This window comes from Chitinophaga niabensis (assembly GCF_039545795.1).
Taxonomy (GTDB): Bacteria; Bacteroidota; Bacteroidia; order Chitinophagales; family Chitinophagaceae; genus Chitinophaga; species Chitinophaga niabensis_B.
The window spans coordinates 6172012-6229682 of record NZ_CP154260.1 but is presented as its reverse complement, the minus strand read 5'-3'; the positions used below and the strand labels follow the sequence as shown (position 1 = coordinate 6229682).

General features: G+C 45.3%; 58 protein-coding genes and 1 tRNA gene (2 of these 59 only partly in view). 29 read left to right on the top strand and 30 right to left on the bottom strand.

The annotated features are described in order from the left end of the window. Positions 1-406, top strand: partial view of an outer membrane beta-barrel protein gene (locus AAHN97_RS25030; RefSeq protein ID WP_343304825.1) — the final stretch only. The gene continues 878 nt to the left of window position 1, outside the view; 406 of the gene's 1284 nt are visible here — the last part of the coding sequence; its start codon lies off the left edge, out of view; the stop codon is at positions 404-406. Here the strand turns inward: AAHN97_RS25030 and AAHN97_RS25025 are convergent. The 3 genes from AAHN97_RS25025 to AAHN97_RS25015 are packed head-to-tail and all read right to left on the bottom strand — an operon-like array spanning position 403 to position 3220. Next, positions 403-945 (bottom strand): CopD family protein, encoded by a 543-nt coding sequence (locus AAHN97_RS25025; RefSeq protein ID WP_343304824.1) that lies wholly within the window; start codon positions 943-945, stop codon positions 403-405. The genes AAHN97_RS25030 and AAHN97_RS25025 overlap by 4 nt on opposite strands. An 11-nt stretch (positions 946-956) precedes the next feature. Next, entirely contained in the window at positions 957-1907 is a 951-nt protein-coding gene (locus tag AAHN97_RS25020; RefSeq protein ID WP_343304823.1) for a carotenoid biosynthesis protein, read from the bottom strand. 11 nt (positions 1908-1918) lie between these two features. After that, on the bottom strand, positions 1919-3220 hold the full coding sequence (locus AAHN97_RS25015; RefSeq protein ID WP_343304822.1) for an MFS transporter: 1302 nt from the start codon (positions 3218-3220) through the stop codon (positions 1919-1921). A 54-nt stretch (positions 3221-3274) separates the two neighbouring features. On the opposite strand from AAHN97_RS25015, the gene AAHN97_RS25010 reads away from it, so the two are divergent. Continuing rightward, entirely contained in the window at positions 3275-3466 is a 192-nt protein-coding gene (locus AAHN97_RS25010) for a hypothetical protein (RefSeq protein ID WP_343304821.1), read from the top strand. Here AAHN97_RS25010 and AAHN97_RS25005 read toward each other — a convergent pair. The 5 genes from AAHN97_RS25005 to AAHN97_RS24985 all read right to left on the bottom strand — a co-directional run bounded on the left by AAHN97_RS25005 (position 3446) and on the right by AAHN97_RS24985 (position 9026). Next, positions 3446-4513 (bottom strand): winged helix DNA-binding domain-containing protein, encoded by a 1068-nt coding sequence (locus AAHN97_RS25005; protein WP_343304820.1) that lies wholly within the window; start codon positions 4511-4513, stop codon positions 3446-3448. The two genes, AAHN97_RS25010 and AAHN97_RS25005, sit on opposite strands and share 21 nt — an antisense overlap. 76 nt (positions 4514-4589) lie before the next feature. Next, the gene (locus AAHN97_RS25000) at positions 4590-6002 is read right to left on the bottom strand and encodes a Gfo/Idh/MocA family protein (RefSeq protein WP_343304819.1); all 1413 of its coding nucleotides are present in this window, start codon (positions 6000-6002) and stop codon (positions 4590-4592) included. A gap of 21 nt (positions 6003-6023) precedes the next feature. Continuing rightward, positions 6024-6788: an SDR family NAD(P)-dependent oxidoreductase gene (locus tag AAHN97_RS24995; RefSeq protein ID WP_343304818.1), complete on the bottom strand. Its 765-nt coding sequence runs from the start codon at positions 6786-6788 to the stop codon at positions 6024-6026. 6 nt (positions 6789-6794) lie between these two features. Further along, complete coding sequence (locus AAHN97_RS24990; protein ID WP_343304817.1) at positions 6795-8159, bottom strand: putative oxidoreductase C-terminal domain-containing protein; 1365 nt, start codon at positions 8157-8159, stop codon at positions 6795-6797. Positions 8160-8174: 15 nt separating this feature from the next. Continuing rightward, on the bottom strand, positions 8175-9026 hold the full coding sequence (locus tag AAHN97_RS24985) for a ThuA domain-containing protein (protein WP_343304816.1): 852 nt from the start codon (positions 9024-9026) through the stop codon (positions 8175-8177). A gap of 225 nt (positions 9027-9251) precedes the next feature. On the opposite strand from AAHN97_RS24985, the gene AAHN97_RS24980 reads away from it, so the two are divergent. From AAHN97_RS24980 to AAHN97_RS24970, 3 genes are all read left to right on the top strand, one after another. Further along, the gene (locus tag AAHN97_RS24980) at positions 9252-10268 is read left to right on the top strand and encodes a LacI family DNA-binding transcriptional regulator (protein WP_343304815.1); all 1017 of its coding nucleotides are present in this window, start codon (positions 9252-9254) and stop codon (positions 10266-10268) included. A gap of 214 nt (positions 10269-10482) precedes the next feature. Then, complete coding sequence (locus AAHN97_RS24975) at positions 10483-13518, top strand: SusC/RagA family TonB-linked outer membrane protein (RefSeq protein ID WP_343304814.1); 3036 nt, start codon at positions 10483-10485, stop codon at positions 13516-13518. A 10-nt stretch (positions 13519-13528) separates the two neighbouring features. Then, positions 13529-15016 carry a RagB/SusD family nutrient uptake outer membrane protein gene (locus tag AAHN97_RS24970; protein ID WP_343304813.1) on the top strand — a complete coding sequence of 496 codons (1488 nt, stop codon included), beginning with the start codon at positions 13529-13531 and terminating at the stop codon, positions 15014-15016. A gap of 37 nt (positions 15017-15053) precedes the next feature. Here AAHN97_RS24970 and AAHN97_RS24965 read toward each other — a convergent pair whose 3' ends face one another. Together AAHN97_RS24965 and AAHN97_RS24960 are read right to left on the bottom strand one after the other, a co-directional pair. Continuing rightward, on the bottom strand, positions 15054-15587 hold the full coding sequence (locus AAHN97_RS24965; protein ID WP_343304812.1) for a hypothetical protein: 534 nt from the start codon (positions 15585-15587) through the stop codon (positions 15054-15056). A gap of 10 nt (positions 15588-15597) precedes the next feature. Continuing rightward, entirely contained in the window at positions 15598-15999 is a 402-nt protein-coding gene (locus AAHN97_RS24960; protein ID WP_343304811.1) for a DUF6941 family protein, read from the bottom strand. 227 nt (positions 16000-16226) lie between these two features. Here AAHN97_RS24960 and AAHN97_RS24955 point away from each other — a divergent pair, with 227 nt between their 5' ends. Beyond that, entirely contained in the window at positions 16227-18416 is a 2190-nt protein-coding gene (locus AAHN97_RS24955) for an ATP-binding response regulator (protein ID WP_343304810.1), read from the top strand. A gap of 123 nt (positions 18417-18539) precedes the next feature. After that, entirely contained in the window at positions 18540-19274 is a 735-nt protein-coding gene (locus AAHN97_RS24950; RefSeq protein WP_343304809.1) for a sensor histidine kinase, read from the top strand. A 172-nt stretch (positions 19275-19446) separates the two neighbouring features. Here AAHN97_RS24950 and AAHN97_RS24945 read toward each other — a convergent pair whose 3' ends face one another. The 3 genes from AAHN97_RS24945 to recQ form a co-directional block, all read right to left on the bottom strand. Then, the gene (locus tag AAHN97_RS24945; protein WP_343304808.1) at positions 19447-20544 is read right to left on the bottom strand and encodes a hypothetical protein; all 1098 of its coding nucleotides are present in this window, start codon (positions 20542-20544) and stop codon (positions 19447-19449) included. A gap of 73 nt (positions 20545-20617) precedes the next feature. Beyond that, a tRNA-Phe gene (locus AAHN97_RS24940) sits at positions 20618-20690 on the bottom strand. A 132-nt stretch (positions 20691-20822) separates the two neighbouring features. After that, positions 20823-23030, bottom strand: coding sequence for a DNA helicase RecQ (recQ, locus tag AAHN97_RS24935; RefSeq protein WP_343304807.1), 2208 nt, complete (start codon positions 23028-23030; stop codon positions 20823-20825). Positions 23031-23202: 172 nt separating this feature from the next. On the opposite strand from recQ, the gene AAHN97_RS24930 reads away from it, so the two are divergent. Together AAHN97_RS24930 and AAHN97_RS24925 are read left to right on the top strand one after the other, a co-directional pair. Beyond that, positions 23203-24177, top strand: a complete 975-nt coding sequence (locus AAHN97_RS24930) for a KpsF/GutQ family sugar-phosphate isomerase (protein WP_343304806.1) — start codon at positions 23203-23205, stop codon at positions 24175-24177. 3 nt (positions 24178-24180) lie between these two features. Next, positions 24181-25272: a mannose-1-phosphate guanylyltransferase gene (locus tag AAHN97_RS24925; protein WP_074241599.1), complete on the top strand. Its 1092-nt coding sequence runs from the start codon at positions 24181-24183 to the stop codon at positions 25270-25272. A gap of 48 nt (positions 25273-25320) precedes the next feature. Here AAHN97_RS24925 and AAHN97_RS24920 read toward each other — a convergent pair whose 3' ends face one another. The 3 genes from AAHN97_RS24920 to AAHN97_RS24910 all read right to left on the bottom strand — a co-directional run bounded on the left by AAHN97_RS24920 (position 25321) and on the right by AAHN97_RS24910 (position 28165). Further along, positions 25321-25992 carry a carbonic anhydrase family protein gene (locus AAHN97_RS24920; protein ID WP_343304805.1) on the bottom strand — a complete coding sequence of 224 codons (672 nt, stop codon included), beginning with the start codon at positions 25990-25992 and terminating at the stop codon, positions 25321-25323. A gap of 28 nt (positions 25993-26020) precedes the next feature. Continuing rightward, positions 26021-27667, bottom strand: coding sequence for a SulP family inorganic anion transporter (locus AAHN97_RS24915; protein ID WP_343304804.1), 1647 nt, complete (start codon positions 27665-27667; stop codon positions 26021-26023). A 234-nt stretch (positions 27668-27901) separates the two neighbouring features. Then, positions 27902-28165: a hypothetical protein gene (locus tag AAHN97_RS24910; protein WP_343304803.1), complete on the bottom strand. Its 264-nt coding sequence runs from the start codon at positions 28163-28165 to the stop codon at positions 27902-27904. Positions 28166-28548: 383 nt separating this feature from the next. Here AAHN97_RS24910 and AAHN97_RS24905 point away from each other — a divergent pair, with 383 nt between their 5' ends. The 4 genes from AAHN97_RS24905 (at position 28549) to AAHN97_RS24890 (ending at position 33930) form a co-directional block, all read left to right on the top strand. Further along, complete coding sequence (locus tag AAHN97_RS24905) at positions 28549-28887, top strand: PadR family transcriptional regulator (RefSeq protein ID WP_343304802.1); 339 nt, start codon at positions 28549-28551, stop codon at positions 28885-28887. A 40-nt stretch (positions 28888-28927) separates the two neighbouring features. Next, the gene (locus AAHN97_RS24900) at positions 28928-30697 is read left to right on the top strand and encodes a PspC domain-containing protein (protein WP_343304801.1); all 1770 of its coding nucleotides are present in this window, start codon (positions 28928-28930) and stop codon (positions 30695-30697) included. A gap of 180 nt (positions 30698-30877) precedes the next feature. Further along, complete coding sequence (gene feoB, locus AAHN97_RS24895; RefSeq protein ID WP_343304800.1) at positions 30878-33004, top strand: ferrous iron transport protein B; 2127 nt, start codon at positions 30878-30880, stop codon at positions 33002-33004. Between the two features lie 35 nt (positions 33005-33039). After that, positions 33040-33930, top strand: coding sequence for a M28 family peptidase (locus AAHN97_RS24890; protein ID WP_343304799.1), 891 nt, complete (start codon positions 33040-33042; stop codon positions 33928-33930). Positions 33931-33994: 64 nt separating this feature from the next. On the opposite strand, the gene AAHN97_RS24885 is transcribed toward AAHN97_RS24890, so the two are convergent. Genes AAHN97_RS24885 through AAHN97_RS24875 form a run of 3 tightly spaced genes read right to left on the bottom strand, consistent with a single transcriptional unit; the run spans position 33995 to position 36556 of the window. After that, the gene (locus tag AAHN97_RS24885; RefSeq protein ID WP_343304798.1) at positions 33995-35434 is read right to left on the bottom strand and encodes a S41 family peptidase; all 1440 of its coding nucleotides are present in this window, start codon (positions 35432-35434) and stop codon (positions 33995-33997) included. 25 nt (positions 35435-35459) lie between these two features. Continuing rightward, entirely contained in the window at positions 35460-35897 is a 438-nt protein-coding gene (locus AAHN97_RS24880; RefSeq protein WP_343304797.1) for a carboxypeptidase-like regulatory domain-containing protein, read from the bottom strand. A 29-nt stretch (positions 35898-35926) separates the two neighbouring features. Continuing rightward, positions 35927-36556, bottom strand: coding sequence for a hypothetical protein (locus tag AAHN97_RS24875; RefSeq protein ID WP_343304796.1), 630 nt, complete (start codon positions 36554-36556; stop codon positions 35927-35929). A gap of 127 nt (positions 36557-36683) precedes the next feature. Between AAHN97_RS24875 and paaA the strand changes: the two genes are divergently transcribed. From paaA to nadD, 5 genes are read left to right on the top strand one after another with little or no spacing between them, the layout of a single operon-like run. After that, positions 36684-37682 (top strand): 1,2-phenylacetyl-CoA epoxidase subunit PaaA, encoded by a 999-nt coding sequence (gene paaA, locus AAHN97_RS24870; protein ID WP_343304795.1) that lies wholly within the window; start codon positions 36684-36686, stop codon positions 37680-37682. Positions 37683-37692: 10 nt separating this feature from the next. Next, positions 37693-38067: a 1,2-phenylacetyl-CoA epoxidase subunit B gene (locus tag AAHN97_RS24865; protein ID WP_343304794.1), complete on the top strand. Its 375-nt coding sequence runs from the start codon at positions 37693-37695 to the stop codon at positions 38065-38067. A 2-nt stretch (positions 38068-38069) separates the two neighbouring features. Continuing rightward, entirely contained in the window at positions 38070-38834 is a 765-nt protein-coding gene (paaC, locus tag AAHN97_RS24860; RefSeq protein ID WP_343304793.1) for a 1,2-phenylacetyl-CoA epoxidase subunit PaaC, read from the top strand. A gap of 2 nt (positions 38835-38836) precedes the next feature. Continuing rightward, complete coding sequence (paaD, locus tag AAHN97_RS24855) at positions 38837-39322, top strand: 1,2-phenylacetyl-CoA epoxidase subunit PaaD (RefSeq protein ID WP_343304792.1); 486 nt, start codon at positions 38837-38839, stop codon at positions 39320-39322. Between the two features lie 16 nt (positions 39323-39338). Further along, a complete protein-coding gene (nadD, locus tag AAHN97_RS24850) occupies positions 39339-39911 on the top strand; it encodes a nicotinate (nicotinamide) nucleotide adenylyltransferase (protein ID WP_343304791.1) in 573 nt (190 codons plus the stop codon). Between the two features lie 16 nt (positions 39912-39927). Here nadD and AAHN97_RS24845 read toward each other — a convergent pair whose 3' ends face one another. Continuing rightward, positions 39928-41004 (bottom strand): AI-2E family transporter, encoded by a 1077-nt coding sequence (locus AAHN97_RS24845; RefSeq protein ID WP_343304790.1) that lies wholly within the window; start codon positions 41002-41004, stop codon positions 39928-39930. A 214-nt stretch (positions 41005-41218) separates the two neighbouring features. Here AAHN97_RS24845 and AAHN97_RS24840 point away from each other — a divergent pair, with 214 nt between their 5' ends. Genes AAHN97_RS24840 through AAHN97_RS24830 form a run of 3 tightly spaced genes read left to right on the top strand, consistent with a single transcriptional unit; the run spans position 41219 to position 42235 of the window. Then, entirely contained in the window at positions 41219-41413 is a 195-nt protein-coding gene (locus AAHN97_RS24840; RefSeq protein ID WP_074241613.1) for a YtxH domain-containing protein, read from the top strand. Between the two features lie 32 nt (positions 41414-41445). Further along, positions 41446-41853 carry a hypothetical protein gene (locus AAHN97_RS24835; RefSeq protein ID WP_343304789.1) on the top strand — a complete coding sequence of 136 codons (408 nt, stop codon included), beginning with the start codon at positions 41446-41448 and terminating at the stop codon, positions 41851-41853. Between the two features lie 13 nt (positions 41854-41866). Continuing rightward, positions 41867-42235 carry a hypothetical protein gene (locus AAHN97_RS24830; protein WP_343304788.1) on the top strand — a complete coding sequence of 123 codons (369 nt, stop codon included), beginning with the start codon at positions 41867-41869 and terminating at the stop codon, positions 42233-42235. A 25-nt stretch (positions 42236-42260) separates the two neighbouring features. Here the strand turns inward: AAHN97_RS24830 and AAHN97_RS24825 are convergent, their stop codons facing one another. Next, on the bottom strand, positions 42261-43286 hold the full coding sequence (locus AAHN97_RS24825; protein WP_343304787.1) for a radical SAM/SPASM domain-containing protein: 1026 nt from the start codon (positions 43284-43286) through the stop codon (positions 42261-42263). 111 nt (positions 43287-43397) lie between these two features. On the opposite strand from AAHN97_RS24825, the gene AAHN97_RS24820 reads away from it, so the two are divergent. Both AAHN97_RS24820 and AAHN97_RS24815 read left to right on the top strand, forming a co-directional pair. Then, on the top strand, positions 43398-44168 hold the full coding sequence (locus AAHN97_RS24820) for a glycoside hydrolase family 25 protein (RefSeq protein WP_343304786.1): 771 nt from the start codon (positions 43398-43400) through the stop codon (positions 44166-44168). A 10-nt stretch (positions 44169-44178) separates the two neighbouring features. Next, positions 44179-44430 (top strand): hypothetical protein, encoded by a 252-nt coding sequence (locus AAHN97_RS24815; RefSeq protein ID WP_343304785.1) that lies wholly within the window; start codon positions 44179-44181, stop codon positions 44428-44430. 9 nt (positions 44431-44439) lie between these two features. Here AAHN97_RS24815 and AAHN97_RS24810 read toward each other — a convergent pair whose 3' ends face one another. Both AAHN97_RS24810 and AAHN97_RS24805 read right to left on the bottom strand, forming a co-directional pair. Next, positions 44440-44994 carry a CAP domain-containing protein gene (locus tag AAHN97_RS24810; RefSeq protein ID WP_343304784.1) on the bottom strand — a complete coding sequence of 185 codons (555 nt, stop codon included), beginning with the start codon at positions 44992-44994 and terminating at the stop codon, positions 44440-44442. A 235-nt stretch (positions 44995-45229) separates the two neighbouring features. Next, on the bottom strand, positions 45230-45781 hold the full coding sequence (locus tag AAHN97_RS24805; protein WP_343304783.1) for a CAP domain-containing protein: 552 nt from the start codon (positions 45779-45781) through the stop codon (positions 45230-45232). Positions 45782-46377: 596 nt separating this feature from the next. Here AAHN97_RS24805 and AAHN97_RS24800 point away from each other — a divergent pair. The 3 genes from AAHN97_RS24800 to AAHN97_RS24790 are packed head-to-tail and all read left to right on the top strand — an operon-like array spanning position 46378 to position 48318. Further along, on the top strand, positions 46378-46986 hold the full coding sequence (locus AAHN97_RS24800; RefSeq protein ID WP_343304782.1) for a DUF4241 domain-containing protein: 609 nt from the start codon (positions 46378-46380) through the stop codon (positions 46984-46986). Positions 46987-46998: 12 nt separating this feature from the next. After that, positions 46999-47583, top strand: a complete 585-nt coding sequence (locus AAHN97_RS24795) for a YiiX family permuted papain-like enzyme (protein WP_343304781.1) — start codon at positions 46999-47001, stop codon at positions 47581-47583. A gap of 36 nt (positions 47584-47619) precedes the next feature. Next, a complete protein-coding gene (locus tag AAHN97_RS24790; RefSeq protein WP_343304780.1) occupies positions 47620-48318 on the top strand; it encodes a DUF4377 domain-containing protein in 699 nt (232 codons plus the stop codon). A gap of 171 nt (positions 48319-48489) precedes the next feature. Here the strand turns inward: AAHN97_RS24790 and AAHN97_RS24785 are convergent, their stop codons facing one another. The 7 genes from AAHN97_RS24785 to AAHN97_RS24755 form a co-directional block, all read right to left on the bottom strand. Then, entirely contained in the window at positions 48490-49074 is a 585-nt protein-coding gene (locus AAHN97_RS24785) for a DJ-1/PfpI family protein (protein ID WP_343304779.1), read from the bottom strand. Between the two features lie 349 nt (positions 49075-49423). Next, positions 49424-50578, bottom strand: coding sequence for a hypothetical protein (locus tag AAHN97_RS24780; protein WP_343304778.1), 1155 nt, complete (start codon positions 50576-50578; stop codon positions 49424-49426). Positions 50579-50635: 57 nt separating this feature from the next. Further along, positions 50636-51094: a hypothetical protein gene (locus tag AAHN97_RS24775; RefSeq protein ID WP_343304777.1), complete on the bottom strand. Its 459-nt coding sequence runs from the start codon at positions 51092-51094 to the stop codon at positions 50636-50638. Between the two features lie 12 nt (positions 51095-51106). After that, the gene (locus tag AAHN97_RS24770; protein ID WP_343304776.1) at positions 51107-52516 is read right to left on the bottom strand and encodes a nicotinate phosphoribosyltransferase; all 1410 of its coding nucleotides are present in this window, start codon (positions 52514-52516) and stop codon (positions 51107-51109) included. 154 nt (positions 52517-52670) lie between these two features. Then, positions 52671-53363, bottom strand: a complete 693-nt coding sequence (locus tag AAHN97_RS24765) for an NUDIX hydrolase (protein ID WP_343304775.1) — start codon at positions 53361-53363, stop codon at positions 52671-52673. Positions 53364-53384: 21 nt separating this feature from the next. Further along, positions 53385-53768 carry a hypothetical protein gene (locus AAHN97_RS24760; protein WP_343304774.1) on the bottom strand — a complete coding sequence of 128 codons (384 nt, stop codon included), beginning with the start codon at positions 53766-53768 and terminating at the stop codon, positions 53385-53387. A gap of 16 nt (positions 53769-53784) precedes the next feature. Further along, on the bottom strand, positions 53785-55407 hold the full coding sequence (locus AAHN97_RS24755; protein WP_343304773.1) for a M20/M25/M40 family metallo-hydrolase: 1623 nt from the start codon (positions 55405-55407) through the stop codon (positions 53785-53787). A 155-nt stretch (positions 55408-55562) separates the two neighbouring features. On the opposite strand from AAHN97_RS24755, the gene gcvT reads away from it, so the two are divergent. From gcvT to AAHN97_RS24740, 3 genes are all read left to right on the top strand, one after another. Continuing rightward, a complete protein-coding gene (gene gcvT, locus AAHN97_RS24750) occupies positions 55563-56651 on the top strand; it encodes a glycine cleavage system aminomethyltransferase GcvT (protein WP_343304772.1) in 1089 nt (362 codons plus the stop codon). 80 nt (positions 56652-56731) lie between these two features. After that, positions 56732-57205 carry an SRPBCC family protein gene (locus AAHN97_RS24745; protein ID WP_343304771.1) on the top strand — a complete coding sequence of 158 codons (474 nt, stop codon included), beginning with the start codon at positions 56732-56734 and terminating at the stop codon, positions 57203-57205. A gap of 10 nt (positions 57206-57215) precedes the next feature. After that, positions 57216-57671, top strand: partial view of a 2-phosphosulfolactate phosphatase gene (locus tag AAHN97_RS24740; RefSeq protein WP_343304770.1) — the 5' portion only. 270 nt of this gene lie beyond the right edge of the window; the window shows 456 of its 726 coding nt (coding positions 1-456); it begins with the start codon at positions 57216-57218; its stop codon lies beyond the right edge, outside the window.

The window sequence follows — 57671 nt, the reverse complement described above, 5'->3', positions numbered from 1 at the left end:
CGCCACGCCCAAAGATTATCAATTCACCTACCCCACCAACTATGTAAAGATCGATGCGGATTGTAATGTGCTGGATGTTCCTTTGAATGTAAACTATACATTCCTCGATCGTCCGAAGAGCAGCTGGAGTGCTATGGCCGGAGCATCCTCATATTTCATGCTGAAAGAAAAGTATGATTATTATTGGGCAAACAATACCAAACGCACCCGCGAATTCAGCAATCAAAACCAACATTATTTTTCCGTACTTAACCTCGGTGTTACGTACGAAAGAAAAACATCAGGAAGATTGAAATGGGGATTACAACCCTATGTGAAAGTTCCGCTGAACGGAGTGGGAGAAGGAAAAGTAAAACTCAGTTCTGCAGGCGTATCTCTGCAACTGAGTTTAGGTAAAAAAGATTAAGAAGATTTTTTCTCGCGGGCCTCACGGGCCTTTTTATACAAACGTATTGCAATGAGCAACACACCGGTGAAAGCAACCAGCCCAACCAGTGCCCATACCATGCTCAGCAAGCTTTTCAGCACAACAAGAAAAACGATGGCCACTAAAAAAATAGTGGCTACTTCGTTCCATACCCTTAACTGTGTAGAAGTATAACGGAACTGATCTTTTAAAAATCCTTTGAAGATCCCATGTAGTATAAAGTGGTAAATGTAGAGGCCTAATACAAAAACAAGTTTTACCCATAACCAACCGGGAATATCTCCCAGCAAAATAACCATCCAGGGTCCGAAGATCAGGGTGAGCACTGCAGATGGCCAGGTGATCCCATACCACAACCGCTTCATCATGATCTTAAACTGTTCCTGTAAAATACTGCGGCGGGGTTCTTCAGCAGATTGTGCTTCCGTGTGATAAACAAATAATCGCACAATGTAAAAAAGCCCGGCGAACCAGGTAACGATGAAAATGATATGAAGCGCTTTAATGTATAAATACATATCCTGCGAAATTAAGGAAGATTGTTGTATTTACGGGAAAGATGCCTGTGTAATAAAATGTGCATCACCACACCCACACACAAATTCACAATGCACCAGAAGGTCATCCACTTATTCTCCATATAAAAGCCCGCAGCAAAGAACCAACAGGTGAAATACACGTGGAACCAGCCGGGCACCAACCAGGTTACCAAAGGTAAGCGGGAAGCACTAACGTTAATCCGCCTTCTAAACCCTATAATAGCCATTACAGAAAACACCACCAGCAAGGCCACAAAACGATGCATGCTTGTTACACCAAAAGTTTTCAACCAGTCCGCCAAAGGAAATAAAGAAATATACAATGCCACCTGCGAAATGAGGATGGACAATAATGGAATAGCAATACGCCAAGCGGTGAATTTCGTCCAGCGGTTTTTTTCCAGTAACCGCGCAAACACGGAATAATAGAACACCACCAGCAACCAGCCATAAAAATTCCCGTAAGGAATACCAAACCACTGGCCGGTTAAAGAATCTGCAACAGTCGTGCGGCCTTCCCAATCCCAATGCCACATATGTAAACGATAAGCCACCACATCCATACTCAGGTCAATATTGATAGCCAGTAAAGTATCGATAGCCGCGGCTGCCCAGAGCGGAATACCTAAAGCATCTGTAATTAATCGTGCGGTATACATGATCACGGCCCAACCCATACCAATGCATAAAGGAATATCGTTAGGTGCTGTGCCGAACATTACCATAAACTTACCATACACATAAGCCCCACTGCTGGATACATTCACATACTCCAATAATAATCCGAACCCTAATCCACCCAACAAGTAAGCCATACTGCCTGGCCCTTTTTTCCAGGCATGCCGGCAACATAACAGGAACAGGATGTACATGCAGATCTCCGTAAGCGGATAACAAAACCCGGGAGGATAACCATAGGGCATTCCACGAAAAGGAAACATAGTGATGTTGTTTATAATTGTTCTTTATCCATGTAGGAATTCTTCTGACTGTCCTTTGCAGTAATATATACTAACAGCGACACAAAGATGCATGCCGTTACATACCAGTAGTACCAGGACTCATGCCCGATGTTCTTAAAATAAAGCGCAAGATATTCTGCCGTTCCGCCAAAAATGGCTACCGTTAATGCATAGGGTAAACCAACACCCAAAGCCCTCACTTCCGCAGGAAATAATTCTGCTTTCACCACCGCATTAATAGAAGTATAACCGCTCACAATTAACAATGCCATCAGTATGAGGAAGAAGGCACTCCAGGCCGAAGTAGTTTCACTCACTGCAGTAAGGATGGGAACAGTCAATAATGTACCCAACACGCCAAACCCCACCAGCAAAGGTTTTCGACCAACTTTATCTGACAGCCATCCGAATGCAGGTTGCAAGCAGGCATAGATCAGCATCAGGGAAAAAGAAATGATCGTGGAATGTTCCTTGGATAACTTCACCGTATTCACCAGGAACTTTTGCATGTAAGTAGTGTAAGTATAAAACGCGATCGTTCCGCCCAATGTTAGTCCCACTACGGTTAACACCGCTTGCGGATGTTTCTTCAGTAACACCATTACGGAACCGCGTTCTTTCTTTTTATCATGCAGGTCTACAGACTCATGCATATTCCGGCGAAGGTATAAAGCCACCAGCGCCAGCAATGCACCGATCACAAAAGGAATACGCCACCCCCATTCACTTAATTCAGCCGGCGTGAGAAAAACTTTCTGCAACAACAACTGGATCCCCAATGCGAATAACTGACCGCCGATTAAAGTCACATATTGAAAGCTGGAAAAAAATCCCCTTCTGTCTGAGGAGGCCACTTCACTCAGGTAAGTTGCAGAAGTACCATATTCACCACCCACACTCAATCCCTGTAAAAGCCTTGCCAGCAACAAAAGTATGGGCGCAGCCATACCAATGGATTCATAGGATGGTGTGAAGGCAATCATCATGGAACCGAAAGACATCAGTAACACGGATAAGGTCATGGATGCTTTCCTCCCCTGTTTATCTGCAATACTCCCAAATAACCAGCCACCAATGGGCCGCATGAGAAAACCTACAGCAAAGATGGCAGCAGTATTCAATAACTGTACAGTGGAATTACCCTCTGGAAAAAATACCGGCGCAAAGTAAATGGCAAAGGCTGCATAGGCATACCAATCATACCACTCAACCAGGTTGCCAATAGAGCCGGTAAAAATTGCCTTTAATCGCCAGGCAGTGGAAGCATTCCGGGGAAGCTGGTTTGTGGACATATATCAAAAATAATTGTTAAATAGTATTTAGCAAAATATCCCGAAATTCAAAAGATGAAAAAGCTTCGCAAAGAACTAAAGAAAATGAAAAAGCGTCTCGCCACAAAGCAGCAGCCGCTATTAGAAAAAACAGAAAGGTTGCAGGAGCAGATGGACCGGCTGGAAAAACTTTGGAGGACACCGGTAGATTACCAAGAACTACTCGTATTGTCTAAAAAAGAAGATCTATATCCATTCAACTGGTAGTTCCATAAACTTCGAAAAAGGCTTGGATGCCTTAACCATAGCTTGTTGACGGGCATCACTGAATGGCTGGAAAGGAGCGCTTTCCATTTGCATTACATTCTTTTTCACCGTCCGTTTCCAGGTACCCTCTATTTTTCCGTTCACTACAATAGTAGGACTGAAGATCCCATTCAAAGGAATTAATTTCTTTTCACGGTCCTCATCTACAATCAGCGACCTGTCTTCATACCCGATATAATATTCATCAAACCCCGGCAATAGAAAAACGCCGGAAGTATTTTTGTAAGGCCCACTTGCGGGTTTCATCCAATACTCCGTATCATTATAAGTGAGTAAAGAAAGCTCTCCGGCAACAGATGCCAAACCCGCTCTTGCTTCACCCAACGTCAATCCTGCCCATGAAGCAAAATCGTTTGCTGTAGCGGGCCCATGCCCTGTAAAATAACGCAGCGCTAATTTCGCCCTTGCCTCTTCAGCAGTGATGGCTGGAGAAGAAGGCGCCCAGCTATCCAGCAATGCATAGGTGAATTCCTTACCCCGGCGAGCACCACAACAGATCACCTGGTCTAATGCAGCGCGGCTAAGGAAATGATTCATCCTTTCATTCGTAACCACGATGCCATTTTTTACGAGCAACACCTCAAGTTCTTTACGTGTCAGCTCTTCCTTTGCCAATACCTTTTCAAAAACGATATTGCTTTTCGTAACCACGGCATCGTCAAGCTCCAATTGTTTATAACGCCCTGCATATTTTGAAACAATACGTGGCCGTACAAATGCATTGATCCAGCGTATATCTGCCGGCGAAACAAAATGTAAGGTGCCCCTGATAGTAGTTGCGCGTACAATAGATTTTGCAGAGATGGCCGCTTCAATACCTGCATCTGTGATCCCCGGTAAACGCAGGCCTATAGACCATTTTGCACCAGCATAATCCTGCGCCTGCATGGCACAGAGATGTGTAACCACATCAGCAACCGAAGTGGCGGTTGTTTGAGAAAGGAGTTGATGATGAAGACGAAGATGAATAAGGTCCCGGGCTGTCATGATATCAAATATAAGAAAATGGGCTGTCCCGAAAATTTTCAGAACAGCCCTTTTCTAATGTATGCTATAAAAGAGATCAATCTAATGCATAAGGAAAACGTTGCGGACGGGTCAGCATCGCATTCGCTTCATCATCATTTTTAAACACTTCTTTGATCGGATCCCAATATAATTTCCGTTTCAGTTTCATGCCTGCATGATTCAGGAGGCAAACCGTACAAGCCCTATGCCCTACCTCAATCGGCGCCAGCGGAGGATTCCGGCTGATAACAGATTCCAGCCAGTTACCATGATGGTCTTTACTGTCTATCAGATGAATTTCATTCGGTCCTATCACGGAAGATAAAATACGTGGATCACTTGCATCCAGCGCTTTGCTATTCTTCGCTGCAGAAGTGGGATCGTTTGCTGTAGCAGAATAGTTGCCGCGGGAAACAAAGATCCATCCTTCAGAACCAATGAACTTCACGCCATTGGGATAACTGTTACTGGCCAATACCTTCACACCATTGGCGTACAGGTTTTCAGATTTGAATGGCCCGTGTACATCCCAAAGATTTCCGGCAGGCGGAAACTCAGCGCTGGCGGTAATTTCAATAGGCCCGGTATATTCAGTACCCATACCCCAGTTCACAATATCAAAATGGTGAGCACCCCAGCCGGTGATCATACCGGCACCAAATTGTTCACAACGCAACCATCCCGGTCTTGAAAAATCATTGGTTGGATGTACCCGCTTCAAAGTGTAAGGAACATAAGGCGTTTCTCCCAGCCATTTTTCGTAGTTCAATCCTGCGGGGATAGGCATATCTGTTTCTACTGTACTTTCTGCTGGATTATCGATCGGCAGCCCAACATAAATCGTATGCAGTTTCCCGATGCGCCCGTTACGCACCAGCTCACAGGCTTTTTTGAACTGTGGCATGGAACGTTGCTGGCTGCCTATTTGCAGAATACGGCCGGATTTATGTACTTCATTGCTCAATGCCCTTCCTTCCGAAATAGTGAGCGATGCAGGTTTTTGAAGATATACATCCTTTCCTGCACGTACAGCATGGATAGCTGGCAACACGTGCCAGTGATCAGGCGTACTGATGGTAACGGCATCTATGTCTTTATTATTTAAAAGCTCGCGGTAGTCGTCATACATTTTAACCGCATCAGAGGAAGCCTGCCCTTTTTTAGTGTAATAATCTGTTACGAGTTTCTGAGCAGACTGCAGCCTGTTCTTATCCAGATCACATACAGCAATAATGCGGGCTACATCATGTTTCCATACACCGGGCATATCATGTTCACGGGCAATACGTCCGTTACCGATACATCCAACATTGATGCGGTTGCTGGGAGCCAGCGGGCCACTCACCACATGGGCGGGAACAATGGTAGGGAAGTTGGTTAACGCTAGCGTACCAACAGCACCTTTGAGAGAATTTTTAAGGAATTTCCTGCGGGAAGATTCCTTTTCCGGGTTCTTCTTTTTATTCATGTGGAATTATATTTAGACGATTTAGAATCCGATTGAATTTCCGCCATCAACTGGCAGAACTACTCCGGTGATATATTTCGCGGCGTCGGAAGCAAGGAATACAGCTGCCAGTCCTATATCATCCGGTTTGCCTAAATGTTGCATAGGTGTTCTGCTTAGTACGCGGTTTTTCCTTTCCGGGTCGTTGTTCAATGCTTTGGCAGACATATCCGTTTCTATAAACCCCGGCGCAATACAATTGACACGAAGCCCCAGCGGCGACAATTCAACTGCCAGTGCCCTGGTCATTCCTTCCACCGCAGATTTTGCTGCTGTATACGCAATCACCTTGGGAATACCATACTGCGAGGCCATGGAGCTGATCATAATAATGTTGCCCCGTTTTCTGTCCGTCATTTTTTTAGCCACTTCCCGCGTGAGAGAAAAAACGGCAAGTTGATTCGTGCGCACCACTTCAGCAAAATCCTCATCACTCACTTCCAGCACATTTTTCTTCAGATTGATACCCGCATTATTCACCAGGATATCAATCTCGCCAAAATCCTTTTCCACACCTTCCACCAAAGCTCCTATTCCGGAAAGCTGTGAGAGATCACACACTTTATAAGCTGCATTTGCGCCGAGCTTGGCCACAGCAGCCTGCAAAACATCTTCCCGGCGGCCTGCAATAACTACGCGGGCGCCATATGTAACGAATTTTTGAGCGATAGAAAGCCCTAGTCCGGAGCCTCCACCTGTTACCAAGGCCAGTTTTCCGGACAATTCAAATTCACTGCTTGTGATCATATAACCTTATTGTTGCTTGGCGATTGCCAATCCTTTTGTGGTCACGTAATATTTAGCGATCATGTTGCGTACTTCCCATTCTGGTACTTTACCATTTTTCAGGAATTGCAGATAACGCTGCATTACATCTGCGAAATGTGCTTCATGGCCTGTCTTGAGATTATCAGGAATAGTGATCTTCCAGTTTGTTTCTTTTTTCTCCACACCGATGCCGGGATACTTTTGCTGTAACGATTGTATTGTTGCCTGAAGGTCCTGCGCAAACTTTTCATCATTCTCCAGCGGCTCTATATATAACTCCGGTTTCCAATTTTCCTCTTTGCCCTGGCGGATCACCAGATTTGCTTTTGTACCACGCACCAAAGCATAATGACTATCTCCCCCGCCTTCCGGAGCCTGGTAGTTCCAAAGCGCAGTAACTTTTGCATTCACACCATTGATCGCATAATGGATAGCACCATTGGCGGGAACGTTGATAATAGAATCCTGTACCACAAATGGTTTCAGGTTATCCGGGATCACTTCGGCACCGGTGATGGCAGTGAACTCAGATTGTTTTAAAGGAGTAGGCCATTTTTCAGCCTGTTGTACTTCGATATCTTTTTTGTAATCAATGATGGTGGTATCAAAAGCCATCCATTGTACAATATCCACCAGGTGTGTGTTCACATCTACGATGGCGTCTCCCTGTTGTGCAGGATCAAAGAACCAGGATGGCCTTCTTAAGATCTTGCCGGAAACGTATTTATAAAAGTGATGGATACTTTCAATTTCAATAGCTGGTTTTTCCACAGAACCTTTTTCCAGCTCACCAAAAACAGCCGGCTGATGAGCCAGTTCTTTTTGCAGGATATTGGTGATCTCGGAACGCTCCGTCATAATATCATACAGCAATACCTTTTTTTCATCCGCATCCGCAAAGGTCTTTTCCAGCAACTGGAAATCCGCTTCGGAAATGGCCATGGGTTTATCTCCCAGTACATTTAATCCTGCGGCGATAGACTTGTTGATATAAGATGTTTTCAATTTATTGTTTCCCGCCAGGATCACCACATTGCCTTTTTTCTCTGCCAGCATTTTCTCCAGGAAGTCCGGTCCTTTATACACCACCTCTTTCCAATGTGTAGGATTTTCAGACCTTGCATTATAAGAATCAATCAGTGCAAGGTGTGCATTCAGTTCTGCACCATCAGGCGCATAAACATTTACCACACTGTCAATACCCGGATACATGGACTTTTGCACAAGGGCCGCATGAAAATGCCCGGGGTCCAAAGTGATCAGCTGTACCATATCGGTTTTGTCGTTTGCCGTTGGCTGATTGCAGGCTACTGTAAACAAGCCTAAAGCCAGGATGTAGGAATATTTCATCAATCTATAAATTTATTAATAACGAACCGGTGTCTGTGGACTGGTAGCATAGGCTTTGGAAAGGTCTCTCACCCTTGTTTGTCCAACCAGCCAATGAAGTCCCTGGTAAAGATGGTTCACAAGATCCGCTTTTTCATAATCTTCTTTATGATGCCCCAAAGCCGTGAACCAAACATGCCCGCCATCAAAATCCTGGTACCATACTGCCGGGTAAAGGTTCCCGTAAGAACCCATGCTCTTTTTGATCAGGGTATCCTGGTTAGGGTTCAGGCTGGATACATCATGTGCCATTACCACCTTTATGCCCGGATACAGTTCCTTTGAAAAATAACATTCGTCAAACCGCGTCCATACTTTCGGCACATCTTTTACGGATGGATGCGAAGCATCTATCACATTCACCTTGAACGACTGGGACCGCGCATGCCAGAGGAAAGTTCCACCCAGTAATTGTTTAAACCAGGTCCAGCTGCGTTCTGTACCAATGGCTGAGTGAACACCCATAAATCCGCCGCCGGATTGAATATACCGCATGAAGGCAACTTTCTGCTGTTCTGTATCAAACACTTCATTGTTTGTGCTCGTAAAGATCAGCGCTGCGTATTTATGCAGGTTATCGTCAGTAAAAACTTTCGGATCATCAGATACATCCACTGTAAACCCATGCTCCTTCCCCATTTTCTGAAATGCCGCTACCGCATTCGGAATATTGTCATGTACATAACCCTTGCCGTTCTTTGTATACACCAGTACCTGGATGTTTTTCCAGTTCACCTGGCTGCTTTCCATTTTGCCGGTAGTTTTACAAGCCAGACACGAGAACAGGAAAAGATACACCAGCAGTCTGGAAAAGCGATAGCTCATCATAAGAAATAATTGAAAATTTAATGTGGAATTTAGAAGCACCCACTAAAAGTAGCTATATACGTGTTGTAATACAAGATCAGGGGAAATTTCCGTTCCTTACAAAACACCTACAACGATACCGGTAACGTTTGCATTAAATATATTACATTTAATTCAGGGAAAATTTACGATACAGTTATAAGCGCCCCCCAAAAATGGGGCTTTATTAGAGAATTGGCAAAACACATGAATAAACCGCATTCTGTAACCATCAAGGATATTGCTCAACAGCTGAAGTTATCGCCTTCCACCGTTTCGAGGGCCTTGCGTGATAGCAAGGACATCAAACCGGAAACGCGTTTACTCGTTCGGCAGGTGGCGGAAGAACTGCACTATAGCCCCAATCCCATTGCTCTCTCTTTAAAAGAAAAACGCAGTAAGATCATCGGTGTGATCGTCCCGGAAATTGCAAACACCTTCTGTTCCGCTACCATAGCAGGAATAGAGGATATCGCATACAAAAGAGGTTATCATGTGATGATCTTCCAAAGCCATGAAGCCTATGAGCGGGAAGTGGCCAGTGTGCATTTACTGGAATCCCGCCGGATGGATGGACTGATCATTTCTGTATCCGGGGAAACCCGCCAGTTTGATCATCTTGAAGAAATGAATGCCCCCATGGTAATGTTCGATCGCATCCATGAAGGGATTCCCGCACATAAAGTAGTGGTAGATGATAAGATAGGTGCTTTTCAGGGTGTGGAACATTTGATCCAACAGGGTTTCAGAGATGTTGCGATTATTTCCATGGCGCCATGGTTATCCATCACAGAGAATAGGTTGAACGGGTATAAAGAAGCATTGAAGAAATATGACATCCCCCTGCGTAAAGAATGGATGGTGCATTGTGATTTTAATACAACAGCGATGGACGCCGCCATCCGTCACCTTTTCTCCGGAAACATCAAACCAAATGCTTTATTCTTTTCTGTAGAAAGATTAGCCATCAGCTGCCTGAAAGTTTTGGGAGAATTAGGGTTACGCATTCCGGAAGATGTGGCTTTAGCCGGGTTCTCAGATAATCCGGTAAGCCCCTACCTGGCTCCCGCCCTTACTTCTATCCGGCAACCGACTTTTGAAATAGGACAGATCTCAGCCGAACTGTTGATAGAGCAGATAGAAGATCCTTCTGCTCCGGTAGCTTACAAAACCATCCAATTGAATACCACCCTCGATATAAGGGCCAGCAGCTTGAAGATCTAAGCAACCAATGTGTAAATAAAACACGTACCAATTACATGTTATTAGACAAGTTTCTAAGAAATAAACAGCGCTTATTTGAAATAAAAATAGTAGCTTAAATGTAGAAGATCTAACTATTGCAATCGATTGTTTCAGCAACCAAAAGGAAGGACATTTTAACCAACAGCACTAGATTCCCGTTATTCGATTATTGATTCCACTTAAATGAAAATGTATGTACAGAAACAAAGTCTTGTTTGTGACATTAGCTTTGCTTTCAAGCCTATCCGTCTTTTCACAGACCAAGCGATTCTCAGGTAAAGTAACATCTCCGGAAAAAGGCCCCATCCCCGGGGTTACCGTCCAGATCAAAAACACAAAAATTGCCACAGCCACAACGGAAGACGGTTCCTTTGTACTAACGGCCTCGGGAGACGATAGGGTCACCCTGGTTTTTTCCTCCATTGGCTTTGAGCCCAAAGAAGTAGCCGCCACAACAGGTGTGCCTTTAGATGTTGAATTGAAAGACGATACCCGGAACCTCAGCGATGTAGTTGTTGTAGGGTATGGTGCTGTTAAGAAAACAGACCTCACCGGTTCGGTTACTTCCCTCAAAGCGGATAAGCTCAAGGAGATCCCTGCCGTAAGTATTGAACAGGCTATCCAGGGAAGGATGGCAGGTGTACAGGTGCAACAAACTTCCGGCCAGCCTGGTGCCGGCATCAGTATCCGTATCAGGGGTGTTTCCTCTATCGCCGGCGGAAATGAACCATTGTATGTAATTGATGGTCTCCCCCAATTCAATGATGATGTGCGTGGTGCTAACGGATTATCCACTATCAACCCTTCGGATATTGAATCCATAGAAGTATTGAAGGATGCTGCTGCCACGGCCATTTATGGATCAAGGGCTGCAAACGGCGTAGTGATGGTGACCACCAAATCTGGTAAGGTTGGCCAGCCCAGGGTCACGTTCGAAAGTTCTCTCGGTTTTCAAAAGATCCGCAAGAAACTTGAAATGATGAACAGCCAGGAATACATCGATTATTCCAAAGCCTTTTACAATAATACAGGTCTGCCTGTTCCCACTGATCTCGCCAATGCTTCTGCAGCCATTAATACAGACTGGCAGGATGAAGTGTTCCGCACAGCCGCTTTATCCAACAGCAGTTTAAGCATCGGCGGCGGTACGGAAAGGAACCGGTATTTTATTTCTGCCGGTTATACGAACCAACAAGGTATTGTAATGAACAGCGGGTATAAACGTGCATCCGTTAGAGTTAATGTGGACAGTAAAATAAGTGAACGCTTTAGCGTACAATCCCGCATTATGGCCTCCCGCGCTATACAGGACGGATTCTCTCCTTCTGTGGGAGACAATATCCGCAACTTCGGTAAATCGGGTGTAGGCTCCATCCTCCGCTCCATCACAACAGTAGGGGTATATAATCCTGATGGAACTTATACAGATACATCGCCCTTCAGTTTTAATGGTATTGATGTGGAAAACCCGGTAGCCGTTGCAAAAGAAGTGCTGGATAGAAATACCACCACCCGTATACAGGGCGGCCTTGATTTCAAAGCCCAGATCATAAAGGGCCTCTCCAATACCACCCGCGTTTCTGCCGACTTTTATCATATCCGCAGAGACCTTTATTTTCCAAGACTGCTTCCCCGTTTAGGAAATGCCATCGGCTCCGCAGAGCTGGGGCTCTATGATAAAACATCCGTACTCGCAGAAGACTTCCTGGAATATAAATACGACTTCTCACAGGATACTTACCTGGAAGCCATTGCCGGGGTATCTTTCCAAAAGGACCGTTTAAATACAGTAGATCTTGCCGCTTCCGGTTTTGGTAGCGATGCGCTGAAGAATTATAATTTCAATTCTGCCAACACGGTGAGCAAACCGCTAACAGATGTAACGGAAAACACCATCATATCAGGTTTTGCAAGAGTAAGGCTGACCCTGAAAAATAAATACCTGCTCGCTGCCAGCATCAGAAGAGATGGCGCCTCTGTATTTGCAGAGAACAATAAATATGGCGTGTTCCCTTCTGTTTCAGCAGCGTGGCGTGTTTCAGAAGAAGACTTCCTGAAAGAAAGCCAATGGCTGTCTAATTTAAAACTAAGGGCCAGCTGGGGCCAGGCAGGTAACCCTGCTATCAAACCTTACCAGTCTTTATTATTAGGCAGAACAGTGAACACAGGTCAGGGAGCTGGAACTGGCCAGGCGGTTGGGCTTGCGCCTACTTTCCCTAACCCTAATCTGAAATGGGAAACTACTTCTCAGACAAACATCGGTTTGGATGCAGGCTTCTTAAATGAAAAATTCCGTCTCACTTTCGATTACTATGTTAAAACAACCACAGATCTCCTGGCGTTGGTACAATTACCACCATCCGCCGGAGTAGGTGCCGGTATTGGTTCCGGGGCTGGTCAGATCCTGGATAATGTGGGAGAAGTACAGAACAAGGGATGGGAACTTACGCTGGGCGCCAACATTGTGAATACTTCAGACTGGGGATTCTCCGTGGACGTGAACCTTTCCCAGAATAAGAACAAGGTTACCAAAACCAAGGATGGTAAGGATATTCCAACCATATCCGGCGGTAATGATGCATCCGGCTCAAACAGTATTATCCGTGTAGGTGTACCGCTCTCTGCTTTCCTTGGCCCCCAATTCCTGGGCCTGGATAAGGACGGGGTACCCATTCACCTGAATGTGAATGGAGATAAAGATCAAAATGGTCTGGATGTTATCAATGCATTGGATAACCAGATCCTCGGAAGCCCCTACCCTGATCTGTATTATGGTATCAATCCCACCATCCGCTATAAAAAACTCACACTCACTTCCGTATGGGCTGGTGTAAGCGGATCAAAGATTAACAATTTCGCCTTGTTTGAACTAGCGGGTCCAAACGTTGTACAACAATACAACAAGATGAAAGCAGCTAAGGAATATTATCCGAAACCAAGTCTTGCTGCCAGCAATCAGCACTTCCGTTCTTCCCGTTATATGGAAGACGGATCATTCTTCCGCATGAGGAACATAAGACTGGATTATAGCTTCAACCTGGGTAACAGCAAAACCGTTAAAAACCTGAATGTATACGCGAGCGGACAAAACCTGATCACCTTTACCAACTATTCAGGCTTCGACCCGGAAGTGAATACATTTAATGGGAACGACCGCAGGCAGGGAGTTGACCTGGGATCTTATCCTGCAGCAAAAACCGTGACCTTAGGATTTAGCATTACTTTTTAATTCTTACTTTATGAAACGATCAAATATTTATACCATCATAGCTACGCTTGCATTTATTATGCTCAGCAATTCTGCCTGCGATAAGCTGTTGGAAGAAAAACCAAAAGCCACCATCGCACTTGGCGATCTGGACCCCATCCTGCTGGAACAAACCATCATTGGCGTGTATGAACCCATGACCAGAAGCCGTGGCCGTTTGTGGGAATCCACAGTAGGCCTGGGTTTTGAGCTCATGGCAGAATATGCGGACGGAGGTTCTGTTCAACTGAACTGGAGCAATTATAATAACGTAATGAATGCACCAAACAGCATGAGCCAGCCATGGGTCACTTTATACGAAGCTATCGGAAGGGCCAACCTCCTGATCGCCAACCTGGATGCTAACACCACCTTGGCGGAAAACCTGAAAAAGACCGCATACGCAGAAGCCTATTTCGTAAGGGCCGTATGTTATTATTTTGCCGTGCGGGTATGGGGTAAAGTGCCTTTACGCTTAAAACCCATTCTTAACTCAAGCGATGTAGCATTGGCTTTATCAGAAACCACAGCTATTTATGATCAGATCATCACAGACCTGAAGGCCGCAGAAGCAGCTCTACCGGCAACCGTGGCGGAATCTAAGGCAGGAAGGGCTACATCCGGTGCCGCAAAAGCTGCGCTGGCAGATGTTTATCTTACAAAGGGCGATTATCAGAATGCGCGCGATAAAGCAAAAGAAATAATAGATAACAAAGCCACCTACGGTTATGATATCGAACCATCATTAACCACGGTGTATTCTCCCACACTTGCCACCAATAAAGAAGATATCTTTTCCCTGAAGTTTTCACAGGTACAGGAAAGAGGAAACTTTATGGCGTCATATTGGGCGGACTCAAAAGCAAAGGCTGCGGGCTTTTCCGTGAGCGGAAATAAATTTGGAGGTATTATGTCGCAAGCCCCTTTGATCAGGGATTGGGATAATAACGACCTCCGCAAAAAACTAAGTGTTTACAATAGTTATCTCATCAACGGCGTAGTAACAGCCGCAGAAGTAGAACCGGGTATCTACGACATGCGCATGGGTAAATACAGAGACCCCAACGCACCAATCGATACCGGTAATGGAAATGATCTGTATTTCTGGCGTTACGCAGATGTGTTGCTGATCTACGCAGAAGCAGAGAATAAACTCAATGGCCCTGCCAATGCTTATGCTGCCGTTAATACTTTGAGAAGAAGGGCTTTCGGTATAAGCATGACAACCCCGAGCGCAGTAGCAGACCTGCCAGCCGGACTAACACAGGCAGCCTTTGACGACATGGTGTTCCGCGAAAGAGGATACGAATTTATCGGGGAATTCAAACGTTGGTTTGACCTGGTGCGTACCGGAAGAGCCACTGCGGTCATAGGAGCAGCAAGGGCAGCGATACCAACACCAGCAAGGAAACCCGTTCCTACGAGATTCCTGTTTGCCTTACCTGACCTGGAATTGCAGAACAATCCACTAGCCAAGTAATACGTAAAAGGGGCCGATGCAAATCGGCCCCTTTCTATTAAAACACTTTATTCAATTGTTCTTTAAAAGTACTCGTTCCCTCCCGGAGATACGCATCACCATATGCAGATTCCCACAGTGTGAGAAATTCCGCTTCAATACCCGTGGATGATTTTGGCAGCGTCAACTCCTGGTGCCGGATGATCCCATATTCCCGGAAGTAATTGATATGCCCTTCCACCCGCTCCGGCACACCATTCAGATCATAACCTTTAACAACAAGAAAAGGAATATCCCAGATGATCACAATTGGGAATCGTGGCATGATATAAGCCGCTTCCGGAGGAGGAATATCCGGCCGGCCAATTTTTACCGTAGGATAAAATTCTTCCGGAGGAAGTTCAAAGAGTACCCTCAATACCCAGAAAGCACCTACCACATCCAACGTATTAGCCGGAATGACAGCGGAGATCATCTCTTCCAGTGCTTTTGTTTTTCCCAACGGGATCAGTGTATTCACCACAGCCATCACATCAGCAGGATTGTATGTCTCTACAGGTGTATGCAGCACTTTATTCAGCAGCGCGTTCATGATAGATAATTTATTTTCTGTTTTCCGGAGGGCCATATACAAACACTTGTATAGACCCTGCCATGATGCCATTCGTTTTTAATTGAAGCCAATACATGCCGGCATGGGGCAAAGGAAGTGGCGGAACTTCCACCGCAAACTCTATGGGCAGATGCGGATCATTTCCAAAGATCTCCATCGCCCTTGTATTCAGTAACACCTCATGTGTAACAGCATCCACAAAATGAAGCGTGATCTCCTTCTTCCCGATCACATTGGAAAGTGAAACAAAAACACCCACGGAATGCCCGAAGGTAGCAGGGAACGCAGCCACATTCAATTGGTGGAATGTGCCGGCAATCACAAATTTACCCGTGTTATGGTCACGGTAAATATGATCTGCCAATAATAACGCCTGTACTTTGATGTCCATTCCTGATTGTATTGTCGTGCTGTGGATTCTGGGGTACGTGTAAATCCTGGCTATTCGGAATCGGGGTATCTATGCTTACTAAATATACGCATCTTCCGAAAGACCTCAAAAAACACTCAGCCTACTGTTATTCAACAAGTTAAAAACAAACAACCGCTTCATTAACAAATAATTAACGTTCGTGATAGGATATATATAGTTTCTTGGTGTTGGTTTAAAAGCCAATTATGCTCCTTCCCCCCATTCATGTGAATTTTGTGATCCTCGCGATCATTGTGCTTGAAATTGCCATCTTTTTTAATCAATTCCTGTTCTTCCTCGCGCGCAAACACGAGAAGAACAGGAAGTATCATATGATACTCTCCGTATTGCTGATCCTTTATAACATCGCGGAAAACCTGTTTATACTTCCGGATCCATTGATCCCTGTTCCCATCATGCTGCAGAATATCCTAAGTGAAAGCACCGGGTATTTTGTAACCATGTACATCCCTTTCTATTGCTATAAAACACTGGAATTAAAAGGGCTGCGTTTTCACGGTAAATACGGCTTTTTATTTCTTTTGGTGCCTGTTGGGGGCTTATACCTGATCTATTATCCGCTGACTAACGATTTCGATTTTGTAAAAAATTACGCTTATTATCTTCCGGCCTGTTATGCAGTGACAGCACTCATCGCTTCTTATCGTGCCATCCGTTCAAAGTATAAGGAAGATAAAGATAAAAAAGGGTATCACCAGCGGTTATGGATCTATTGGGCTGTTGTGATCTGGTGTGCTTCACCTGCTATCGACCTTATATCCGATGCAGAAAAATGGTTATTGGGCGCATTGTTCAATAACCTTAACTTTCTATTGCTCAGCTCCTTCTTTATGGTCAAATCTGTGAGGAAGTTCATGGAAGAACGGGACCAGTTGCGGGAAGCAAAAGATACTTTAACAGAGAAAGTAAAAGAAAAAACCTATCAGCTGGAAAGATCGAATGAGCAAAGAACAAATGCATTGGTAAACCTGGTACATGAAACAAAAACCCCTCTCACCCTGATAAAGAACTACCTGGATGAGTACATTAATAAGTATGGGTTTAAAGAAGAGCTCGGCATTGTAAAGAATAACATCGACAAACTGAATAAAGACATCAGCAATCTCTTTGACCTGGAAAGATATAACAAGGGCTTTGAGATCTATAACCACAATCAGGTAGCCAATTTCAGCCGTATACTGAAAGATAACCTCGTACTGTTTAAAAACTATTGCCGCAACAAAAACATCTCTCTCCAGGAAAACATAACAGAGGGGCTCATGATCAAAGCAGACCCCGGAGCCGTCAACGGCATTGTTGTTAACCTTACCGAGAATGCTATAAAATATACCAACGAAGGCGGACACATCAATATAGAACTAACAACAGAAGGCAATAAGATCATTTTTGCGGTAAGTGATAATGGCATTGGCATTACCCGCGGATTACACGAAAGGATCTTTGAACCCTATTACCAGATCAATTCAGAGAAAGGCGGTTCCCAGGGAATGGGATTGGGCTTGCCGATCGTTAAAAAAACAGTCAACGACCTGTTGGGAGAGATCATCATTGAAAGTAATCCTGAAAATGACCCCGGCACAAAGGTCAGGGTCATCCTGCTGAAACATGAACAGCAGGAAAAAGAAGAAACCAACCCCGGTTACAATGTGAATAATTATGCCGGCCTGGAAATAAGTAAGCTCAGCATTGCAGATTCCATCTATGATGAAAAAAAACAGACCGTGCTGATCGTAGAGGATAATACCACCATGGTCAGCTACCTGTTCAAAAAATTGAGCCCGAAGTATAACGTAACGGTTGCCTTCAATGGAGCAGAAGCCCTGCTAAAAATGAGGGAATACCCCGTATTGCCAGACCTCATTATTTCAGATGTGATGATGGATAAGGTAGATGGATTTAAGCTGGCCAAAATACTTACCGAAGATCCGGAGTATAAACACATCCCCTTCATCTTCCTGTCCGCCAAACATACTCCCCAGGACAGAGCGCAAGGCCTGAAGCTTGGCGCGATCGACTTTATACAGAAGCCTTTCAGCTCTGATGAACTGATCCTAAAGGTCAGCTCCGTACTGGAAAACACCGCCAAACAAAAACATGCCTTTTACGACAATGCCATAAAAGCCCTCAAGACCGGAGGACACCTCGATTTTAAACAAAAAGACACCACAAGCAAGTTTGAGAAAAACTGCAAAGCCTATCAGTTAACCCCCCGCGAAATAGACATCACCAAACTGATCAGCGAAGGTTATTCCTACAAACAAATTGGTGATACCCTCTTCATTGCGGAAAGAACGGTGAAAAAACACGTCCAGAACATCTTCGAAAAAGTAGCCATCACCAACAAAGTACAGCTGATCAATAAGCTCGAATCGTAGCCCCAAACCCGCCATGGCAGGCACCACTACTCCTTTATACGCATAAATATAGGGCAGGTTCCTTATTGTTTTTCTCTGCCCCGCAGCCGAAATTTGGTTCCTGTATACCTAATCCTAACCCACATGGCTTCCCACGATATCCTTGACGAACAAACATCCGGCGAAATAATGAAATCCATTTTTCGCACCACTCTCCACGAGATCGGTACCCCGATCAATGCTGTTGTATCGGCTTCCCGTTTATTAAAGCTGGAGCTGGACAACGGAAACACAGAATTTGCCCACGAGCTGATCCAGATGATCTTTTCTTCCTCTAACTACCTGCATGAAATATTCGAACGGGTAAGGCTGGCTGCCCAGCAGGAGAACATGCAAAAGTTCCAGATGGACGAGATCATCTTTGATTTCCGGAAGTGGATGGACAATCTGCTGCATTCCATGGCTGCCATGTTCATGGAAAAGGAGATCTCTATCGTCAAACGCGTTGCCAATGATTTCCCCTCCACCATTTATGCAGACAGAACTTATCTAACCCAGGTCATCTATAACATCTTAGCTAACGCATTGAAATACAGTCCTAAATCCACCGGCGTAACCATTGTTTGTTATGTACGGGAGGAGGACACCGCCTGTATAGAAATTACAGATCAGGGAATAGGCATCCCTTCCACAGACCTGCCGCATCTATTCAAAGAGTACCACCAGATCGTTTCCGGTTATAAAACAAAGTTCGGAGGAATGGGCTTGGGGTTATCTATAGCAAAGAACTTAACAACCATCATGGGAGGAGATATAGAAGTAAAGAGTGAAGTGGGCGAAGGAAGCACTTTCACCGTAACCCTCCCGCTAAAGAAATAAGTCTCGTAGAGACGTTTGGGGAAGACGACGAATCGATAGCAGAGAAAAGCTATCGTTATCACATGCAGATGGCCCTCGAGTCTTCGAGGGCTTTATTGTTTTTATGCAGTGCCCGGTAAAATTTCCGGATACTTTAATAACCGTTATGGAAGGGCTTTTTAGTGAGACAAGATTATCTTTTTCCGCCAACCTGTTTTTTCAGTTTAGATAATTCTGCCTTCTGCTCAGTCAGCTGTTTTTGTTGATCAATAAGATAAAGCGTTAGTTCCTCTACTTTCTGCAGGAGCCTTTTATTCATTTCTGCAAGGTCGTGATCATCACGGGCAATGTCGTTGGCAGAAGGAATTTCAGGAAGATGTTTATTCGTCTTTATGAAGTTTTCTACGTACTTCAGGCTGGGAAGCTGATAACCTGCATCGAAAACAAAATCAGGCCAGGCGGATTGATTTTTTACTTTTATTTTTTCCGCTATCATAGTTCCCGCAACAGAGAGTTTATAACCCTTGGAGTCTATCCCGCCAATAGCCACGTTTCCGGTGTTATTATTAATCGTTAAGGCAGTGTGCGCCCCACCGGTTTTGATAGAGAGGTAATTGTTCACGGAGATTGCAGCATCATAATTCGTTACAAATTGATAGAACCCATGGTCCGATCCATTTCTTGAAATGGAAAAAGCATTTAATTCCTGTTGGGGAGAAGCGGTTCCCTGATCAACATGCAATTTGGCAGAGGGAGAAGCAGTACCAATACCAACATTTCCATCTCCGGAGATCCTCATTCTTTCCTGATCATAGGTGCCCAACATTAAAGGAGCGGCTGCCGCATTTATTAAACCGGTTCCAAGATCACCCTGAGAATGTTCCACATAAAAATAATCCACCCCTGAAAAATTGCCCCCGTTTGCATCCAATACCAGCACACTTCTGCCTCCACGGTATTCATCAAAAAAGAATCTGGCCCCGCGTTTTGTGGCAGCAGGTGTAGCTGTGAATGACACATTTCCGTTTACCTGTAATGCCGTTGATCCATCATCTGCAGGCAAGATTCCATTTGATGCAACAAGTGTTCTTGATCCTATAAGGCCAATAGGTTGAAATGCACCGAATCCAGTAGTAGTACCAAAGAGTTTTGAAATATTATTCTCATTAAAAAGGGTTAACCTGCCTTTACCTGTGCCATTATCAAGAATAAAAGGGTCGGGTGTAGTTTGGGCTGTTGAAGTAAGGGCAAGGGGAAACAGGAAAACAAAGCATAGGAGAGTTCGTTTCATAGATATCTTTTTTAGTAAAGATATCATATAGGCACAAAAAAAAAGACCACCGTTTCCGATGATCTCTTTTCCGTGGTGTGAGCCGGGATCGAACCGGCGACACAAGGATTTTCAGTCCTTTGCTCTACCAACTGAGCTACCGCACCAACTACCCCTTTTCGCTAGGGGAATGCAAAAGTAAGATATTCTTCGAAAAAACAAAAACTTTTTGAAAAAATCTCACTAACGCACTATAAAAATAATACTTTCCTTTCACTTTGTAAAACAGGGAATTGCTGTTAATTACCATACTCAACAAGGAACTTAATCCGCACCAGCTTCAACTGCTCAATCGTATAATTCCCTTCCGTCAGCTCCTCTTTCGCAATCTGCAAACTGGAAGTCTCACAGCCCTTAAAGTACTCAATGATCTCGTCCTGCGCGTAATCATCCAGCTCCTCATCGATACAATAATCCAGGTTCAGCTTGGTACCGCTGGCCACAATCGTTTCCATTTCATCCAGCAGTTGGGGAATGGTCAGTTCCTTGTTCTTCGCAATGGTTTCAAGCGGCATCTTTTTGTCGATGTTCTGAATGATGAATACCTTCAGCCCGCTTTTGTTCACCACGCTCTTCATCACAAAGTCATCCGGTTTCACAATGTCATTCTCCTCCACGTACTTCGCAATTACATCCACAAACTTCTTACCATAACGGATGGCCTTCCCTTTACTTACGCCAGAGATCTTTTCCAACTCCTGAACTGTGGTGGGATATTGCGTAGCCATATCTTCCAGGGATGTTTCCAGGAAGATCACAAACGGAGGCAGGTTCTTTTCCTTTGCCACTTTCTTGCGCAGTTCCTTTAACATCTCTACCAGCACAGGGTCCGCAGAAGCCTGTGTTTCCCCGGTACCGCCATCTTCATCTTCTCCACCCCCATCGCTTTCATCAAACTGGTGGTTCAGGGAGAACCAGATGGAGAATGGTTTTTTGATGAATTTATTTCCTTTGGCCGTGATCTTCAACAAGCCATATTCTTCAATGTCTTTTTCGATCAACCCCTCCAGCATCATCTGGCGGATCAGGGAATTCCAGAAATGCGCATCGAATTCCTTCCCTTCTCCGAACACCTCCAGTTTATCGTGCTGGAAAGTGGTGATTTGGGGGTTGCTTTGCCCCGTAATGATGTTCACCACGTAGTCGGTGCCAAAACGTTCTTCAAGCTGCTGTATGGCCTTTAAAACGATAAATGCGCGGTTCTTTACCTCTATCTTCTCTTTCGGATGAAGGCAGTTATCACATTTACCGCAGTTCTCCTCTTCGTATTTCTCCCCGAAATAATGCAGGATCACTTTACGGCGGCAAACGGAACTTTCCGCATAAGCCACGGTTTCGTTAATGAGCTGTGCCCCCATTTCCCTTTCGGAAAGTGGTTTATCCCGCATCAGGTGCTCCAGCTTCTGCACATCCTTGTAGGAATAGAAGCAGAGACAGATCCCTTCAAGGCCATCACGACCACTGCGGCCGGTCTCCTGGTAGTAGTTCTCCAGGCTTTTGGGAATATTGTAGTGGATCACAAAACGCACATCCGGTTTGTCGATCCCCATGCCAAAGGCGATAGTGGCAACAATCACTTCCACATCCTCATGCAGGAACATATCCTGCCGCCCGGCACGGGTGGTGGAATCCAGACCGGCATGGTAGGCTACGGATTTGATGCCGTTGGCCACCAGCATATCTGCCAGTTCTTCTGTGGTTTTACGGTTCAGCGTATAGATAATGCCGCTTTTGCCTTTATGCTGGTGAATGAACTTCACGATATCCTTGATCACCAGGTCCTTTTTCCGCTTGGCGCGGATCTCATAATAAAGGTTCGGGCGGTTAAAGGAGGAAATAAAGATCTCCGGTGTACGCAATTCCAGGTTCTTCACAATATCGCTCTGCACCTTGGGGGTGGCTGTAGCTGTTAAAGCAATAATGGGCAATTCAGGGTTGATCATTTCAATCATTTCCCTCAACCTGCGGTACTCTGGCCGGAAGTCGTGCCCCCATTCAGAGATACAGTGTGCCTCATCAACAGCAATGAATGATATTTCCAGCTCTTTGAAGAAGTCTATATTTTCCTGCTTGGTGAGTGTTTCCGGTGCCACATACAGCATCTTGGTTTTGCCGCTGGTCAGATCCGAGCGCACTTTTTTAATCTGCGCCTTGGTGAGCGTGGAGTTGAGAAAATGCGCCACGTTATCCTTGCTGCTGTATGAACGGATCAGGTCCACCTGATTCTTCATCAAAGCAATTAACGGACTTACAATGAGTGCCACTCCTGGACTCATCAATGCAGGCAGCTGGTAGCATAAAGACTTACCGCCACCCGTTGGCATTATCACGAAAGTATCTTTTCCGGAAAGTATATTTTTTATGATCTTCTCCTGGTTACCCTTAAAGGAATCAAATCCGAAATGTTCGTGTAATGCATCCAACAAACTTACCTTTGCAACAGCCATCACATATAAAGTTTAATACTAGTTATATCCTGAGATATTCGAAGCTGATAGATGAAAAAATTTCAGCATGTATTTTTGGGGGACACGAAATTACTTAAAAAACCACTTTGTGTCAATATAAATTATATGATCGCCGCCCTTATTTAAAAAATGATAAATTTGTAGCTGCCAGATGAAACAGAAGACTATCGTAAATATTCAGGATACAGCAAAACGGACTATCAGGCTGGAATCTGCAGCCATTGGGGGCCTGGAACAATATGTCAATGACGACTTTGTGCAAACTGTGGAGTTGATTGCCCAAATAAAGGGCCGTGTGGTGGTCACCGGCATTGGAAAAAGTGCCATAATAGCCCAAAAAATAGTAGCAACCCTCAATTCTACCGGTACACCCGCTTTATTTATGCATGCTGCAGACGCCATCCATGGCGATCTGGGGATGGTAACCCCGGACGATGTGGTCATTTGCATCTCTAAAAGTGGGGAATCCCCGGAAATTAAGGTGTTGGTGCCCCTGGTAAGGAACCTGGGAAACACGCTGGTGGCTATTGTAGGCAAAACAGACTCTTACCTGGCCCAGTCGGCACATTTTGTGCTGAACACTACCGTGTCCCAGGAAGCCTGTCCTAATAACCTGGCCCCTACTACCAGCACCACGGCACAATTGGTAATGGGAGATGCCCTGGCAGTTTGCCTGATAGAGCTGAAAGGGTTCACAGCAGAGGATTTTGCCAAATTCCACCCCGGCGGTACCCTGGGTAAGAAACTTTACCTCAAGGTGGGCGACCTGAGCAAATTACACCAGTTGCCGGTCGTGAAACTACAAAGCACCCTCCGGGAAGTGATCGTGGAGATCTCTTCCAAAATGCTGGGTGTTACGGGCGTAGTGGATGAGAAAGGCCACCTGCAGGGGATCATTACAGACGGAGACCTGAGAAGGATGTTGGAGAAAAACATGGATGCCGCCGGCGTAAAAGCACAGGACATCATGAGCAAAAATCCCAAAACCATCCAGCAGGATGAACTGGCGGTAAATGCCCTGGAATTAATGAGAGAATACGACATAACGCAACTATTGGTCATGAAAGGTGATCAGTATCATGGAATTATACATTTACACGATTTAATCCGAGAAGGAATTATTTGAGCGATGACATCTTTAAATAACCATTTTTACGTGGCCATTATGGCCGGAGGAATTGGTAGCCGCTTTTGGCCCTATAGCCGGACGGATTACCCCAAGCAGTTTCTGGACATTCTGAACACAGGTAAAACCCTGTTACAATGGACCTATGAACGGTTCACACAGTTCGTACCGGCAGAGAATATTTTTGTGGTTACACATCACAACTATGCTTCCACAGTAGCCAAACAGCTGCCTTTATTGCCCCAGGACAATATCGTCAGCGAGCCCTCCCGGAAAAATACAGCACCCTGTGTGGCATACATCTCTCATAAGATCCATAAGAAAGATCCCAAAGCCAGCATCATCTGCGCGCCGGCGGATCACCTGATCATGGATCCCACGCAATTCACCAGTACCTGCCTCAATGCCCTGTTATTTGCACAAAAGAATAACGCATTGCTCACGCTTGGTATTAAACCAACCCGCCCGGATACAGGGTATGGTTACATTCAATACGAAACCCAGCAGGTGGCAGACAATGTGTACCAGGTGAAAACCTTCACGGAAAAGCCCAACCTGGAACTGGCAAAAACCTTCCTGAAAAGCGGCGATTTCCTCTGGAACGCAGGGATTTTTGTATGGAACGCTAAAAGCATCCTGCAGGCATTTGCTACCTACCAGCCGGAAATGGATGAACTATTTGTGCAGGAAACCGCAGCGCTGAATACACCTGCGGAGAAAGATGTGATTGAAAAGATTTACTCCCAGTGTACCAACATATCCATCGATTATGGTGTGATGGAAAAAGCGGATAACGTGTATGTGATTCCTTCCAACTTTGGCTGGAGCGACCTGGGTACATGGGCTTCCGCTTATGAGAACCTGGAAAAGGATTATCTCGGAAATGCCGTACAGGGAAAGAATGTAATGGTGATCGATGCTACCAAATGTATGGTGAAAGCACCCAACGATAAGCTGGTGTTATTACAGGGCCTGGACGACTTTATTATCATTGATACGCACGATGTGCTGATGATCTGTAAGAAAGAGAATGAGCAGCAGATCAAGGAATATGTCGCAGAAGTGAAGCGGCACAAAGGCGAGAAATACTTATAACAAAAAAGCCGTCCCATATCCGGGACGGCTTTTTTTATCAATTATCAATTATGCCTGTGCATTTAAAGTTTCCAGGGCCTGGCCAACGCGGCAGGTATGTTCATGGAAAGTAACCACACCTGTTTCCACATCGTACATGGCACCAATAATACCCAGCTCCCCGCGATCTATCATATCTGCGATGATCACACTTTGCTCCAGGATAGCCTGTACAGAACGTTCTGTATGAATATTGGTAACAGCCTCTACAAATTCATGATTGGAAGAGGTCCTGTTTTCTTTGATCGTTTTTTCCTGGAAAACTGCGGGACGGATCTTACCCAGCAAGCCGGTAAGATTACCCATTTCCACATGATCGCAGGCCCCTTTGATAGCACCGCAACCAGTATGCCCCATCACCACAATGATCTTGGACCCGGCTACTTTACAGGCGTACTCTAAACTTCCGAGGACATTCTCAGAAATAACGGCACCGGCCAAACGAATACTGAAGATGTCTCCCAATCCCTGGTCAAAGATCAGTTCTGCAGAGGTACGGGAATCCATGCAGCTAACAATAGCAGCAAAAGGCCACTGACCTTCCGCCGTTTGATTCACTTGTTGCAACAGGTTCCTGTTTATACGAAGGTTGCTTACAAACCTGGTATTGCCTTCACGGAGAAGTTCTAATGCTGTTGCCGGCGTGAGGCTGCTTTGAGTAAGATATGTGTGTGCTTTCATCATTATAATATTTTTAATCGTTTGATATTTAGTTTGCGGACAATTCTTTCAGAAGGTCTTTGTGTGTGCCATTGGTAATAACGCTTACCGGCTTTTCTTTTTCAGGACTTTCCATAAAAACATGGTCCGTGTTATTGATCTTGTATGCTTCTTTGAACCCTTTAAGCACAACTTTTATTTTATTCTGAGGAGCTTTGATCTGTGTGAACTCACGGATGATCTCCAGTACGTCCTGATCTATATAAGCTGTCCTGCTTGCATCGATCACTACTGTAGAGTTCTCCGGTAATTTATCCAGTGTTAAAAGGATGTTCGCCTTATTGAGGAAACTCACTTCCTGCGCCAGTTCCAGGCGGATCAGGTCTCCCGTGCGATATTTCTCTTTATGGAAGAAATAAGGGCTTTTCAGATTTCCCCATAAAAGGAACAATACGCTTACTCCCAAACCAACACTAACACCGATCAGCAGGTCTGTGAAGACAATCACCACAACGGTAACAGCAAACGGTATCCATTGGTATTTACCTTTTTCAAACATCTTTTTGAATACGGATGGTTTGCAAAGTTTATAACCAGTAACCAGCAGTACCGCAGCTAGTGTAGCATATGGTATCTTGTTCAGCAGAACAGGGATCAGTGCCGTACAAACCAGCAACAGGCCACCATGTATCATGGTCGATAATTTAGTGCGGCCGCCGGAATTGATGTTGGCAGAAGAACGAACGATCACGGACGTAACAGGGATACCACCGATCAGGCCACTGATCATGTTACCAATACCCTGCGCTTTCAATTCACGGTTAGGAGAAGAATAACGTTTCATCGGATCCAGTTTATCCGTTGCTTCCAGGTTCAGCAAAGTTTCAATAGAAGCCACCACCGCAATGGTTGCCGCTACCACCCATACCTTACTGTTGGTGAGATCACCAAAGTTGGGTAAGGTGAATTGTCCGAAGAAATCATTGAAAGTTGCCGCAACAGGCAGCGTTACCAGGTGACTTTGCTCCAGGCCCAATAAAGAACCGGATGAAATGAACAACTGGTTAATACCCACACCAGCCAGTACTGCTACCAGGGGAGCCGGTACCGCACTCACTTTCGGGATCTTGCTCCAGTACAACAGGATCGCAATGGAAACGATGGTGATAATCACCGCACCAAATTGAATATGGTTCAACGTACTTAATAAAGCCGTGAAGGAATTTTCCCCGTCCGTTTGGATAAACGCCATGTCGCTGATCGTATCAGCATCATATCCAAATGCGTGCGGAATTTGTTTGAGAATAATGATGATACCAATAGCGGTAAGCATTCCCGTAATAACATTGGAGGGGAAATAATTAGCGACCGTTCCTGCTTTAATAAAGCCTAGGATCAATTGGATAGCTCCGGCTAAAACAACCGCCAGCAGAAAGGTTTCAAAGTTACCCAGCGTAGTGATCGCACTCAGCACAATGGCAGTTAAACCTGCAGCCGGGCCACTCACACTCAGATGGGAACCACTAAAGAAGCCAACCACCAGACCACCAACGATACCTGCTATCATACCTGAAAACAGGGGAGCGCCGGAAGCCAGGGCAATACCTAAGCACAATGGAACGGCGATCAGGAAAACGACCAGCCCGGCCGATAGATCACCTTTAATATTCGAAAAAACAGCAGTCTTCTTGCTCATAGAAATCGTGATTTGTTCAGATCTCTACGCACAATCCCCATATAGGTTTTTCATTATTGAAGCCGGCATTCCGCACCACATTTCGTTTCGCCTTAAAGGCAAGACAGTTGCGATGACATAACGGAACCCCAAAACAACCAACAATGATGCAGGATCAATGCGTGATCTGGTAGTAGTACAGAAAAAAAGGAATTGAAACTTGTGCGCTACGGCATAGCACACGGATGTTGAGAATTAACCAATATGGTTTGGAGGAGGGGTTTGGATCTCCTGTATGGGACTGGCAGGAATATCCTCGTGATAACTATAAGACAATGTGCGGAGGAATAACTCAGGATTTAACTCCGTTTCCTCATCTGCATATCTGTGAAAATTGAGATCATTCGGAGAAAGCTTTAATGTTTTAGACATACAGCCACCGTCCACATGCTCTTCTACAATTTGATTGTTAAACAGTAATTTCCCCACTTGTGCAATGGGTAGCAGCTGAACACACATCAGACAGACAAAAAATATACTGATTAGCTTTTTCAAAATGTTTATCGCGTCAATTTACGTTGGAAGCAAAAATACTCCGCGAATTTCACAATTCATATTTTAACGGGTCAAAGAATTGTTAAATGCATCTTAATTAATTATAAACCCGGTACTTATAGTTATAAAACGGCCGTAAATAATTCATCCCGCCCTAAAACCGCTCATCACAATCCCAAATAACCACTAAAATCGCTATCAACTAATAGTCAACCACTTAAGTAAAAACAGGTAATGTTCTAAGCAAGTTATTTTGCATTAAAGGGTATTTGGTATTGCATAGTAGTAAATAGTTCCTATCTTTGTATCGTAAAGCTGAAATATCAATATTAAAAAGCTCACTTGCCATGAATATAGACAACACGCAATCACAGATGAGAAAAGGGGTGCTGGAGTTCTGCATCCTCTCCATCATCAAGCAAGGCGAGGCTTATCCTTCAGACATTATCGAAAAAATGAAAGAAGCAAAGCTGGACATCCTGGAAGGGACTTTATACCCACTGTTGACTCGCCTGAAAAATGCGGAACTACTCACCTACCGTTGGGTAGAAAGCAGCTCCGGGCCACCACGGAAATATTTTTCCATGACAGAAAAAGGCGAGGCCTTTTACCTCGACCTGGAAAATACATGGAACGAACTGGCCAATGCTGTACACACGCTCACATTACCTCATTCCATCCAATAATATACATCCAAGACCTAAAACCTAAAATCAGAAATTAGAGATGAAAAAGATTATCAACATAAACTTGTCCAGCCGCCTGATCCCCATAGAGGACAGTGCTTACGAGATCTTGCGGCAGTACCTGGATAGCCTTAAGCGCTATTTCTCGCAAGAGGAAGGTGCCGAGGAGATCGTTGGAGATATTGAAAGCCGCATCGCAGAGATCTTCCAGGATAAGATCCGCAAAGGCGCACATTGCATCACGGATGAAGACGTGCAGGCTATCAAAACCTCCATGGGTACCCCGGAACAATTTGCTGACGAACCTCTTAATAATACGAAGGAGTCAAAATCCCATGCGGCCAACGAAAGCTTCGCCACTTACGCCCGCCCGCGGAAACGCTTCTATCGTGATCCGGATAGTAAAGTATTAGGTGGTGTATGTAGTGGTTTGGGTGCTTACTTTAATGTTGATCCGGTTGTTTTCCGTATCGTATTTGCCCTCATGGCTTTTGGCTGGGGTGGTGGTATCCTCCTTTATTTTATCCTCTGGATTGCAACTCCTGAAGCAGTAACAGCAGCTGAAAAGCTGGAAATGCGCGGAGAACGGGTGGATCTGAATAATATTAAAGCAACCGTGCAGGAAGAAATGAACACCATACGCTCCCGCATGGAAAGAATGGGAGATGATGTGAGAAATTTTTCAGAGGGCCGCGGGAAACAGTTCGGTAGAGATGCCGGTACTGCAATTGAAGGGTTTTTCAGGGGACTGGCAAATGTGATCGCATTTGTTGCAAAAGGGTTCTTCCTTTTCATCGCAGTCGTAATACTCTTTACAATAGTAGTTGGCCTGATCGCAGCAGCTGCTTTTTCCGCGGTCCTTTTCCCGATCAAAGACCTGGTTTTTGATAACGGAATGCAAAGCCTGCTCTTCTGGCCTGCGATCTCCCTCCTCATTGGTATACCCTTACTCTCACTGATCATGTTCCTCGTAAGGAAAATGACCGGAGTTAGGCAAACCAATAAGTACGCCGGTTATACTTTAGGGTTCTTCTGGATATTGGGAGTGGTATTCACGATATGGATCGCCATCTCTTTGTCCCGCGACTTTAGCGCACCCAAGATCAGAGAAACTGAAACTTTTGCCCTCACACAGCCTTCTTCCGGAAAACTGGTTATTCAGAAGGAAGAAGACCTGCTGGACATGGATGATATAAACGTATTTGATGGTAACCTGCGGGTGGTTGATGATACCGCCATTATCGGAGACATCCGCATCAATGTAAAGAAAAGTAATACAGACAGTTTTGCCGTAGAAGTGGAAAGAGCTTCCAGGGGCCGTACCGTAGCACAAGCTAAGATGCTGGCCCGTGAGATCCAGATCCAACTGAAGCAGAAGGACTCTGTATTACTTATTCCTTCAGGGTTTTCCATCCCGCGTAACTCCATCTACCGCAACCAGTCCGTAAGGATAACCATTATTGTACCGGTAGGGAAGAGTCTTGCAATTGATAAAAATGTATGGGATAACTACCGCTTTGACCGTAACTGGAGAAATGAATGGTGGGATAACTGGGATGATGAATGGGATAGCAAAGAGCAGATCAATATAAAAATGAATGCAGATGGTTGGGAGAAAAAAGTGAAGGAAGAAGAAAGGAAAGAACGCTCCGTAAAGGACTCTCTCGAGCAGAACTATCAGTATAAAGGACCTGACCAGCAGAACACCACGCCGGTAGAGGACAGCAAGGAAAAGAATAAAGACTCCGCAAAGGATAAGGCAAGTGTGGCTACGAAATTTGTGAATTTCCTCTTCCAGAGCACCTTTTAACAACATTTCAGAAATTCGTCACAATAAGTTTAGTTTCACAACAACGTACAAAACCGCGGTGTCAACCGCGGTTTTTTCATGTATTTAGGTGGCATAACACGATTTTTCCCGATCCGATCATCCCCATCCATCGATTATTGCTAGTTTTGCATATTCTAAATTCAGGAGGATCAGATAAGGATGAAGGCACCAATTAACATTGCACTGGTAGGTAATCCGAACAGTGGGAAAAGCTCGCTCTTTAATGCGCTTACGGGATTGAACCAGAAAGTGAGTAATTTTCCGGGGGTAACGGTTGATAAAAAAACCGGTAACGCCCGCATTACTCCTCAGCTGGAAGCAACCATCATTGACCTGCCCGGTACCTATAGCCTTTATCCAAAAAGTGCAGATGAATTCGTGACCTATGATGTGCTGCTCAACCCCAAAGGGGAAGACCGGCCCAATATGATCCTCATAATTGCCGATGCCTCCAATCTCAAACGCAACCTCCTCTTCTGCTCCCAGATCATAGACCTGAAATTACCCGTGATCATTGGCCTCACCATGATGGACCTGGCTAAGAAAAAAGGTGTGGAAATAGATCTGGCCGGCCTCGAAAGAGAATTAGGCGTTCCCGTTGTAGCCATCAATCCCCGGAAGAACAAGGGATTGCCGCAACTGAAAAAGAATATAGAACTCATTGCACAGGAGAAATTCGGCGCCCCCGCCAGGGATTTCATCGAAAATCATGAACTCGCCCCCACCGTGATCGCCGATGTGAAAAAGATCTTCCCCGTAACCAGCGACTATGCTGCTTTACATGTAGCCGTGAATTACGATGAGCTGGAATTCCTAAGCAAAAGCCAACAGCAGCAGATAAAAGAAAGCATCCACACAAACGGATTCAATAAAACAAAAGTACAGGCAGAAGAGATCATGCAGCGGTACGGCCGCATCAAACATATTATGAATGTTACGGTAGTGGAAACCGATCCCCTGCAGCAACAACTCCAAACCGAGCGCATTGATAACTTACTGCTGCATCGTTTCTGGGGATACCTTATTCTCCTGGCCGTACTTTTCCTGTTATTCCAAAGCATTTTCTGGCTGGCCTCCTACCCGATGGATCTTATCGAAGCAGGATTTGGCAGCCTAAGCGGCTGGTTTTCAGAGATCCTTCCAGACAATAAAGTGAGTGATATCTTCATCAATGGGATCATTGCCGGCCTGGGCGGTATTGCCGTTTTCATCCCGCAGATCATGATCCTCTTTGGATTGATCACCATATTGGAAGATACCGGGTACATGGCCCGGATCAGTTTTTTAACAGACCGGCTCATGAGGCAGGTAGGCCTGAACGGAAAATCAGTAATGCCACTGATCAGTGGCGTAGCTTGTGCCGTACCGGCTATCATGGCTGCCCGGAATATTGAGAATAAAAAAGAACGCCTCATCACCATCATGATCACTCCCCTGATGGCCTGTTCTGCAAGGTTGCCGATCTACACCATCATGATCGCTTTGGTGATCCCCAATAAAAATGTGCTGGGTTTCCTTAGCCTGCAGGGCCTTGTAATGATGGGCCTTTACCTGCTCGGTTTCTTCATGGCCATTATTATCGCCGGCATCATGAAGTGGTTCATCCGCATCCGGGAGAAGAGTTATTTCATCATGGAACTACCCGTTTACCGCGCTCCGCGCTGGAAGAATGTAGGCACCACCATGATTGAAAAGGCAAAGATCTTCGTAATGGACGCCGGTAAAGTGATCATGGTTATCTCTATCATCCTCTGGTTCCTGGCGTCCTATGGACCCGGCAAACCCATGGAAAGCGTACATCAGAAGTATGAACAACTGATGGCCCAAACCTCAGATTCTGCCCGGCTTCAGGAGCTCGACAAACAACTCCAATCCGAAAAACTGGCCAACTCTTATGCCGGTATATTAGGTCATGCCATTGAACCAGTTGTTAAACCCCTGGGATTTGACTGGAAAATAGGCATCGCATTGATCACCTCTTTTGCTGCCCGCGAAGTTTTTGTAGGAACCATGGCAACTCTCTATAGTGTAGGAGAAACAGAAGACAGTGATGCCACGCTCCGGGAAAAAATGGCGGCTGCCACAAGGATAGACGGAACACCAGTATATACACTCGCAACCGGTCTTTCACTTATGATCTTCTATGCGTTTGCGATGCAGTGTATGAGTACCCTGGCCATTGTGAAACGCGAAACCCGTTCCTGGAAATATCCCATCATTCAGTTCGTGTACATGACTGCACTGGCGTATGTCTGCAGTTGGCTTATTTATGTGATATTCAAATAAGCGGAAACCGTTACATTTGGAGAAATACGCTCCGGATGAAAAAACTACTCCCAATTATTGGTTGCCTGATCGCACTGTCTGCCTCCGCACAGATCGATTCTTCTCAGCTCATGAAAGATGTGCAGACCCTCTCTGCGGATAAAATGGAAGGCCGTAAAACCGGTACCAAAGGCAACCGCCTTGCTCAGTTCTACCTGCTGGACCGTTTAAAGCAAACCGGCCTGCAACAGTTCAGCAATACCTACGAGCAGCCCTTTTATTTTACGCAGGGAGAGAAACGCATTATGGGCACCAACCTATACGGTTACATCAAAGGAAGTATCGATAGTTTTATTGTGATCTCCGCGCATTACGATCATATCGGCATCAAAAAGCCTCAATCGGGAACAGATAGTATTTATAATGGCGCAGACGATAATGCCTCCGGCATAGGCGGCCTACTTGCTATGGCCGCTTATTTTTCGAAGAACCAACCCAAACACACACTCATATTTGCAGCATTCGATGCAGAAGAAATGGGATTACAGGGAGCAAAAGCCTTCGTAGCCAAACTACCAGTACCGGCTACACGGATCCTGATGAATATCAATATGGATATGATCAGTCATAATGATAAGAATGAACTGTATGTATGCGGCACTGCTCATTATCCGCAACTAAAACAATTCGTAACTGCCGCCGCAGCCACCAGCCAGGTCAAACTACCCATGGGCCACGACCGCCCGGAAGATAAAGACCAGAACTGGACTAATCAGAGCGATCATGCTGAGTTTCATAAAAAGAAAATACCCTTCCTGTACTTCGGCGTGGAGGACCATCCGGATTACCACAGAGCTTCTGATGAATTCAGTAAGATCAATCCTTCCTTTTATTACCAGGCAACAAAGAGCATATTGAACTTAGTGCAGATAGTAGACAAGCAATAAAAAAAGCCGCATCGTTTGATGCAGCTTTTTTATAAGAGTTCCTTCTCTTAAAATAAAAAAACAACTATTCCCCCGGCCTCGGTTCAACCAGGATATGATAATAAGCTTTATTCATCTGCGAAGACCCAACATACTGCACCCTCGTTCTGGAAACACTCTCAGGAGAAGCCACCCTTAACGGCGCATGCCCCAGGATCTTAGTCAGCGCCTTATTCAGCAAAGGCTCTTTCACATTGCCCCAATCCCCCAGCGCCAGACTCTCCAGCACTTCCTGATCAGGTGCAAAACCATTTGTATAATCAGAAGTCCCCAGGGAATTGAATGCCTTAGAAGTGATCGGTTGAAGCCCCCATGTATTTTTAGCATCATTGATCTTATAGAAAGTCTGTGAACCCACATTCTTGCCATACGTTTTTTCACCTATCAGCCACACACCCATATAAGGCCGCAAACCATTGATGATCAACTCGCTCGCAGAAGCAGAGTTATTACTGGTGAGTACGATAAAACTTTCCAGCCCTGTGCCGATATTATTGGCTTCATTCGTAAAGTAGGTCTTGAAGAAATCAGCGCCATAAGCATCTGTATATTTCTTCGTGTTGAAAGCATTATACTCTCTCTTGAAAAACACCTTCGTGGTACTTAAACCCGTTACGATATTACTTCCCAGGTTAACAGTAGAACGCGCATCGCCACCACCATTGTAACGGAGGTCCAGGATGAGATGTTTAACGCCGGCGGCTTTGAACTTCGCAAAAACAGCATCCACCTGGTTATCATATTCATTTTCATAACCCGCCTGTCCCCTGTCCGGCGCAAAGAAATGATACACGAAATAACCGATCTTCTTATTATCGATGGTATACACAGAATCCATGTACACGGGGTTTTCCGCATATTCCAGCACCGTGAGGTTTTTAACAGTGGGATTGGAGGTACTATCACGCAATCCGTCTTTTGAATAGATATGATCGTATACCGTGATGGTATGATCTTTTCCCAACGCATCCAGGAATGCATTTACATCTGCATTATTGGTGGCGGAAGAATATTTGAAATTAGTATTGTTGATCTGGAAGAAAAGCTGTCCTCTTTTAAGACCGGCCGCGGAAGCAGGAGAATTCTTCTTTACATATTGAATGATCCCACCCAGTTTTGTACCACCATCATGCAGGAACAATCCAACACTGTACCCCGCTTCTTTGGTATTGCCACTCAGGGAGTTCTGAAGGTCTTTATAATTTGGCACGGCCCAGGAATAACGGTCGTCTGCATGTAACAGGCTTTCAAAAAAATCATAAGGAGCTTTTGTATAATCCGGTGTAGCAGTGATACTGGTATTCCAGTAATATTCCTGTTTCATAGTGGTGTAGATCCAGTTATTCACATAACCATTGTCCGTATCAGGAACAGGTGAGCTGTCTTTCTTTTTACAAGCGGAGATTAAAATGCCTGCGGCAAAGGTACATAGGAGGTATCGGAACATCGCGGAGCGCTTTTTCATAAATGCTATTGTAAGTATTAAATTATCACTTTTTCCTGAGCTGCACCGTCAGCAGATCGTCCGGCCGCTTATAAATATCGATGAACTGGTCCGCATATCCTTTGCGGCTGATCATGATCCTGCTGCCTGCTTTTACACCTTTCAGGTAAAAATGCCCGCAGGCATCTGTTTGCACTTCTCCCACCTTTGCATTCGCAATTGGTTTTCCCCGCTCATTGGTAACGATGCCAAAGAGGTTATATTGTTCATCTTCCAAATGAACGATCAGCACCCTTTTCCCTCCCCTTTCATGCATGCCCGCACTTCTCAGCCCTGTGGCTACATCTATCCTTTTCACCTTTACACCCACCATATCCGCAGAATCCACTTCCCGGCCGTTGATGATGTAAACAGACTTTTGCTGGGTAAAACCGGCAAAACCGGCCAGGGAAAAAAGGAGCAGAAAAGGCAGAAAGCGGTTCATAAATTACAAATATGCACAATCCATGCCAGCTATTGCATGGTGGGCTGAATCCCCTCTGCTATTAGCTCCCGGTGGATCTTCCGTTTCCATTCCTGCTGCATAAGGGCATTTATACCATTGTGCACCTTATCGTCAAATTCATCCTGCATCCGGTTCATGTCCCGGAAAGATTCCAGGTATTCATACTGGATCCGGCTTTCATGATCATCTGCCGTGAGCGGCATTTGCAGCACTTTTTTCCGGAAACGCTCTGCCACCAGGCGGGTAATGTCAAAGTGCAATTGTTCATGTTCCAATGTATGGGCGGAAGGGGGCCTGGTACGTAACCAGGAGGAACTTTTCACCCAAAAGACCTGTAAAACAAGCGTGATCTCCAGCGTGTCCCGGAATTGCCGGCTACTGCCATCAAAAGCAAAACTGGTGAAACTGATCGCCTCATTTTTAGCCGGTCCGGAACCCCGGGGGCTGGCACGGAAATCATCTGCTTTTATAGCACGCTGATGGTAAAAAAGCGTGTCCGAAGCCACATCTTCCGGCCTGGGATCTGTTAAAAAGATCACCTTTACCACTTTGCCGGAATCTTTATTGGAAGCGGGTATAGCAGTGTTCTGCACAAAAAGGCAGCAGAGGGTTCCGATGTAAATAACCGGGTTAAACATGATGTATGTTAAAGTTCGGGAATCTATTTCGTTTGTGCCCGTAATTTTAAAAAAAACAAGTGCTGGCGGGTATTTCGGGGAACGCACAAAATTCAGTAATTTACAAGATTACCAAAACAATCATTCCATGTACGGCGGTGGATACATTTTTGACGAGCCCAATAACCGGCAGTTAAAAGAAGAGCAATTACACGATGATCCGGAAAAACTGGCGGAATTTGAGGAACGGATAGCCCGGGGAGAAAAGATCGAACCTGGGGACTGGATGCCTTCAGAATACAGAAGGCAATTAATCCGCCTCATTGAACAACATGCCCATTCTGAGATAATCGGCGCTTTGCCGGAAGGTACCTGGATCACCCGGGCACCCGGTTTCAAACGTAAACTGGCACTTATCGCAAAGGTGCAGGACGAAATAGGGCATGGACAATTATTATATAACGCAGCAGAAACCCTGGGCAAAAGCCGTGAGGCCATGATCAACGATCTGCTCAGTGGTAAATCCAAATATTCCAACGTATTCAATTATCCGGCAGAAACCTGGGCAGATGTAACCGTGATCGGCTTTTTGATCGATGCAGCGGCTATCGTGAACCAGATCGCTAATTCCAAAGGATCCTACGGCCCTTATTGCCGTGCGCTGGAAAGGATCTGTTACGAAGAAAGTTTCCACCTCAAACAGGGGCACGATGCTTTTGTGGAACTCGCTGCCGGTACCCCTGCACAACGGGCTATGGTACAGGATGCATTGAACCGCTGGTGGCAACCCATTATGCATTTCTTCGGCCCTCCTGATAAAAATTCCACGCACAGCGAAAAACTGATGCAATGGAAAGTGAAGATGGCCAGTAATGATGATATGCGGAATCAGTTCCTCGAAGCCTACGTTCCCAAGATCTGGGATATGGGCCTCACTTTACCGGATGAAAAATTGAAGAAAAATGAAACCACCGGTAAATGGGATTATTCAGATCCCGACTGGGACCTCTTTAAAAAAGTGATCAATGGCGGCGGCCCCTGCAATAAAGAAAGACTGGATGTACGCAAATGGGCAGAAGAACATGGCCGCTGGGTGCGTAAAGCATTAATGAATCCGAAAGACAAAAGATCCGCTCCGGTAGCATAACATATCAGCAATGGACAACAACCAATCATTAGATCCCAGGGTAAACCGGCTCAAACTCAACGCTTCCGGCGAAGGAGCCATCGTACAGGAAGGAGAGAACTGGAATGCATTCGAAGTATTTCACCAGGAAAAACGCGGCGCACATCATGAACACGTAGGTTGCGTGCATGCCCCAAATGCACAGATGGCACTCATCTTCGCAAAAGAACAATTTGGCCGCCGTAAGAAATGTGTAAACCTATGGGTAGTACGCAGTGCAGACATCCTTGCTTTCGATGCGGAAGATGAAGACATGTTTGCCAACAACGGCGAAAAAACCTATCGCGATGCAAGCGGGTTCAAAGTCATGGAAAAGATCAACAAATTTAAAAAAGAGGCGAAATAAACATGATCAATACAACGGCAATCAGCAACCTGCTCACCGTCATGGCGGATGATGCACTGATCCAGGGTCACCGGAATTCAGAGTGGACCGGCCTTGGCCCTATTATGGAAGAAGACATTGCTTTTTCATCCATGGCGCAGGACAAGATCGGCCATGCATGGGCTTTGTATAAGATCATACAGGAAGAATTGAAAGGCAGTGATCCGGACCAGTTCGCTTTCCTCCGTAATGAAAAAGACTATAAATGCTGCCACTTTGTGGAACATCCCAATGGCGAATATGACTTCAGCCTCATGCGGCATTTTTTGTTCGACCATGCGGAAGCTATCCGGTATGAACAATTACAACAAAGCAGTTTCCAGCCTTTGCAGCCACTCGCAAAAAAACTCAAAGGAGAAATAAAATACCATACCCTGCATGCCAATGCCTGGGTATCACAATTATGCCGCGCAGGAGAAGAAAGTCATGCCAGGATGCAATCTGCACTTACGGCCTGTTTTCCGCTGGCACTTGGTCTTTTTGAACCAGGCGGCGAAGCAGAGCAGATACTGATAGCAGAAAAAGTATATCCCGGCGAAAAAGCACTGAAGGAAATGTGGCAGGACAGGATCTATAATATCCTCACAGCAGCAGCATTAAACCTCCCGGATGAAAACACAATAGAACCCGTGTATGGTGGCCGGAAAGGATATCATACCATCTACCTGCAGCCTTTACTGGAAGAAATGGGGGCCGTATTCCGTACAGACCCTGCAGCAACCTGGTGATCATGGAAGTGAATGAACAAAATATCTATAAAGCGCTGGAACTGGTCATGGACCCGGAAATTCCCGTACTCAATGTGCTGGACCTGGGCATGATCACTTCTGTTACCTTTTCAGATAAAGGGGTACATGTTAAAATGATCCCCACCTTCGCCGCATGCCCGGCCGTTGAACTGATCCGGCGCAACATCCGTTCCGTATTGCAGGATCAGCTGCACACAGAGATAATGGTGGAAATAGATAAGGAAGAAAGCTGGAACAGCAACCGGATGACGGAAAGCGGAAAGGAAAAACTAAAGAACTTTGGCATCACACCGCCTAAGCCCTATAACGGAGAGGACTACTCGGAATACTTCCTCGGCACTACCTGCCCACATTGCAATGGCAACGATACTTACCTGCGTTCCCCATTTGGCTCTACCCTCTGCCGCGCCATTCATTTCTGTAAAGATTGCGGCCAGGTGTTTGAGCATTTCAAACCGCTGGATTAATTAGTATATTGCCATCATGAAAATTGGTTTATACTTTGGTTCTTTCAACCCTATACACACGGGTCATATGATCATCGCCAATTTTATGGCCTATCATACGGACCTCGATAAAGTTTGGTTGGTAGTATCTCCGCACAACCCTTTGAAAGCATCTTCCAGCCTGCTGAATGAACATCATCGTTTTCACATGGCCGAAATGGCAGTGGCAGACGAGCCCCGTTTAAGAGTCAGTAATATTGAATTTTCTTTACCTCGCCCTTCCTTCACTATAGATACTTTAACTTATCTCACAGAGAAATTCCCCACCCAGGAGTTTGTAGTGATCATGGGCAGCGACAGTTTTCAGAACATCTCCCGCTGGAAGAACTATGAACAGCTGATAGCCCGGTATGCTATTTATGTATATAACCGTCCCGGCCATGAGATCAAAGAAACCTACGGTGCCAATGTGAAGTTCGTGAATGCGCCGATGCTGGACATTTCCTCCAGCAACATCCGCAAATGGATCCAGGAAGGCAGATCCGTGCGGTACATGGTACCCGATGCTATCTGGAAATATATGGCAGACAATAACTATTATAAGGGCTGATCAACAAACTGTGGAATTAATCCCCCGACTTTTTCACCTGCTTTTCTTTGGAATGTGCCGTTTTCACAATTTTAACTTCCCGTTTTTTAACGAGGTATTCATTGGAATAGATCTTTAAAAGCACAATAAACAAGGAGATCAGCAGCGGCCCGAATATCAGTCCGATAAACCCAAAGAGGCTTACACCTATGATCACACCAAAGATGGTGATCAATGGATGCACATCCCCGATCTTTTTAGCCAGCATCATCCTGAACAGGTTATCAGAAGTTCCCACCGCACCAAATCCATAGATCAGGATCGCAACACCCTGCCATGTTTGCCCGGAAGAAAGGAGGAAAACACCCATGGGCACATATACGGCGGCAGCCCCAATAATAGGGAGCATGGCCGTAAAGCACGTTACCACAAACCAGAACATAGGCTCCGGCACGCCAAAGATCAGGTATCCTATCAAAGACACGATCCCCTGTATCAATGCTATCAGCGGAATCCCGATGGCATTGCTCACTACCATGTTCTTCATCTCTTTCCCCAGCAATTCCACGTTCTCATCTTTCAGCGGAATATATTCATAAAGGGCCTCTTCCATTTCCCGCGCATTCACCAGCATGAAATACAATATAAAGTACATGATGGCAATAGCCGTGAGCGTATTGAAAGTGGCGCCCACAAAGCCCGGCAGCACATTGGTGATAGTTTCCTGTATTTTCTGCAAACGGGCTTCCGTCATCAGGTTAACCCCCAGGGATTGCTGCATTTGCTGGTTGAATTTTTCCAGCCCTTTGATCAGTTCAGAAGAATGGGTGATGGCATAAGTTACCTTAGAGGTGAGCATGTTCACCAATCCCCCGATAGGCAATAGAATGATCAGGAAAGATAAGACCATAATCAATGTGGCAGCCCAGCTCCTGCCCCATTTGCGTTGCTCCACCAGGCGGAACATCCACTTCCTGGAAAGCACATAGAGTGTTACCGCACCCAGGAAACCAGGGAAAAATGCATACAGCTCTTTAAAAAGGATGATGCCCAAAAATGCAAGGATCAGTAAAAATACAACCTGTTTCAGGCGTTCATTGTCGAGGTAGCTCATAGTGGATCTTGTGGGTGGTTATATCAAACCTACGTGATTTTGAGTGGATCACAAAGTATGCCAGTGCACCACCGGAGGGAAATATAATGCTGTTTTAACAACAAAAGAGAGGAAGTGAACAATTATGGAACAAAGTTTGTAACCTTTAATGCGGAGTAGATGGAATCCCCAACACTCCCCAGAACCCAATCTTTCACTTTAAAAATTCTTAACTATGAGCAGAAGTTCAAAAGCGGTGGTGTCTTTTATTGTAGGAGCTGCCGTTGGCGTAGCCGTGGGTTATTTCCTGAATTCAGACAAAAAAGATGAACTGGTAGAAAAATTAAGATTCCAGGCGGATAAGTTGAAAGATAAATTCCGCGCTAAAAAACAACAATTTGAAGATGCCATGGAAAATGAATTAACTTAAGGATTCCTTTTTAGCATCTAAAAAATCAAAGCATGGAAGATAATTTTTCCAACTATTTTTCTGAGACGGGCAAGGTGGCCAGGGAATACGTGGAAACCCGGCTCGATCTCATTAAACTGCAGGCAGCAGGAAAGCTGTCGAAAGCGTTAGGTCTGTTCTTTTCGCTGCTCATGGCTTTCCTGCTGTTCTTTTTTGTGGTCGTTTTCCTCGGAATGATGTTAGGTTTCTGGATAGGCGAAAAGTACAACAGCTTCACACTGGGCTTTGCCTGGGCTGCGGGCTTTTTTATCTTCCTGTTCGCCCTCATATTAGTATTCCGCAAAAGCCTCATCCAGCGCCCGCTCGCTAACCTGTTAGCATCCGAACTGGTAGAAGAGATAGAAGAAATGGAAGAGAGGAATGAGGAAAAGAAAAAAGCAAAAGATCAAATGGCACAATAATACTTTCCAAAACATGCCTAAGAAAAAAGTAACTAATCTGGCTATGCTTGAAGAGGAAATTCTCCGCCTCAGGCAAAAGAGCCGTGGGCTGGAAGACCAGCTGGGAGAGCGTGTAGACCATTTCAAGGCCAATTACAGATCCATGGCCATGAACAGCGTGATCCCCGGTGTGGCCAATAGCGGTGTGCTTGGCTTTGTAGGTAAAGTAGCGCAAACAGCCTTCAAAAGCGGCTCCGGTAAATCACTGCTCACCAGTGCGCTGATGACAGCACTGGAATTTATTGCTGTACGGTTCGGCGTAAAACTCGTGAATAATTTTCAACAGAAAAGACGGCGCAAAAAGGCACAAAAAGCAGCGGCTAAAGAAGCAGAAGAAGAGTGATCCCAAGCTGCAACAGAGAACAATCTTAGCCCCAAACCTTTGTTCCTTCACTGCAATTCGCACAGATATCAATGTGCTTACGCCCCTTGATGATCTGGCTGCGGAAGTTCACATAACTTTCATTATGCCACAGCGTTTTGAAGTTGGTCGATTTCAGGTCTCCCAGTTTATGTGTGGCGTCTTTATCAAAGCAGCAGGGCACTACCAGGCCATCCCAGGTAATTACCGGGGAATGCCATAAGCGCCAGCAATGGTCTTCCATCGTATTTTTAATGGCATAAGTTCCATCTTCATTTTTACGATAGCGGGAATACTTATCTATGGTAGGGATCAGGCGATTGCCTTCCTCATAATCATATACCTGCGCCGTTTTAAACCGCACCTCGTCTACCCCCACTTCGGCAGCTAACTTCTTGATATCTTCTATCTGGTGCTCATTTGGTTTAACTACCAGGAACTGGAAGAACACAAAGGGTTTTTTAGAGTTCAGCTCCTTTTTCCATTTCACAATATTCTTCGCGCCCTCGATCACTTTATTCAGGTTCCCGCCAACACGGTATTGTGTATACACATCCTGTGTAGTACCATCTATGGAAATGATCAGCCTGTCCAGTCCGCTTTCCACTGTTTTCTTAGCATTGGCATCCGTGAGATAATGCGCATTGGTGGAAGTAGCGGTGTAAATCCCTTTACCGGAAGCATATTTCACCATATCCAGGAAAGCCGTGTTCAGGTAAGGCTCTCCCTGGAAATAAAAGATCAGGTACAGCAGGTCCTTATGCAGCTCATCAATGGTTTCCCGGAAGAATTTATTATCCAGCATACCTGTAGGCCTGGTAAAAGCCCTCAGCCCGCTGGGGCATTCCGGGCAACGGAGATTACAGGAAGTGGTAGGCTCAAAGGAGATGGAAATAGGAAAGCCCCATTGAATAGGTTTCTTTCTCCACTTGCTCCAGTAGAAACTGCCCAATACTTTTCCCGCGTTCCAACCGCGGCGGAAAGTAAATTTTGACAGAAAGTTCAACGAGTCATTCAGGTTCAGTTTCGGCATAATTCGGGCCTCTTTAGGAGCCTAAATTTACTACAACTCTGCGGGCTTTCATGCATAGCACAAAAAATTGCCCTATACTTGCTCCTGAATTTCATAGCACACCAGTAAAGAATGGCAAGAAGTAAACGCGTGCGGAGGCGCCCCTTTATCTACATTTTTGTGTTCATCAGCCTGGCCGGAGCTGCCGCCGCTGCTTGGTGGTGGCTGCGTACAAAAGAACCCATGACCTTTGTACGGTATGAGGAATTTGGAATAGATATGCCCGTGAATTACTCCGTACATGGCATTGATATCTCCAAATTCCAGGGAAATGTGAACTGGATGGCCGTAAGGCAAATGCAGGTAGATGAAATTCGTATATCCTTTGCCTTTATTAAAGCCACCGAAGGGATCAGCCGCCAGGACGGTACTTTTCAGCGGAACTGGGAAAAAGCCAAAGAAGCCGGCGTGATCCGCGGAGCCTATCACTTTTTCTATTCCACCCGCGATCCTATCAAGCAGGCCATCAATTTCAGGAATGTGGTACAGCTGGAATCAGGAGACCTCCCCCCGGTGCTGGACATCGAAGTACATAACAATCAGCCTCCCGCCGTGATCCGCAGCACAGCCCGCATCTGGCTGGAAGACATGGAAAAGGCCTACGGCGTAAAACCCATTATCTACACCAATATTCATTTCTACGAAAAATACCTGGGTAAAGAATTTGACGATTACCCGCTATGGGTGGCGCATTATTATCAGAAAGATAAACCCCGCAGTGCCCGGAACTGGGTTTTCTGGCAGCACAGCGATATCGGGCATGTGAACGGCATCAGAACAACCGTGGATTTTAACGTTTTCAGGGGAGACAGTACTGAGCTCCTAAAGCTCTGTATTCCGTAACTTTACTACTATGGAAGAAGAACCAAAAGATAATTTCGACTGGAAGCTTCTGCAATTCTTTGTGAAGATCATCCGCACCATCTTCATTGGGCTGATCCTGATGATGATCGATATTTTTATGGGCATGTATCTTGGCTTCGGCATCCCGGAAGAATCCACGCCCACCAGGTTAACACTATTCTACATCTGGTTTGGCCTCAGCATGGGGGCTTATATCTATTTCCTCTGGCGCTTATGGCGAAAGAAAATGCCCGCCCCCTGATCTTATCTTTTATTGTTTGGAAGAAGTGGCACCGAAAGTCTGTGTCCAGATATTTCCTGCACGCGCCACAGCTACATCTCTGTAATTAGCATTCATGATGTTCTTGCAATGCCCTGCACTTTTCAACCAGCCATCGATCACTGCCAGTTCTGTAGCAGGCCCTGAAGCAATGTTTTCACCAGACCAGGAGGCTTTATAACCAGCATTTGCAATGCGGGTTTGCGGAGTGCTGCCATTAGGACTGTTATGCGCAAAATATTTACGGGTCTGCATATCCTTACTATGGTTGGCAGCAGCCAGTTCCAGGTAAAGGTTCCATTTAAGCGGCTCTACCGGCGGCATCACTTCACCACCACAATTACATCCTTTGGTACGCACATTATTTATAAGAGAAAGCAGCACTTCTTTATTGACGTTGTTCTCAAACACAGGAACTGTTCCTGGTTCTTGTGTATTGGGTTCTTCCGGCAGTTGCGGCTCCAGCGGTGCTTCTTTAGTGCACGCAGTAGCGAACAGCAGAATGGAAATAACAAAAGGTACTAAGCGGTTATTATTCGGTAACATGTAAATCCCAGTTAAAATAAAAAATAGGTACTGGGTTCTTAATAGGAAAAAGGCTAAAACAAAACGAATGGTTCTTTCAGAGGAGGAGGGTTAAAAAGGAAGAATAGATCTTTAATTCCGGATCAAAGATAACCTGCCGGCCGGAATAAAGCACTGGGAGCATGCAAAAAATATGTTAATGAAAATAACAGATTACAGATCAATGTAGTATGAGCTGTAATCTGTATATAATCCGCTAGAACGCTTTAGGGACGGCCATTTCCTGGCTCCAGAAGTTGCCCACCTTAGCAACCCCCATTTCACGAAAACTGCTGGTCATCAGCACTTTACAGTGGGTTACACTTTTGAACCAACCATCTACTACGGTACGCTCATTGAGCACGCCAAGGGCAATATTTTCCCCCCAGGCCTTCCAGACATACCCCATACTGGCAATTCGTTTTCCACCATTTCCTCCCTCGAGGTCATTATGACTGAAATAATTATTCTCGAACATATCCTTGCTATGTAAATACGCCGCTCTTTCTAATGGCCTGCTCCATGTAATAGGTGTGGCGGCTGCCATAAATGTATCGCCACAATTACATCCTTTTGTGCGGATGTCATTTACTAATGATATTAATAACTCCTGGTTAACCGGGTTATTCATTACAAACGTTGTGTCCTTAATAGGTGGCGGCGGTGGTGGTGTTACTTCCATTAACGGAGATTTACTGCATGCCACAGAAAGTAATACCCATAACGATGCGCCCGCGATCATTGCAGGGCGTACGATTCCCTTCATCATGTTTTGATGATTTAAAAAAATGAACAATAAAACCTTGATGGTTTACAGGAAGGCTACGGTAAAAAATAAGATGGCTTCACGGAGATATGCGAAAAAAATACCACTTGTCTGATTGCTGTGTCTTTTGGGAGAACAAATGGATCACCAGACAAATTTGAACGGCATAAGCGTTTGCAAAGCTAATGCCTGAATCACCTTTTGAGCCTTTCCTGCTTGTAAATTTTCTGTTAACATGTTGATTGTTAAGTGCTTGCAAATGTTTTCATAGGCAATAATGTATAGGTTCATGTTAAAATACTATCATGGTTTGGGCATAGGCAAATAGTAACAATTCCAGACTTTCGTTTATATAGATATGATAGCTCACCAAATATATAAAATAATAATAAAATGTAAAAATATAAATGTCAGCCGCAAGGTTGAATAGATGGCCCGGAATTTGAATTATTTGATGCTTAGATCGTATTTTTAAACCCTCTTATATCAGCTATAAGATTTATATTAACTGTTACACATTGCTTGACTTCTTCAAAAGCTTTTTTTTAAAGTACAGCACGAGAAAAATTCGGTATGCAGCACAGGACTACAACCTGATTTTGGAGCAGCATACCGTCAACGGCATTCCTTTGGAGCACCGTTATCTTGGAAAGCTTACACTTTCAAGCGGCTTTGTTGTGGCATGTGATCCACTCCTGGGCCTGCATGATGCATTACCATTTACACGTAAAGTCCCCACAGGTGAGTATCCTGTTTACATGGTCCTTTCCGGCAGCGGTAACCACCGCAAGAATACTTTGATCAAACTGGAACTCTCTGATAAACGGGCAGTCCGTTGGGAATTGGCCATGGTACCCGGCCAGTCTTCCGGCCACTCCTATATTGCAGATATATATTATGGTTTCACCGTGGATGCCGGCATTGGTTGTATCTGCGATGCCCATACACAAAAACACTATAATAGTTACCTGGAACGTTTTTTTAAAGACAATCCGAACGGCAATATTTATGATTCACTCTTTGCTTCTGCATTTGCACGCAACGGGATAGAAGAAAATCATAGCTTTAATTTCTATCTCCCGGCACGCCCGCAACAAAACGTGATCATGTTCCATACCGGTTACGGCGATGGAATTTATCCCGCTTACTGGGGATTGTCTGAAGAAGGAGATGTTTGCAGTTTTGTGATCGATTTTATGGTACTCTAAATTATTCCGCCCATGTTAGCCATTCGTTTATTGCTGCTCCTATACCTGGCGCAAAACAATGAACTTGCAGAAGGAGATATCATCTTCCAATCCAATATTTCCCCGCAATGCCAGGCCATTGAATTAGCCACGCATTCCAAATACAGCCACTGCGGCATCTTATTTAAGAAAGGGAAAGACTGGTATGTATGGGAAGCTGTACAGCCTGTAACGCAAACACGCCTGGAAGAATGGATCCTACGGGGCGACAAACATTTTGTTGTGAAACGCCTTATCGCAGATTCACTGATCACCACTGCCGTGGTCAAAAGAATGCAGGACGCAGGCAATAAATACATGGGGAAAAGCTACGACAGTTATTTCGAATGGTCGGACGATAGGATCTATTGCTCTGAACTGGTGTGGAAGATCTATAAAGAAACGATGGGTATAGAAGTGGGTAAACGCAATCCACTGCGCAGTTATGATCTCAGCCATCCGCTGGTAAAAGCCACATTGAAAGAAAGGTATGGAAAGAATATTCCTTTAGAAGAAATGATGGTATCTCCCGGTGATATCTATGAAAGTCCACTATTGAAAACCGTGGTTTCTCAATAAAAGAGAACTCTCTTTCTTTTTAAATGTTATATCCTCATGAAAAAGCTTCAACTATTCCTCCTGGCAGGTGCATGCAGCTTGGCTGCTTGCCAGAATGCTCCTAAAACAGCTGTCACAACTGATAGCGCGCAGGCTGCTGTTAATGCAGATGGTTATTACGAAGCCAGCCTGGCCGCAGCATCCTCTCCCGGAAGATTAATAGGCCTCACGCTGAAAACCACAAACGATGCGGAAATGACCACGGACTATCTCAACAACACCCCTGAAATTGTGCAAATGGGTAACTGGTCTCCGCTGGACAGTGGAAAATACCTGATCACACTCGTTACCGTAGGCAGCGGCAATCCTCAAAAAGATTCCCTGATCTTTAAACAGGATGGGAATGATCTTCGCTATATAGGAGATGATTACGGTTCGGACGGATTAACGCTTATAAAGAAAGAGAAACCCGCCCCCACCACAAAAGAACTGATCATCTGGGTAAAAAATGAAACAGAATGTGACCGTGGCCCCGGATTCGGCAAAACCAAATGTTACGATGTGGTGTACGGAGATAAATTACTCCCCGATGCAAAATGGGACAGGCTCTCCGAACCGATAGACAGCTTCAGCTATGAAAAAGGGAACATCTATAAGCTGAAAGTGAACCGCATCCCCCGCGATCCCCGTATCCAGGACGTAGGTGCTTATGAGTATAAACTGGCAGAAGTGATCTCAAAAGAAAAGGCAAAGTAGGAGATTCCAATTCTTGACATAGGCTCGACATAGGGTCAAGATAGGGGAATCCTATAAGACTCCTATACCTGACATGGGCTCAACACAGGGCAATCCTATAAGGACCCTATACCCATCCTATAGCCAACATCTCTCCATGCACATCTCTTTAGCACAAAAGCCACCTGTCCTCTATTTCAATGCTGCAAACTCCGGCTTATGGAAGAACCCAAACCAGAAGGCAAAATCTTCATTTTGCTCCAGCAGCCCAAACTGATCAAAGATCTCATGGGCAAAACCCACTCCCGCTGTGCCATTGGCCGTAATCACCTGTTGATGCCTTACCGCGCCTTTTTGTATATAATTCGCCTCTCCTTTATAAGAAGGTACCGCATCCTTTAATAAGCCCAGGTCGTTGCTGGTATGCCGGATGTTATCCAGGAAACCCTCCGATGCCATATATAAGGTGGCATCGCAGATAGCCGCTACCGTTTTTCCTTCTCCCAGTGCTTCTTTTATAAAAGGAGTGATCTCCCGGTTCTTTCCTTCAGACCATGCAGCCCCACCGGGAATAATAATAAGATCAGCCGTATCCAGTTCCGCGAGGGACAACTTGGGCACAATGGTAAGATTACCTGCAGAGGTGATCGCTTTCCCATCAAGAGAAAAGGTCTGTACTTCAAAATCAGTGAACTGCTGTAAGCCGGCAACTGCGAGCGCCGGTTCCCAATCAGAATATCCATCGAATACGAAGAGGTAGCAAAGTTTGTTTTTCATGACGTCTGTTTTTATTGACAGTACAAATGTCCTGCCGGGGAATGACAGCCTTATGTCAGCAGAAAATGAGGTATATGAGAAAAGTCATTGTATTTTTTGCGCATAAAGCGCTAACTTGCTCCCTGAAATATCTTAAAACTGTATATCATGTTGTTGAACGTTCTACTCAGCTCTGGCTATGAGCTCGGCAATAAAATCGGCCACTACGGCGCCTGGTTTTTCATCATCCTGTTTAGCCTGATGTTTTTGTATGCCATGGTGAAATACGTTAAACGTTAATCAGACAGCTCAAAATATTTGAAAAGAAAAGGCCCCCGATGCAATCGGGGGCCTTTTTATATGAAGTAGTTTAAAACGCTTCTGACAGAGAAATATAAAATCCGCTCTGCCGTTTCTCTCCCGGCCTTTTTTCTCCCCATCCATAATCCACCCGGAGCGTGATCCGTGCTGCCTTATCATAGAAGTAACGCACTCCCAGTCCATAATTGGGCTTTAACCCAGCAGTAGTAAATCCGCCATTCTTGAACACCGTACCTGTTCCGGCAAAACCTGCCAGCGCAAAAGTGGGCTTCATATCAATGAACCAGAACTTAATATGTTTCTTAGGGTCTAAGAAATAACGATACTCGGCTTGCGCAGCCAGGTAATTCTGATCACGGTAACGGCCAGTATAGTAACCCCGCATAATGTTATCATTCCCCATTTCCGGCATCAGGTAAAAAGGCAATGTATTACCCTGCAGGGAATGCCCGTAAGCATTCAGCCCCAGCGTGCTTTTGGCTGAGATCGGTATAAAATGACTGGCCTTCAGCTCCAGCCGCCATAAAGGATGTTTGCTTAAAAATGCAGGTGCGTAGGATACATTGGCCCGTACAAAGGTTCCCCCGGTGCAGTAATTCTGATTATTCCGGTTGTCGTACACACCCGTAACTCCCAGGAAAGTAGCGTAACCACCTTCTTTATCCTGCAGATCCGCAAGTGGGTAAACGCCTTTCTGCTCATCTACCGTGAACCGGTCGTGCTGGTACATCAGGGAAAGCCCTGCATAAAAATGGCTGGTTACTCTTTTCTCTGCTTCCACGGAGAACTTGTACCGTTTATTCCCTACCAGGGAACGGTTATTATATTGTGTGGTATCTCCCATTCCGTAGAAATAGAAGGGGAAATTATGATAGCGGAAGTTTGTTTTTATGTGGAGGTTGTTATCCTTCGTCCAGTTTTCGAAACGGACGTCAAACTTGAACTGGCTATTAGTCGTAAAGGTAGAAAGTATACTGGCTGTGGAGTTCCGCGTCCAGGGAGAAGGGTTCTTTTTATCTGAATAGTAGGAGTAAAGCGCGGCTACGCCGAATTCAAAACCCTTTTCGGGAGAAAAACCAATCACCGGTATCGGAAAAAGACTGTTTCTGCGCGCTGGAATAGAATCCGGCAGGGGAGAATCCTGTGCCTTCAGTCCCGAACCCGCCAAAAAACAGAGAGATAGTGCCGAAATGGTTTTACGCATCTGCGCAATATGCAAAAAATTCCCGAGGTACGAACAGCCCGCTACCCTTGCAAAGCCTTAACGGACATGATTTAACACTTTCTTACCACGTATAAAACCGGCTATCAGATTAATGATAAATAGAATTTGTCCCGGAATAAAGAGAAATAGGAATACGGATGCAACGGCCCACCAGAAGTATGCGTCATCTAGTAATCTAAGGACGTCTCCGCTTTTTATCGGCCGCTGTTGAATATAAAACTGCCAGGCCGACCCTGCAAGAAACATCATCCCGGTACTGATAACATGAAAGTATTGGAGACTGCGTGATTGCCGATAACGGTCAGTCAGAAAGTAAATAACTGTTTGTAAAAGAAGGAATCCACCCACAAATATGCCTGCCTGAAAATTGCTCACTATAAAGTAAGTATCATACAACTGAAAATCCAATGTAAAATCAGCTGTAAGCCCTCCCACGATAATTATCAGCAAAGAAATAATAAGCAGCATCTTTTTAGGCTGGGATAAAACACTCATAAGTTAAAAGTATTAAATTTCTGCATTCTTCCTGATATCCTCAAACCGCCAATCCTTCACCAGCTTCCCATTTTCAAAAACCGTCTCCAGCACATCGGGCAGTTCTGGGTTTTCATGCAGCCCCACTGTTTTATATCCATCGGAATCTCTCACCAGCTTGAACTTTCCCGCTTTGGATTTTTTAAAGGAAGTCCGTAACGCTCCGGTTGCATCCATTTCTACCGGGGATTTAGAAACATCCACTTCTTCCCCATTAATCTCCGCATAGGAACATTTCAGCGCAAACTCCTGCGTATCCCTGTTCACCTTTTGGATCAAAGCCCCGCCCATACCCAGCACAAGATTCTCCGCACTGATCCCTGCCTCTTGCAACGCAGCATAGATCTCCCGGATAGACTGTAAATTAATTCCATCCCCCTGGATCACCCGGACCTGCGGTGGCAGTACTTTGTAGCCCTTTTCATTCAGTGCAGAACCAAATTTATCCATCAGTATCTCAAACACCTTCAACAATGTTCTCACGGGATCCCCGGAATCCGGCCTGATCACCAAGGTGCCCTTCCTGGCCAGCACCTGGTCTTTCAGCAAAGTGCCCCAGTATTCCTCACAGGCCCGGAAGATATTATAGGAATCAGAAACGCAGGCAACCGTCCCTTCCGGAAAAGTATCCAGCACATGTTTGAATATTTTCGCCTCTCCGGCTTCACCCAGTAAAGTAACAATAGAATGTTCCGTAGCCGGAATGGAAAGCCCCGGGGCCCTGAAAGCATGATAATATCTTTTCGCAAAAGTGGATGCCGCAAGAGTATCACTGCCACTGAAGTTCACAAGATGTGCACTGCCTCCTAACCCTGCCGCCTCTACGGAAGTAGCGCCACGGAAACCAAAATCATTCAGCACAAAATCGATCCCCGCCTGCGAAGCCTCGCTGGCCGTAGCTTTGAAGTATTGGAGGATAATCTTCTTTATCTCCCGCGAAAGCGTTGCCACCGTATTCGGATACCAGACCTGCATTAACAGGGTTTCCAGGAAATTCGTGAGCCAGTAACATTTCGGGTCTGTATTCTCAATCGTCATCAGCACATTTTTCACGGGCACCACTGTTCCTTCCGGCACTGCTTTTATCCGCACGGGTAAATAGCCGCCATGTTTCTCCAGGATATATTGAAAACGCGCAGCCTCAAATACATCATCCCGGCCAAAAACTTCCGGCAACATTTCAGAGGCCTCTTTGATCTTTTCAGCAGTAATCACCGGACCTTCTAAATATGCTTTCAGCAAATACTGCAATCCATAAAATACCGTTTCGGAAAATAGCCCGCCACGACTTTCCAGGTAAGAGTAAATCCTGGTCGTGCCCGGAACATAGAGCTTATGATGGGAGTATTTGTAGGCGTCCGCGAGTAAAATAAGGTTCTCCATACTGTAAAATAAGCATTTAGCCCTTAAATGAAGAAACCCTTTGCAGGAAAGGGTTTCAGCTTTATTTATGTTCTTTGTACACAAATAACCACATTATATTCAATATTCATATATTATTTGTGTAAATAGGCTCTAAAATTTGAGGATCAATACTTTAGGAGAATATTTCAACGAAAGTGCCCTTTTCCTGTAATTCCGTGAATTTCTCCCGGTTAAAGCTAAATAATTGAGCCGGACGCCCTTGTAAAGGATGTTTTAATTTCTCCTGCTGGGTGGTCAGTAAACCCAGGCCATGGATCTTTTTCTGGAAATTCCGGCGGTCCACCATCCGGTCGTACAACCATTCGTAGAGTTTCTCGAGTTCGGAAACAGGGAACTTGGCATCGAGCAATTCAAAAGCCAGGGGTTCATGCCGGAAACGCAGGCGAAGATGTTCCAGTGCAGCAGCAATCACATCTGTGTGATCAAAAGCCATTTGTGGCAATTCTCTCACGGGATACCAGCGTGCTTCTTTGTTTCCCGCGCCCAGCGTAAGTTTGGAGGCAGAAGGTTTGATCAGCCCTACATGTGCCACACACAATACACGCCCACGCGGATCACGGTCCGGCGCACCAAAAGTTTTGAACTGTTCCAGGTAATTAACACGGAGCCCCGTCTCATCGCGGATTTCACGATGTACAGTGGTTTCCAGCGGTTCATCGTTTTGAACAAAACCACCCGGGAGCCCCCATTTAAAAATGTGAGGAGGGATACTGCGTTTACTGAGCAGTACCATCATGCCTTCCTTAGAGCTGAAGCGAAGCACTACGGCCTCCGCTGTCACCCTGATGTGTTGATGAACTGGCAAGGGATAATCGTTTTTACTGAATTACTTTTCTTTGATGTATTGTTCCACTTGTGCTGTGCCTTTGTGAAGGTTCACGAACAACGGATTTTTTGCCGGGTCAAAAACAATGATGGTATTGGATTCCCAGGCATCCTGTGGTGTTGGCAGCACCAGGTCTACCTGTAATCCATTTTGCCGGCGGAACATCAAACTGTCCTTTTTGATATACCTCACCGGGAATTGTTGTTCCTTTAAATATTGTACTAGAAGCTCTCTGCTGGCGTTAACCAAACTATCCGTTACGATCGGATGTTCACGCATCACAAAACATTTTTCACTGATCACATCGTAATTGGCCGTGTCTGTTTTTTCACGTGTAGGGTTACACGCAGTAAGCACTGCCAGTGTAAGTAGGAAGTAACGCATAATGCAAGTTATAAACTTAAAAACGGATGTCAAATACTTTCTCTTCTTTTCCGCGCTTTACTTTAACAGTCGTTTGGTCGCCGGCTTTAAATGTCGACAGGGCTCCCATATAAGTTTCCACATCGGTAACGGGCATACTACCCAGTTGAATGATCACGTCTCCCGTAGCCAATCCTGCCTTGCTGGCGGGCTTACCATCAGAAACCCCATCTACCCGCACACCTCCTTTGCTATAGGTATAGTCCGGCATAATACCCAGTGTTACCGTAAAACGGGTACTGCGGCCCATCTGCATTTCCCGGGTTTTGGTAAAAGCCAGGCGGGGCTGCGCATTGGTTTTTTCAATGATCTCATATACTGCTTTCACCACCGTCAGTTCTCCCTCATAATTGATCTTATCCGCGTCATCACTTGGTTTGTGGTAATCTGCATGGGTCCCGGTGAAAAAGAAAAGTACGGGAATATCTTTCCGGTAAAAGGAGGTATGGTCAGAAGGGCCGGTGCCGGAAGAATCATAACTTACTTTTAACCCTGAAGGCAGGCTGCTTTTGAGGATGGCCGTCCAGGAAGGGGAAGTGCCGATGCCGCCGATCTGTAAACCCTTATCATTATTGAGACGGCCTACCATATCCATGTTCACCATGTAATTCACGGATGTAATGTCTATAGTGCTGTGTTCTGTATAGTATTTACTGCCAAAAAGCCCCAGTTCTTCCCCGGAAAAAGCGATCAGCAGGTAATTGTTGTTTTTAAGTTTAGATGCCTTCAATAATCTGCCCAATTCCAGCAGGGCAGCTGTTCCGCTGGCATTATCATCTGCCCCGTTATGAATGGCCTTTTCGCTGGGGGCAAGGGAATTATGATCTTCTCCCAGTCCCAGGTGATCATAATGTGCGCCGATAACAACCGTATTGGCGGCTCCGTTATCGATATACCCTACCACATTGGTGCCGGTACGTTTGCTGTCTTTAAAATCCACTTGCATTTCTATCTGGAACCCGTTGGCATCATCTGCGGAAAAGGTTTTGCTGGCTTCCGGACCTACCCATACTGCCGGGATCGGCAAGGCTTCCAACTTTTCATCCAACCAGCGGGTAACGGTATTGAACTCCTCCGGGCCATTATAGAATACAATGCCGGTGGCCCCGTTCTTTTTAGCCTCTTTGGTCTTTTTTATATACAGCTCCATTGGAGAAGCATGTGGGCTTACCTTTTCATCCCAGGCCTTCACATTGTCCAGCCAGATATTATCCATTTCATTTACCCCCGGCAGCACTTCTCCCTTGGCGGCTTTTACAGCACTGAAGGGCAATGGCCTGTAATGTTCAGGTTTGATGGCCTGGTGGTTAATGTTAAATTTTGTGTTGGCGCCGGGTTCTTTGCCTTCCCGTACCGTGAAAGTTTGGAGGTACCCTTTATCCCCTTTGGGGCTAAGACCCGCCAGTTTCATCTGTTCTGCAATGTACGCGTAGGCCAGTTGTTCACCTTCCGTGCCCGTACGGCGCCCTGCCAGCTTATCACTGGCCAGGTAAGTCACATGCAATTGCAGGTTATTGACAGTTTTGCGATCAGCTTTCTTTTGCGGGTAAGCAACCAGCGTTATACAAACGAGTGGGAGTAACAGGTAACACTTTTTCACTGCATGGTAAATTTGAAGCAAAAATAATGGTAATCTCTGACCTAAAGTGGTATTTATCATAGGAATGTCTTACGCAGCCACCCCCTTTGTTTTATCGTCAAATTAAATACTAAATTTGCCGGGCTCCGGAACGAGTTACAACAAAACACCAAAAAATGAAGAACACGCCGTTTACACACAAACACATTGCACTGGGCGCAAAAATGGCGCCATTCGCGGGTTATAATATGCCCATCTCTTATACCGGTATCAATGATGAACACGCAGCCGTGCGGAATAGTGCAGGTGTGTTTGATGTAAGCCATATGGGCGAATTTATTCTCAAAGGAGAAAATGCCCTGGACCTCATTCAGCGCGTTACCAGTAACGATGCCTCCAAACTTACTGCCGGAAAGGCCCAGTACTCCTGCCTTCCCAATACAGAGGGAGGAATTGTGGACGACCTGCTGGTATATTGCATCGAGGAAAATAAAGTATACATGCTGGTAGTGAACGCCAGTAATATTGAAAAGGACTGGAACTGGATCAGCCAGTTCAATTCCAAAGGGGTGGAAATGCATAACATTTCAGACCAAACCTGCCTGCTGGCCATCCAGGGCCCTCTTGCCACCAGCATCCTGCAGACCTTAACAGACAAAGACGTAATCAATCTTAAGTATTACACCTTCGTAAAAGGAACTTTTGCCGGGGTGGAAAATGTACTGATCAGCGCTACCGGTTATACCGGTGCCGGTGGTCTTGAGATCTATTTTGAAGATAAGGACGGTGCAGCAGATAAGATCTGGGATGCTATTTTTTCCGCCGGAGCATCCAAAGGTATCAAGCCAATTGGCCTCGGTGCCCGGGATACCCTCCGCCTGGAAATGGGTTTCTGCCTCTATGGGAATGATATAGACGACCGTACCAATCCACTGGAAGCCGGTTTGGGCTGGATCACCAAGTTCACAAAAGACTTTACCGCCCGCCCCATCCTGGAAAAAATTAAGGCAGAAGGTGTTAAACAAAAACTGGTAGGCCTTGAGATGATAGATAAAGGCATTCCCCGCCATGATTATGAGATCAAAGATGCACAGGGCAACCTGATCGGCAGGGTTACTTCCGGCACACAATCTCCCACCCTCCAGAAAGCAGTAGGATTGGGATATGTGAGAACAGACTTTGCAACACTCGATTCAGAAGTTTATATTGCAGTGCGCGACAAGCTCCTGAAAGCAAAAGTTTCCAAGGTGCCATTCCTGTCTTAAGCAGGAAAAACCATACAATTTAGCGGGAAAGGGGAGCGTTATTGAAACCTATCATCTTTAGAACCATATCTTTAAATGCTATGCCGCTGATCCATCTTACCACGGTTATTCATGCTCCATTGCACAGGGTCTTTGACCTGAGCAGGAGTATCACACTGCACAAGCGCAGTATGGAACACTTAAAAGAAGAGGCCATTAAAGGAAGAACAAGTGGATTGATAGAATATGATGAAACGGTTACATGGAGAGCAAAGCACCTCAATAAAATGCGGCAGCTCACCATGAAGATCACGGCCATGCAAAAAGACCATTACTTTTGCGATGAAATGGTGGATGGTGATTTCACCTTTATGAAACACGAACACTTTTTCCGCGAGATAGCAAATGGAACCGTAGTAATAGATATCATGGAGTTCGGAACACCTTATGGCCGCATTGGCCGCTGGTTTGAAAAGCTCTATCTCAAAAAATATATGCGGCGGCTGTTAACGCTGCGCAACAATATCATCAAGGAATACGCAGAGAGCGAAAAGTGGCGGGTGATCCTTGATTAAAAAATAAAGAATGGACGAAATAACAAAACCAAGGCTGGAAGTATGCCTTTCGCCAGCCCTCCTTCACTTGTTCGATGTTAAGAACAGCATTGTTGTAATTATCGATGTTTTACGCGCTACTTCCACCATTTGCACTGCATTATACAATGGTGCGGCAAAAGTTATTCCGGTGGCCACTGTGGAAGAATGTGTAAGTATCGGCCGCCAGCTGGAAGCCATTACTGCCGGAGAGCGGGATGGTAAAATTGCCGAAGGTTTATTGCATGGCAATTCCCCCTTCGAATATCCTACAGAATTCATTGGCGGCAAAGTGCTGGTGCTTACCACCACCAACGGTACCAAACTTTTGCACATGGCCAAAGATGCCGTACAGATCATTACCGGATCTTTCCCTAACATCTCCGCTGTTTGCGAATACCTGATCTCCCAGGGACAAAATGTGATCCTCGGTTGCGCTGCCTGGAAA

Coding starts and splice junctions, on each gene's coding strand:
- AAHN97_RS25015 (WP_343304822.1), bottom strand. CDS start 3,220: ATGTCCACAAACCAGCTTCCCCGGAATGCTTCCACTGCCTGGCGATTA.
- AAHN97_RS25010 (WP_343304821.1), top strand. CDS start 3,275: ATGAAAAAGCTTCGCAAAGAACTAAAGAAAATGAAAAAGCGTCTCGCC.
- AAHN97_RS24795 (WP_343304781.1), top strand. CDS start 46,999: ATGTTAGCCATTCGTTTATTGCTGCTCCTATACCTGGCGCAAAACAAT.
- AAHN97_RS24955 (WP_343304810.1), top strand. CDS start 16,227: ATGCTCCTTCCCCCCATTCATGTGAATTTTGTGATCCTCGCGATCATT.
- AAHN97_RS24780 (WP_343304778.1), bottom strand. CDS start 50,578: ATGCGTAAAACCATTTCGGCACTATCTCTCTGTTTTTTGGCGGGTTCG.
- gcvT (WP_343304772.1), top strand. CDS start 55,563: ATGAAGAACACGCCGTTTACACACAAACACATTGCACTGGGCGCAAAA.
- AAHN97_RS24865 (WP_343304794.1), top strand. CDS start 37,693: ATGGACAACAACCAATCATTAGATCCCAGGGTAAACCGGCTCAAACTC.
- AAHN97_RS24745 (WP_343304771.1), top strand. CDS start 56,732: ATGCCGCTGATCCATCTTACCACGGTTATTCATGCTCCATTGCACAGG.
- AAHN97_RS24790 (WP_343304780.1), top strand. CDS start 47,620: ATGAAAAAGCTTCAACTATTCCTCCTGGCAGGTGCATGCAGCTTGGCT.
- AAHN97_RS24770 (WP_343304776.1), bottom strand. CDS start 52,516: ATGGAGAACCTTATTTTACTCGCGGACGCCTACAAATACTCCCATCAT.
- AAHN97_RS24830 (WP_343304788.1), top strand. CDS start 41,867: ATGCCTAAGAAAAAAGTAACTAATCTGGCTATGCTTGAAGAGGAAATT.
- AAHN97_RS24975 (WP_343304814.1), top strand. CDS start 10,483: ATGTACAGAAACAAAGTCTTGTTTGTGACATTAGCTTTGCTTTCAAGC.
- AAHN97_RS25000 (WP_343304819.1), bottom strand. CDS start 6,002: ATGAATAAAAAGAAGAACCCGGAAAAGGAATCTTCCCGCAGGAAATTC.
- AAHN97_RS24970 (WP_343304813.1), top strand. CDS start 13,529: ATGAAACGATCAAATATTTATACCATCATAGCTACGCTTGCATTTATT.
- AAHN97_RS24960 (WP_343304811.1), bottom strand. CDS start 15,999: ATGGACATCAAAGTACAGGCGTTATTATTGGCAGATCATATTTACCGT.
- AAHN97_RS24930 (WP_343304806.1), top strand. CDS start 23,203: ATGAAACAGAAGACTATCGTAAATATTCAGGATACAGCAAAACGGACT.
- AAHN97_RS24905 (WP_343304802.1), top strand. CDS start 28,549: ATGAATATAGACAACACGCAATCACAGATGAGAAAAGGGGTGCTGGAG.
- AAHN97_RS24925 (WP_074241599.1), top strand. CDS start 24,181: ATGACATCTTTAAATAACCATTTTTACGTGGCCATTATGGCCGGAGGA.
- AAHN97_RS24760 (WP_343304774.1), bottom strand. CDS start 53,768: ATGCGTTACTTCCTACTTACACTGGCAGTGCTTACTGCGTGTAACCCT.
- AAHN97_RS25005 (WP_343304820.1), bottom strand. CDS start 4,513: ATGACAGCCCGGGACCTTATTCATCTTCGTCTTCATCATCAACTCCTT.
- AAHN97_RS24875 (WP_343304796.1), bottom strand. CDS start 36,556: ATGTTTAACCCGGTTATTTACATCGGAACCCTCTGCTGCCTTTTTGTG.
- paaC (WP_343304793.1), top strand. CDS start 38,070: ATGATCAATACAACGGCAATCAGCAACCTGCTCACCGTCATGGCGGAT.
- AAHN97_RS24920 (WP_343304805.1), bottom strand. CDS start 25,992: ATGAAAGCACACACATATCTTACTCAAAGCAGCCTCACGCCGGCAACA.
- AAHN97_RS24900 (WP_343304801.1), top strand. CDS start 28,928: ATGAAAAAGATTATCAACATAAACTTGTCCAGCCGCCTGATCCCCATA.
- AAHN97_RS24785 (WP_343304779.1), bottom strand. CDS start 49,074: ATGAAAAACAAACTTTGCTACCTCTTCGTATTCGATGGATATTCTGAT.
- AAHN97_RS24885 (WP_343304798.1), bottom strand. CDS start 35,434: ATGAAAAAGCGCTCCGCGATGTTCCGATACCTCCTATGTACCTTTGCC.
- AAHN97_RS24890 (WP_343304799.1), top strand. CDS start 33,040: ATGAAAAAACTACTCCCAATTATTGGTTGCCTGATCGCACTGTCTGCC.
- AAHN97_RS24965 (WP_343304812.1), bottom strand. CDS start 15,587: ATGAACGCGCTGCTGAATAAAGTGCTGCATACACCTGTAGAGACATAC.
- AAHN97_RS24985 (WP_343304816.1), bottom strand. CDS start 9,026: ATGATGAGCTATCGCTTTTCCAGACTGCTGGTGTATCTTTTCCTGTTC.
- AAHN97_RS24820 (WP_343304786.1), top strand. CDS start 43,398: ATGGCAAGAAGTAAACGCGTGCGGAGGCGCCCCTTTATCTACATTTTT.
- AAHN97_RS24945 (WP_343304808.1), bottom strand. CDS start 20,544: ATGAAACGAACTCTCCTATGCTTTGTTTTCCTGTTTCCCCTTGCCCTT.
- AAHN97_RS24815 (WP_343304785.1), top strand. CDS start 44,179: ATGGAAGAAGAACCAAAAGATAATTTCGACTGGAAGCTTCTGCAATTC.
- AAHN97_RS24910 (WP_343304803.1), bottom strand. CDS start 28,165: ATGTGTGTTCAGCTGCTACCCATTGCACAAGTGGGGAAATTACTGTTT.
- AAHN97_RS25025 (WP_343304824.1), bottom strand. CDS start 945: ATGTATTTATACATTAAAGCGCTTCATATCATTTTCATCGTTACCTGG.
- AAHN97_RS24845 (WP_343304790.1), bottom strand. CDS start 41,004: ATGAGCTACCTCGACAATGAACGCCTGAAACAGGTTGTATTTTTACTG.
- AAHN97_RS24775 (WP_343304777.1), bottom strand. CDS start 51,094: ATGAGTGTTTTATCCCAGCCTAAAAAGATGCTGCTTATTATTTCTTTG.
- feoB (WP_343304800.1), top strand. CDS start 30,878: ATGAAGGCACCAATTAACATTGCACTGGTAGGTAATCCGAACAGTGGG.
- AAHN97_RS24980 (WP_343304815.1), top strand. CDS start 9,252: ATGAATAAACCGCATTCTGTAACCATCAAGGATATTGCTCAACAGCTG.
- AAHN97_RS24825 (WP_343304787.1), bottom strand. CDS start 43,286: ATGCCGAAACTGAACCTGAATGACTCGTTGAACTTTCTGTCAAAATTT.
- AAHN97_RS24915 (WP_343304804.1), bottom strand. CDS start 27,667: ATGAGCAAGAAGACTGCTGTTTTTTCGAATATTAAAGGTGATCTATCG.
- nadD (WP_343304791.1), top strand. CDS start 39,339: ATGAAAATTGGTTTATACTTTGGTTCTTTCAACCCTATACACACGGGT.
- AAHN97_RS24840 (WP_074241613.1), top strand. CDS start 41,219: ATGAGCAGAAGTTCAAAAGCGGTGGTGTCTTTTATTGTAGGAGCTGCC.
- recQ (WP_343304807.1), bottom strand. CDS start 23,030: ATGGCTGTTGCAAAGGTAAGTTTGTTGGATGCATTACACGAACATTTC.
- AAHN97_RS24995 (WP_343304818.1), bottom strand. CDS start 6,788: ATGATCACAAGCAGTGAATTTGAATTGTCCGGAAAACTGGCCTTGGTA.
- AAHN97_RS24950 (WP_343304809.1), top strand. CDS start 18,540: ATGGCTTCCCACGATATCCTTGACGAACAAACATCCGGCGAAATAATG.
- AAHN97_RS24810 (WP_343304784.1), bottom strand. CDS start 44,994: ATGTTACCGAATAATAACCGCTTAGTACCTTTTGTTATTTCCATTCTG.
- AAHN97_RS24880 (WP_343304797.1), bottom strand. CDS start 35,897: ATGAACCGCTTTCTGCCTTTTCTGCTCCTTTTTTCCCTGGCCGGTTTT.
- paaD (WP_343304792.1), top strand. CDS start 38,837: ATGGAAGTGAATGAACAAAATATCTATAAAGCGCTGGAACTGGTCATG.
- paaA (WP_343304795.1), top strand. CDS start 36,684: ATGTACGGCGGTGGATACATTTTTGACGAGCCCAATAACCGGCAGTTA.
- AAHN97_RS25020 (WP_343304823.1), bottom strand. CDS start 1,907: ATGTTTCCTTTTCGTGGAATGCCCTATGGTTATCCTCCCGGGTTTTGT.
- AAHN97_RS24805 (WP_343304783.1), bottom strand. CDS start 45,781: ATGATGAAGGGAATCGTACGCCCTGCAATGATCGCGGGCGCATCGTTA.
- AAHN97_RS24835 (WP_343304789.1), top strand. CDS start 41,446: ATGGAAGATAATTTTTCCAACTATTTTTCTGAGACGGGCAAGGTGGCC.
- AAHN97_RS24990 (WP_343304817.1), bottom strand. CDS start 8,159: ATGAAATATTCCTACATCCTGGCTTTAGGCTTGTTTACAGTAGCCTGC.